Genomic DNA, 41,797 nt, shown 5'->3' with positions numbered 1-41,797 from the left:
TGCCCATTCTCTAAATAATGGGTCTGTCAGGCGTATTGCAGGCTCTCCAATCATGACCAAATTTAGCCGCTTGAATGTACTTTTCAGCGCCTGCACTGAGTCCTGATAGTACTTAGAATGTACCGTGATAGTACCTTCCAGCACGGGTATAGGGTCTTCGCCAGCAAGTCCTTCGGCGGACAAACCAGAATAGCTTCCATCTGAAAGCAACGCCAGCATGTCGAGTGCATCGGCGGTGTAATACTCTTCAGTAAAACCGACGGCGCGGATGTGCTTCAGGGCGTGACTGACACTCTGAGATTGTTGCGCCTCTATGATGTCGGAGAGCAGCTTCATGGGAGCCAGCAACGGGCAGTTTTCAACCCAAAAGTCTGTGACATTGGGCGCGCACTGGCCGATACGCAGGCCGTCAGTGGTAAGCAGAGGGAAGTTCTTGAAATTGATATACTTGTTGTTGGCCGGGTATTCGATCACTTCCAAGCTACCGCCTTCCGGCACTTTGATTTGGCTGAGGTTCGTGCCGTCAGCATATATCTCGCGGATATTTTGGCAGGCACTGAGGTCAAGCGCACCTTGCAAGGTCTTGATGTTAGATACAACTACCTTCTGCATGCTGCCACAGTCTGATAACGTGAGCCCAGTAATGGAGATAACAATGCTTTCGGTCTTGCTTCCAAGGATAAGATCGGTAAGGCGCTTGCCACGCACGATCATGGTGCCTGAAACATTCTTCTTGTGCCAATCACCGATGCTTTGCAACCAACTCGCTCCCTGGATGGCATTCTGCTGGTCGGCACTTCCTCCGAGGTCGATAGTTATCTTGCAGGCTTCACCGGCTTTGGTTCGCGCTCCTTGTACGATAGATGTACCGTTAGCGATGGCAGGGTACATGTCAAAAGCGGGAGTTATCTCGTAATCGATCAGATCACCGGCTGCACGAACGATGATAGTGTCGGTGCCGTCAGCGCTAAATAGCCCGTAGTTGTACTTCGACATGATGTACATGATACGCTTCTTCATCCACGCGGTTTCAGCGGAGCGGAAATCACCGTGGCTCTGCGTGATTGGGTCGGTATCATTCGTATACTGTCCCTTGTCATAGGCTATCTTGGCTATCTCGTACCGTTTCGCGTCGGCGTTTACAAGAGTGGCGGGGAAGTAGTCTTTTATTCCGAGATAATACTTCCTGTAAAAGCCGTACACCTTGTCATAAGGTGTTCCGGATGACTGCCCGCTAAGACTCTCCATTGCAGACAACATCTTCTTCATACCGGCAGCGATTTCCGCGGAATAAGCCAGTTCGAGCATATTCCAGAACACGGATGTCTCACCGTTCCAAACGGGCTGGCCGTTATCGTAAAAGTCGTGCATTTCGCAATAGTATGGTTTTCTGTCCTGACCTTGATTATCAATAGGCATAATTGTATCGAGGTCATCCTGACGCCACTTCCACTTGCTCCCGTCGTTCCCGAAGCAATAGGGGTAGGTATTCTTTGCCCGGTTGTCGGTACCGGCAATAAACTCTGTAAAGTTGTGGTGAAATACTGCATCCGGGATGTCGAAGTACTCCGGGACAGTAGCACGGAACAACTGCACACGTGCAACGCTGAAGAATCCGTTTATCTCATACGAACTGTAACCGGATAAATCAGAAGGAAGATAAGCCGCAAGCTGTGTGCGCAAATTGATAGCACCATCGCCCACATCAGATGAAATAAACTTTCCCTCTGCGGCCTCATAATAGTACAGGTTATACAGGTTTGCATCTCCTGCCTTCGCAATCCAGTACTCATAACCCGTACTACGATAGGCGGTGACCTGAGCATTCAGTTCATCCAACGTGCCGTTAAACGGCTGGATTCGGTTATTACACTGATAGACCGCATTGTAGGCGTCAACCCATTTTTGCGTAGATATAGGTTCTGTCTCGTCTGCATTCAATTCGCCCGCATCGAAGTCCCAACAATTGGTATTGTTGTACTGGAATGCCTCTTCATCAGCGTTGTATGCCCAATATGATTTACTGCGATTCCAAGGCACGCGGAACAAAGCCCCGAGCGGAGCATTATCCGAACCTTCCACAGATATCAGGTTCGGGAATTTATCGGTGTCATAACCAAAGCAAGCGGCATCCCCCTTATCCGGGCCGAAGGTAAATTCTCCCATACACGTATATACATCCTGACCCTCTTCATTAACAGACTTTGAAAAACCAATAAACGGCTCTTGATATACAGAGACACGTACATCATTATCCTCTTCCATTGCCTCATTTTTCAGACCAAGCGCTTTGAATAAATCGGTGTAGGCGGCCACGCTGCCGGCCTTATGGTCTTGCATGGAGCTTGCCCAGTTCTTCTTCGCAGTCAGTTTACTGGCCTTCGGCACACCCTCAAACATGCGTACCTTACCAAGTTCAGTTGTACCGTCAGCGTAGGTCACAAGGGATTTTATTTTATTCCCCAATGCATCTTTCATCGCATTCGCCTTGAGACGAACGTTCCACTCATAATATTTCTTTGATGATGTTCCTTGACCTTCAATCAGTAAATTCAACCAATGAAAATTATACATCGGCTTTTCTTTGAAGAAGACTTCAAGGTTTCCATAAACACCGGCAGGGTTATTCAGATTTGGGAATGGCTGGTCGATAACAAAAACATTTTTCCTTTTTTTTGTTGCTTCAAAATCAACATTAACGCCTTCCGCATCCTTCACATCATTGGCTTCTTTCTCAATCAACTTCTCATCCGTAGTTGTAAGCTGATTGATGAAATTCTTATGCACCGCTTCTTCTGTCAGTGCAGCGTCATAGACGCGTAAGCCGTACAGGTAAAGGTTCGCGTAATCATTTCCAAGCGTTATCTTACCGTTGTTGCGGAAGTAATCATTGCTCAGATATGCGTACTGTCTGTTCTTCCTCCCGTCGATGTAGATACATACGAGGTTAAAGCCTGCGTTACCGTAAGCATCAGGCATCACAGTTACCGTCAAACGTTGGCGTACATCGTTGTCGATAGGCACATCCTGCGTAGTGCTGTCATGTCTCGACTGGGAAAACATGGAGATATTTTCGCCTGATACCCGCAAACCTACATTGTTTTCCGCAATGGTGATAATGTCCTTGCTGGCATCTGCGGCGTTTTTCACCTTATAATCGATCTCGATAGTCTTACCGCGACGCGCGGCTTCCGTGGCGAAGGGCTGGTAGTCAATGATTGCTTTGCTTCGGGCGAATATTTTCAGAATCTTCACTCCGTCTTCGTCCGTTCCCCAGCCGTCGTTTCCCCAGTTAAGGTTTTGCCAAGTAACAGGGATGGTGGACTTATCCACCTCGTTGACGACGCTTTTATAGTTGGTCTGAGAATTGCTGCGAGTCTTTGGATTGATGTATAGTACTGCACCTGCTGTCGCGGAGTAGCCAAGTGAGTTGTTGACGGCTATTGTGATGGGAGATATCAAAGCCGTGTTCCCGCTCGTTGCTTTCACGATAACCTCGAAGTTCCTGTCATCGTCGGTCTCGACCTCCATCGGATAAACTAACGTATTCTTGGCATTCGTGACAATGGCGTTGTTCTCCGAATAAAAGACTTCCTGATCATCTTTGGTAACCGAAAACCGTGCATCTGTCAATGCCGATAACCCGTCGTAGATGGCATAGTTGAATAGAGTGTTATCCTGCCAGTTGGTAAGCAGCTCTGCCACATTGTTTACACACATCAACTTCACGGATTCGCCAGCCGTCTTGATACACATAATATTGACTGATACGGCTTTCGTCTGGATAGTATTGTCCGAATTGGAAAGATAGAAACTCACATTGTATACTCCCGTGGCTCCCGGATGCTCCAACGTATAAATGTACGGAGTATCAAGGTATACGGCAGTACCTATCACCTTATCGTAGCTCTTATTATATCCGGTACCGGTGACCGTCACGTGCAGCGTCTTGTTGATGTTGCCGTTGATGATCATCGGGATGGAGATACTACCGGCGAAGGCCGTCCACCATGCAAAGTTCGGTGCGCTAATGCCGAGTGATGTCAACTGTACGATGTACGTTACCGGTGCAGTAGTTTTATCAGTGTTTTCGCCTTTGATGGTGATCTTAATGTTGTTGCTACCGGATGATAGCCATTCCGAAACATCCTGCTTGATAGACACGCCGGAAGAAACCTCCATTTGCTTGACTACGGTGAAATCCGCATATTTGGCATTCTTGACCATGATAGTACACAAACCGAGTTCACCCGTGGCTTTATACGGCTCACTGATGTCATCCCGATATTGCGACACAAACGTAAAGTCAAGCACGCACTCTTCGCCGTATTGGCTGGCGAATCCCAATGATTCCATATTGTTTCGCACGTACACGCTATACATCGTCCCGGCACCACCACTCAGTTCCCGGACAAGTTGTTCAAGTGCTGCACCGGAACCGCCATCGTAGGCCGTGCCAGGAGTTGTGCCAATCACAAGCCCGCTGCCGCCTTCCTGCAACTCCGTGACAGCACGAATAAGTTTATTGAATTCATCTGCTGTCAGCTTCCCGTTCCGGTTAATCCCGCCGTTCTCTACCTTATTACCAAGTCCAGATATATCTTCCATATCCCTAATTATATCAGTTAAAAAGTCATCGGGAACGTATACGGGAATCCGTTCTGACGTTCCTCAACTAAATCTTTCGTTCCGGCAAGAGCATTCAGGATGATCGGCAGTTCATTACACTCCAATGGTGTCATGGTACTCTCAATCATCCGGATATCAGCGCGACGGGTTACCCCGTCCTCGTCTTTCTGCCCTCCGTGGATGCGGAACTTTATGTATTTGAGCATGACACCTCTGCCAAAGTTTTCTCAAAGTCATCAAACATTGCTGTGCGCTCTTCCGAGGTAGTCGCATCAAACAAGGAAAAGGCATATCGCTTTGTAGATGCTACATAAGAGATACTACCTATGTTTCGGGTCATTTCTTTAGACTCCTTCTTGATTTGTGCTTCAAGGTTAGTCACTTGATTTTCTCCATTGTATGAGATTGAGTAGTTCAGTCTGAAATCACCAATTGCAGACTGACCGGTCTTGATTACATCACCTGTAAATTCCATATTATGCCTCCTTTGGGTTTAATTGGTTAACGAGTTCCCGCTTGATACATGCAAGCAGGCCTGAATTACGTATTACGGCTTCAAGAGCCTTGCGATAACGTTCGGGAATTTCCACTTCACCTTTGGAAAAGAAAATTTCCTCTGCCAACTTTTCAAAGCCGATATCCAATAAGATGGTACCGTTGTACTTCATTAAATTACCAACATCTTCAGTTACGTCGAAAGACTTTTTATCACCGTTGAAGGAGGTTTCCGCCTCCAATTTCTTAAAATTGATTTTCATAATTCATATATTTAGTTTATTTCCTGCTATAAGTTTTGGTAAGATTGAAATTCTCATAGAATTTAATACCAATAAGCGGCGATATTTCTACAGAGTATATATTACCACCAGAAGTATGTTGTAAGTATAGAGAGTCGGATCTAATAATAATTTGCTCATTATCATCTCGAAGTACCATCCCCATTTTTCCACCAATATCAAGCCCTGTGATATATCCAAATGCTCCAACTTGATTACCTTGACCATCATATATTTTCAACCCATTATCTTCTGCTCCAGGAGTACTAGATAGCTTATCAACCCCTACAACAACATAGTTACCTCCAGAAGAAGATGATGATTTTATGGTTCCTACAAATTCAGCCAAACCTTTATCATCCCAAGTTATATTACCACTCGCCAAACTGCCGCTACCATCGTTTTCCAATAGTATTTTATTAGCGATAGAAACCCTTCCTTTAAATTCTCCGCTATTGACAATGAAATTATTAGCTGTGACATTGTTCATGGTGATATCGCCGGATGCATTCCAAGAAATATTTCTATTTACCAGATAGCCGGTATTATCATTCCCTAAGTACCAAGCACCGTTACTATTGTATATTGATCCGTCAGCTCCAAGTACTATATTATTTTTGTGAATGCTATCAGCATCAATTATCCAGCCGCCCATATTACCTGATATTGATGTAATTATGCCATTAAACGTACCACTTTCTACGACTACATTCTTCCCGTGGAAAATGCCTACAGAATCAATATAGAAGGGGTCTGCTGCCGTATTGATGTTCTTTACTGAGACATTCTGAAACGACCCGGAAGTAGCGTTTACTTTGCCGTTAAATGTTCCGTCTGTAGCGGTAATTGTACCCTTTACAGTAACAGCGCCAACAGCATCAATATAGAGGTTGTCAGACGGGGTGTTAATGCTCTTTTTCAGAGTTATGTTCTCAAATACTCCTTGCTGGAATGAACCGTACTTGAAGGTCGCATTTGTCGCGGTGATTTCGCCGGATATGGTTGCATTATCTACTCCCATGCTGCGGGCATTTAGATAGCCCCATTGGTCAATATGGAACGGATCACCCGGACTATTGATATTGCTTACAGTCACATTTTGGAATGATCCGGCAGTGGCGTAGACTGTACCGTTGAACTCTCCGTCAGTAGCATTCACTGTACCATTAAATACACCGTTGTTAGCCGTAAAGTCGGTCATCGTCACATGCCCGTTGGTGTCAACGACGAACTTTCCGTTAATCATGGTCTTGCCGATGAAGTCAATCTTATCGGCGCGGATTACGGCGTTTGAAGTGAACTTCCCGTTTGCATCGGAAATAAAGGTTGCAATCTCAGCTTTGCTGACAACACCGGCATCATCAGCATAGGAGGACATGAGGGCCGAGAAGTCCTTCGTGAGCACCAAACCGTTCTTGTTAATCGAAATGATGTTACCATCCTTATCAACACCGGTCACCTGCACAGCTGCTTCTATCTTATCCTCCATCTGTTTGATGTAGGAGGAGGTCACCTTGGTAGATGCACGCCAGTGAGCGATGCTGAATGCTTCTCCGGCTTTCTTTGCCTTGATACACACAAGCGAATCATTATCGTACAAAGTAGAATATGTAGCGTTGACCCACATGTCTCCAATATCATAGTCGGATGCAGTAGTAGGTTGAGTTAGGAATACACGCTTCTTGGACGCAGCAGCTTCCAGTGCGGCAATGGTGTCTTTGTCGGTGATTTCGTTCCAAGCATACACACCGGTACTGAGTACCTCCCAGCGATAACAGCGACCGCCACCGACAGCCGGGTTCTTGCTTGTATTGTAGAAAAGGTCACCCTCATGCAAGGATTTGGATTCTTCGTCTTTCCAGTCGCTTGCCGGGGCATTGGTCAAGGTAGGCAGATAGTCTCCCTCCCAAATGACCATGAGTTTATCCGACACGTTGCGCAAATCATCGATGTCAGCGCCAAGATTACCTACTTCCTTATTGAGATTGCTCAGACCTGTGTTAAGATTACCCAAATCTGTACTGAGATTTCCTAAACCAGCGTTAACATCGCCAAGGCCAGTGTTAATATTGCCGAGCTCTGTATCAAAATTCCCCAGTTCTGTTTCTACATCCTTTCCGCTGGCAGTGAGGATGCTCTTAGCTTTGATTACCAATCCATCTTTGGTATACTTTAAGTAAGAGCTTTCGTCACGAGCACCAATATACGCGTCACCATATACACGCATGTAGGCGCTACTGGTTGACTTATTAACGCCGAAGGAAATAATGTCCTTTTTCGTCAAGTTGAAGTCGTTGATGCCGGTGTATAACGTGATGGACGGGGATGTCTCATTGGTTGACGAAAGCACTATTGCACTCTGAAGGTCTACGTCTGTACGGTGTCCTAAACCGATAATATCGTCACCAGCGGCCGGCACGTCGCTTCCTTCGTCACAGATGCTCTTAGATACGTCGATATAGTCACGCCCTACAGCCATGACCTCACGCCAGTAGTAGCGGTTGGAAGCGTTAAGGGTTGTACCTTCGACAATGTTGCACTCCTTGGCTTGTGCCAGCGAGCCGACAGAAAACTCGTTTGCTATCGCTTCGCCATCTTGCTCGGCAAGGAAGTAGCACCTGTAGACACTGGCGAGTTCTTCCACGCGGACACACTTCATGCCGGCATGGGTGATAATCTGCTCACCGCCCACGTGGGTGGCTTTCTTTACCTGCAACTCGTCAAATACGGCTTTGATCTTCACGTACAGACGGTCAACAACGGCCTGGCTGGTGCCATCTTCCCGCAAGGTGATGCCGCTACCGTTCTTGCCAATCAGCAAGCCTTTGAGAAACGTGATAATCTCTTCCGCTTCATCCGGGGCATTCTTCCGGAGGAACATCCGAAGGGTGCGCAGTGCAGAAAACACATTGAAATTGCTCGCAGCCGTCGAATCGTTGGTCTTGATGACATAGATGTTACTGCCTCCCGAACTTGTGAAGGTTTGTCCCTTGAATGTCAATTCCTCAACCTTGCCCTCAATATCAGATATGCGCGAATAGGCAGCGCTTTCGCCGATAGTGTACTGCGGGGAGTCATAAGGAATATCCAGTTTGATTTCAAAACCTATAACGCGAGATTGACGCCCATTCTTGAAATAGGCGGGATTAATCAGGTTGATACGCTGACCGATATCGAAGCTATGGTTGATTTGGTCTTCATGTACCCAAATCGAGTTGAGCGTAGCTGTATAGGTGCCGTCGTCGATGCTGAGTTTGGCGAGGTACTTCTTCGCGGTGGCAAGCAATTCCTTCTCTGCGGAAGCGATTAGCCCCAACTCTTCAATCTTCTCAGCATTCCAACCACTAAGTACATAGGTATTCCCGTTTTCGGGAAGAAGCACCTCATCAGGCAATGGCCTGCCGTAGTCCTCATTCAATACGATTTCCCACAACTGGGCGTCTGGGTTCCAACTACCATCATCGTTCTTCTCGGTCAGTCCAAGCGGGTTGAACATAACCCCGAACTCCATGCCGTTCAATTTACCAGACTCAAACTTAATTTTGAGTTCGTTTCCCTCGAGTATGTAGTCCTTGGAGAAGTTAATACCGCTATCCTTGAATCGATAGAAGGTAGCTTTTGTCTTCGTGCCGTCCTCATTCTCTACCTCACTTTCGTAAGAAGTGACGTCGCTAATGGTTCCAACTCGGTGAGGATAGATATCATCAAAGACTACTACCGCTTCGATAGCTTCCAAGTCGGTTATCCCCTCATAAGCATCTATGTAGGGCGTGCCGGCCGGTAGCATCAAACGCTTCTGTACGATGCCACCAACCACCATACTGCTGTCTACCAGGCGATAGTTAGTAGGGATATTCCGCGTTGAGCCGAAAGGATAAATACGAGTAGCATAAGTACCCTTGCTGTTACTACGCGTCATGTCCTTTGCCTCCTTGCCAAGTTCGATCGTCACAGCGTCCGAAAACTCACAGCGTCCGAAATTAATTACGTGATCTGTCACCCAGCAGTCACAGCCCCATTTATCTGCCATGCTGAACACAGCATCCAACAAATTGGTATTGTCGTATGACATCAACTTAGCCGAGTTCTCGACAGTACTATCTATGGAAAACTCGAAATCCTTTCCCTCGTAAGTATAACCAAGAGCTTTAAGATTGCGAAGGAATACACCCATCTGGACATCCAGCGAAGCGGTGAGGTTCCAAGACGCTTCTTGGCCTCCGACTTCCGGGGTGTACTTGAAAATCTTTGTTTTCCATTTGATATAGTAAGCGTCGAGACGGAGTTCGTATTCATACCCGGCAGTAGACGTGTTATACTTCGGGTAGGACATGTCTACGATATCGTAGATTTTAGCCAATTTTCCGCCCATAGAAGCATCGAGCACACCGCGCAGGTCAACGTAATCACCGACCTGGAAGTCAATCGGAGAGTTGGAGTTAAAAGGCAATACAATATAGTCCTCTTTCTTCATAGAGAACTTCCCCTTCGCCCCGGGATTAAAGCCGATAGAGAAGCGGATATTGCCTTGTATGTCTTTGATATCTATCATAACGTCCTCAAAGGTCGGAGATAAAAAAAAGAAGCCCTAAAATTTAGAGCTTCCATATTTCACAATGACATAATAGTGAAGAATTAAGTCCTTAGACTTGGATTAGGTTCGCAAAATTTTGCTGAAATTTTACAAAATGTACGATCAAAACTCTGCGCAAAAGAGATACTTTTCCCAAGATAAATTAGATGGTAAATATCACTACCGTTTGCCGGGACTTGGATGTTAATTGCCCCCTTATACAATTCCTCATAGAAAGCCTTTTTCTTCGTTTGGAAATCAGCTTGTGAACTGCCTACTATGGTAAACACAAGAGTAAACTCCCGTTCATCAAGTTTTGGGTTGTCTGTAATAACTTGCTTACCATGCTCTAAACGTGATTTATTCTCTATGAATTCCTTCATAGGTACAGGTGCTCCCAACACATCAAGAAAATTGTCTCCCATCCTAACGCTCCACTCTTTAAAGGCGTCTTTGTTATTAATTATTAGCTCTGCCATAACTATATTGCATTTTTTATATCTCGTTTAATCTCATTCGTATTATCAAGCACTTTTGGGCTATTCTTGGCAAGGATAGCAGAGTTCTCCACTATGTCCTTACGATCCAAATTTCCCTCTACTTGAAACGTTCTCATTTCATCTACAATTCCTCTCAGATTAGATACTTCGGTAGTCAAAGCATCAATCTTGGCATCCGGAAATATAACCGTCATTTGCGGCTGATAGCTACTCGCAAGAACTTCCTTTGTCCGTTCTGCAATCCCCGGAGAGGCCGTAGCCGTCAAAAGGGGAAGGTTTTGACTTGTAAGATCAAGCAATGACATCTTGTCGTTTATTGACGATAACAAAACGGTCTGCTTAACTGCTTGATTTTTAATCTCCTCCCCTGCTGTTTGTAAAGCAGTAAATCGTCCATTAAGTTCCTCACCAGTATCTTGAGACATAGCTTCAAAGCCTTTAGAAGAAGCTTGCTGAGAATACATAGAATCGAACATCTGGTTAATGGCGTCTACCTCCTTCTTCATGTCATCAACCATCGTCTGCTTCATGGAATCAAGGAGTTGTTTTTCTTCGGAGGTAAGTTCACCGTCGCCCATAGCACGTTGCCACTCATCATACCATTTCTTCATCTGAGGTTTGAAGTTCTCAACATACATAGCTTTAATGAGAGCCTTACGCATGTATTCTCCCATGTTATCAGAAATATCCTCAGCCTTAGCTTCGACATCATACAATGAGTTCAGCATGTCATCAGAGAAGGACTCCCATTCCTGCTCAGCTTCGTTCCTTGCATTCTCCATTTCTTGAGCGGCTTCCTCTGCGCGCTTTATTGCACCGGTATCAAGCGAAGGGAATAGACTGTTGGCGGCATCGATAATCTCAACACCTGCCTTCTGAATCTCGGCTATCATTTCGTCCAGAGTCTTGCGTTCCTCAGAGTCGATGGCACCATCTTTCATGAATTCAGTGTACTTGTCGTACCATGCTTGAATCTGTGGTTGAAGTTGGGCTGCAAACATGGAATCAACGAGAGCGTTTCTCATGTACTGATAGATGTTATTGGCTACATCTTCTGCTGTGGCTTCCGCGTCATAAAGAACCGACTTTATGCTATTAGAGAACGAATCGAACGCCTTCTTGACCTCTTCACCTGAATCCGTCCAAGCATCACTGATTTCTTTAGCAGCATCGGCTACCTCTTTACCGATTTCGTCAATATCATTCTTGATATTGGCACGTTCTTCGTCAGTTACAAGACCGTCAGACGAGTATTCCTTCCATTTATCCCAAATGGCTCTAATACGTGGCTCGTACTGCTCGACGTACATAGCTTTAATAAGCTCCCTTCTCATGGAATCAGCGATATTCTTGGCGACCGCTTCGGATGTCACTTCTGCATCATACAGAGAATTCAAAATGCCATCTGAGAATGACTTGAATTCCTCTTCAAGCTCTTTTCTTAGATTATTGGAAGTAATACCAAGCGTATCAGATAAGATGTCTTTAGCGGCTACGATATCGTTGGCAAGTTTCTCCGCTTCGCTTCTCAGAGCATCCCGTTCACTATCGGTTATATCACCGTCAGACATGGCCGCTTGAACTTTCTGATAGAATGCCTCGATCTGCGACTGGAAAGTATCAGCAAACATCTTCTCAACCATTTGCTGACGGATGTACTCAAAGATATTGTCTGTCACATCCTCAGCTGTGGCCTCAATACTGGACATGGCAGACTTGACACTCTCAACGAATGATTGCATATCTTCAGCATCCTTTAATTTGTCGGCAAACAGGCTGTTTACGCTCTCAACCCCCTTCATCATCTGCTCAATGTACTGGTCTACTTGGGATCCAAGTTGTGCCATATCATTCTCTGATAATCCGTCTGCTGAAAGAGTTTCAAAGTTCTTATACAACTCTTCCATCTTGCTCTTGTATTCCTTATCATACAGAGCATTTATCATAGCTTGCCGGAAGTAATCGTAGATGTTGTCGGAGACATCCTTAGCAGTTGCATCCAAAGAAAGAAGAGAACTTTGCATTTGACTGACGAACGATTCAAATTCTTGAGAAGAAGAAGTATTATACCCAATGGCAGCAGCTATGGCGTCTCTTTCAGCAAGAGCAGCATTAGTTATTGCTTCATATTTGGCTTGTAGATTTGCCATTTCACTATCAGAAATTCCACCATCCTTATTCGCATCTGCAAACTGCTCATACCAGCCTTTAAGCTGTTCTTGGAACTTATCACCAATTGTATTAGATAAAACAGCTTTGAACATATATTCCCGGAAATCATCTGAAAAATCTTTGGCCGAAGCATCCATATTCATCAGAGTATCAAGAAAACTGCTATAGACATTGTCAAATGTAGTTGCCGTAAGCTGCTCTCTCACGGCTTCCTGAATATCTTCAACACGTTTTTCTCCTTCTATAATTTTGTTCAAGTAATCTTGTACATCATCATCCAGCTTCGCCCAAAATGTTGGTGCTTCAGACTTTAGTTTATCCAGTTGCTCCACCGACAAATTGAAGAGGCCAGTCATACGTCCATCTCCGATTTTATTTTCATCAAATGCATTGCCTAGTGCAGCCTTTGCTTCATTCCATCCTTCCGATGACATTCCTTTACGAATACGAACACCAATAGAGTGAGAGCCAGTACTTGCGCCAGAGTTCAATCTTTCCAATCCGAGAGTACGATATGACTCAATACTTTTACGTACGAGTTCCTCTGCCTCTTGTCCTACCTTATAAGCTTCTGCTCCATAGGACATTTCAATATACTCCTTCTTCTTGTCAATTAACTCATCCCATATCTCATTCAGATTGTTATACTCCTCGACCATATCGTCATAATCGGAATAGTCCGCTCCTTTGAAAAAGCTCATATCCAGGAGTCCGAATGAAGTTTTTTCTATATCCTTTATTGCTGCATCCCGAAGACTACTAAGCACATTACTTACAAGGTCGGTAACGAAGTCAGTAATACCTTTATCGCCTATCGTGTCAAGTATTGAAAGAATAGCAGCGATAATACCTCCAATTTTACTTTTTGATTCCCCAAGTACATCTACAAGACTCGACACAGCATTACCTATATTACTCAAACTTACATCTGTACCGCTGAGTTGTTGCATGGCACCAGCTACAGAATTCAAGTTACTAACGGTTTTATCTGCTGACGTTTGTACATTGGTTTGTGCATTTTGAAGCTTGATTTCTGCAGCATTTTTCTTCTTCGTAGCCGCCTCTTTCTGCTGGTCTGTACCATTCTTCATAGCCTCATTATACTCTTCTTGGGCTTTATTCAATTCCCTTTGAGCATCAGCAAGCTCCTGTAATTGATTGGGTAAATCACCAAGCAATCCCCCTTTATCAATGATAGCAGTTTGTATATTGTTTAATGATTCATCAATGATTTTCTTATCTTCAAGACTCATTGATTGGTATTCGTCAGAGTCCTTGAACTCTTTGAGTTGCTTTTTTACTTTATCAAGGCTCTTCTTTGATGCTTTGCTCAAATCACCGAATACCATTTCCCAGTTGATTTCCTGCTTCAACTTATTCATATCAAGAGAAGATAAGGCTTCTTCCATTTGCTTTTGATAAATCGCAGCATCACCAGCAGTAGAGGCCTCATTTATCTTCATCTGATACTCTTCAGTTATAGCTTGGCGTTTCTGTAAGAATGTACCATATTTAGATAGATACTCATTCCAAGCAGATTCTTGGTCGCGTATTTGATCATCAAGTTGACGATTTTGGGTATTTCCTATAATTGTATCAAAAGATGACGTATTGACAGATACAGAACTGGCATCAAAAGTTTTCTTCACATAACCTTTATTTTGCTTTGCCTTCAATTCCTCTTGAGCATTAAAAAGATCCTTCTGAGCTTGAACATAAGCACGGATATAGTCTTCTTTCTGACGTTTCAAAGCTTGGAGTTCCTTCTTGTTGTTAAGCTCCCGTTGTGCTTTTCCCTTTTCGTAACCATTAGACATCGCATTAATCTTCGACTGAGAAACTTGATTCTCTAAATCTTCTTGCTGGCGGCGGCGATCAAGCGCCTGTTTGGATTCCATCTGAAGAATCTTTTCATTTTGGGTACGAATCTGCGCTGCCTGTTTCTCTTGCTTGGAAGTATTAGTAATGCCACCTAAATCTTTGTAGGCTTTTTCGGCCGTTTCCTTACGTTTTTTTGCATCATCATACTGTTTAGACGTAAATTTATCTTTGTCCTTTTCAATCTCTGACAAGGCTTTCTTAGCATCTTCCCAATCTTTCTTTGCTTTATCATAGTCTTGCTTATAGGTGGATTTCTTTTCTGCCAATGCGCCATTTATTGAGGAAATAAGACTTTCCAAATTTCCACCTTTAACCATCATTCCACCAACATTAAAACCATTACGCTTTGATGCAGAAGATTGGGCCATTTTTAATTCAGCCTCTAATTTTTCTTTAGAATAGTTTTTAAGATTGGCCTTATATGCAGCAATGTTATCATCGAGGACATCTTTTTGATACTTCTTTAAAAGCTCAGAGTTTTTTTTAAGTTCTTCTTTTATACGATAATACGACTTGTCCCCTCCATTGATTCTTAATAATTCTTTGTCTTCCTCCGACATATTTCTTTGCAAGGTCGGATTTTTAATCAAGCTCAAATATCTTTGTTGCTTCGCTATCTCTGCTTTCAAAGTGTCATAACTATCCTTTCTCCCCTGCACTGAACGCTTTGAGTCTTCTTCATTGATTTGCTGCTTCAACTTTAGGATATCTTCCAACTTTAACTTCTCAATATCATATTGTCCAAAAATTTTCGGATATTCTTTGCGAAGTTCTTCTAACGATTTTTGTCGAGTGAGAGTAGCCAGACTTTCATCTCGTGCAGCCGTAAGAAGTTTCTCTATTTTCTGCTTATGCTCTTGCTCTTTTTTTGATGCAGCGTCTTTAATGTCATTGTATTCTTTTTGGGCACGTGCGGCAGCAGTTGTACTATCAGACATTGCCCACATTGCAGCACCTAATCCAACTACAGCAGTAGCCAACAGTACATAAGGATTGGTAAGCATGGAAGCATTCAATGCCAGTTGCGCCTTCCTCGCCAAGACACGGACATTCGTTAAAGCAATCTCTGCCAATGTATGTTCGTTCGTCGCAATAGTAGAAAGCATCACGGCCGTACGATACGTACCATAAGTTATGACCAATCCTGCCAATACTTTGCCTACTATTTCATAGTTTTCAATTAGGGAGGTAGTCATCTGGATGCCAGACATGATAGCACCCTCTCCTTTCGTCCCAAGTTCATTAAAGACATTATCCAAAGCATCTTGCATCATGGAAATCTGACCGTTGATAGTCTTTGACGCGTTTTCGGACATATTATAGAACTTCCCACCAGCAGCAGTAGCATCAAGAAATGCCTGTTGTACCATTTCTGCGGAGATCGCACCTTTTGACATCTCATCTTTCAGCGTAGCAATGGATTTACCTGTCTTTTCAGAAATGGTTTGCAACGGATTAAATCCGGCATTAATCATTTGATTGAAATCTTGCCCCATAAGTTTACCAGCAGCCGACATTTGACTGAAAGCCAAAGTGAGCGAATTGAACTTTCCAGATTCTCCCATTGAAATATCAGACAAAGCTTTCAGATACTTTATAGTGTCCTCTGCCTGTATGTTGAATCCAAGCATCATCTTTTCGGCACCAACCATATCCGTCATAGTCAATGGAGATATTTTAGCCAGTTCTTTAACTTGCGCCATGAGCAGCCCAGCTATATCCTTGCCTACCATCGTTTCCATAGCGGTCTGCATGGATTGAAACTCACCACGCACGCGAATAAGTTCAGATCCTAATGCTTTCAAAACACTCACCCCGCCAATGACAGCCAATGCCTTTTTCCACGAAATAGCAATGCCGTTATTCGTCTCAACCACCTGTTTGCCTTCATTCTTATAGAGGGAATACTCATCGCGGAGTTTCTTAACAGAAAGCCGTGCTTCAGCTTGCTGTTGGGTAAGTTTAAAAAGCGCATCCCGCTCTTTTCCAAGAGCTTTTTCCTGCTCTCTGATATGATTTAGTAATTCTTTATCTTCACCGCCTCTTGACACTATCGTTTTATACAACTCCTTATTTTTACGAATTGTTGTTTGCAGAGTTCCGATAGCATTTTTTTGAGCGATAATCTTCTCTGTAAACCCATTTACAGACTGTGAAGCATCAAAAATTTTCCTCTTGAATCCGTTCTCCATCTCCGCACCAGCTTTAGCGGCACCGGCTACTAACTCATCCATTCGTTGAGTGGATGCGGCAAGGTGAGTATTGAGTGTTTTGAAAGCAGCAGGTGATTGCGTACTATCCATACCTTTCAATTCCTGCTTTAACTTGGCTATCTCATTTCTTAATTTTACGACTTCCTCCCAATCGGAAGCCACGCGGAATACGAGCTTTGGCATATATTATTATTTTAATGGATTTCTACCCTTTGTTTTAAAAAACTCTTCTTCTGAGACTTCCTCCATAACATCTCCGTAGACTGTATGGAGCCTGTCTTTCTGCATGATAACCATGTTCCGATATGGTATCTTGTACACGACTTCATCATAAGACAGATGCAGATTTTCCATGAACGATGCGATCTGTCCAAGCAAGCAATTGTTTCCTATCGCTTCTGCTTTGCTGTCAGATTTGCTACGTTCTTGGCTAAAACTGACAGCTTGTAAAAATTTTCAGCAGAAATTGTTGAAAAACCTATTTCCAATGCTTCTATCACTTCATCAAATCCTCCATGAGATAGCTCTTCGTAAAGACTATCATCACCTTGTATAATCCATGAAAGTGCATGGGAGGCTACGCTAATATCTTTTAAAGAATGAAGCACATCCACAACTGTGGCCGACTCTTTCAAATCAGAAAGATAATATCCTGCGCCTGCTATCTTGTGAATTGTCAGTGGATGGATCACATAGGCTTCCCCATTCACAAATACCGTCTCAAAGTCTTTCCCTAAAACGGCTGCACTTACTATTTTTGATGCGTTATTTTCCATATCTAAACTAAAAAGGCGGTGAGCAATCACCCACCGCCATCCTTAAACGTTACTTTTACCTTAATTATGCCGTAGGAGCATCTACTTTTTCACCATCAAACCAGTATTCTCCGGCTACACCTTCGGCGGAGTTCTCCATTGCGACAGCAGAAACACCCAAACCGATATTCTTCTCAACGAAGTTACCCTTACCGATTACTGCGGCATTGGTAAATACGATATAGTTACCAGTCTTAGTCATTCCGACAACTGCCTTATTGATGATTTCCGCAACCTCCGGTTCCTGCCAACCTACGACAGTATTACTTTCTTTTACAAGCTCACCGCCTTGCAGTTCCTTCTTGTCTTCAAAGGCATACTCACCCATAGTGAACGCCATAGTTTTTGCACCTTTGGCAGTCACATCCTTGTAGTACACCTTTCCAGTCAACTCATTGATGTAATCAGTCGTGGTCGGGTCATCTTCTGTGTAACCCCAAGTGTCCTGATGGGAGTTTTTCACTTCTGTAGCGGTTCCTAACCACGTTTTCAGAGTTGTAGGAGTAACGGCAGCAGTAATAACCGCACCGTACCAAATCTTTTTAATTCCAATAAAAGGTTTCATATACTTCTATTTTACATTTAATACTTGAAATAAAATTCTCACATTCACATAATGACACTTCAAAGCAGTGTCCGCTTCTCTTGACATCCAGTTATCACCACCATTCTCATAAGAACAAGTAGAGCCATTATATTTAACTACGTCTCCATATTTGAAAACTGGTTTAACTATCTGTTCTATTTCATTAAGTCTAACGGTGTTTGCGCTTCCATCGACATTCAAAGGAGTACAGAAATTGATATTGATGAATGATTTCTCCCATATCTTCCCATTACTCTGCGAACCTGTCCGTATCACAATACGTTCGGATTTGATTTTTCCCTTCGGCTCATCTAACCCGTCATATATTTCTGCAATACCAAATTGCTCACAAATCTTACGAAGAATACAATAAACATCACCAGTCGTTATCATTTTCAAATTCTTCTTTTAGTCGTTTCTCCGCAAATAAAGCGGCACCACTTAAAACATCAAACCCTTTAGATTCCACGAATGAGGCGTATTCTGCTTCATTTTTCAGAGTTAACCCGTCTTTATCAACATCGTAGTCATTGGATGTTCTCAAAGTGAGTGTATGGTCTTGATAATCGCCATGTTCTTCCGCGTATTTAACAGCTTCATCGCCCACATCAATCATTTTCTTCTCGACTTCCCATTCTCCATCTTGAAAGAACTTGTCAACATCCGAAAAATCTGCATCTACATCCATATATCACACCTCCCTTTTAGGTCCTCGATATAACACTCTGCATTTTTCTTAACCTCGCCTTCTCCAACTGTTTTACCGGTAATCTTGTCCAAGCAACGGACTTTCGTACCTAATGCTATCTTCTCCCCTTCATATACTACATGATAAGAATACACCCAAAGAACACCATTGATAGAAACCTCCTTTGTTTGGGAATTATCATGGCAGAAACATTCAGTTAATTCATCCCACGATTCGCCACCAGTGCCGGGTATTGGTCTGCCAAACTCATCTTTTTCAAGCGGAGTAACCGTCCTAATGACTAATATATGTGGAGCATCTTCTAACATTATAGAAAAGTCAATTTAGGTTTGTTGATATTAAGTTCATCCTTGACACCAAGTTGTTTACACATGGCTCCATAGAAATTCAAGAATCCTTCTTTATTAAACGCTACAGATTTCGAGTGACCGTTTTCAGACACAGAATAAGATTGAGGACTTGCTACAAGAAATGGGGCAAACTTCAAAATACCAAATATGATTTTATTGAATTGCTCATCACTGTATTCCTCGTCTCCTGAGATTCCCGAATAATGGGCAATCGTTAAGAGTGCCGCATTATTCAGGTTTATCTTTATTCCTGCAAACAAATCCTTTATGTAGTCGTTTACCGTCGTCATACCTCAATACCTAAAGCCTTTTTCAAAGCCAAAGTCTTTTCTTCGTCCAAAGCGTCCACATTCACAAGAAGAGTTTCCTCTTTCATGTTCATAGTACCTTTTTCACCGATAGACTTCAACGCTTCAACCAACTCTTTCTTCTCAAACTCCTTTTCAAAGAGGGAGATTTTAACCTCCTTCTTTTCTTCGGGAACTACAACACGTTCAGCCAACTTGCGACTTTCCAAGTCTGCAACGCGGGCTTCATCCTCAATTTCGAGAACTTGCCCCGGTTCGTAATACGTACCAGTGAACTTGTCACGAAAGACTTCTGTAACTTTTACTTTCATAGTCACCTCCTTATGCTGATTGGATTGATGCAATATCGCTCAAGTCGATATTGGTAATCAAGTCCGGGTTACTGATTTGCGGAATCCACTCTGCCGTATATTCCATGTAACGACCGTTCTTGTCACGGTAGTTGGAAACAAGCATCTGACCGTCTGCCGGAGTATAAGTACGTCCTTGTACCGGGTCTGTAGCTTCATACGGGGTGTGGTGGCGCATATAACCGATTTGGTCAGAAGGTAACAGAGAAATACGGTTGTCCGCATAAATCTGTACGTTCTTACCTGTCTGGTCTTTCACGTAATCTTCCTTGATTTCAATACGAGGCAAACCGATGCCGGTGAACACTTCGGAAGCCAAAGCAGAAGAAACCAAACCGGTACTCAACTTCATCTCGTTAGTGCCGAGAATCATCTTGTACTGTTCGCCAAATTCAGAAGAACCAATCACGTGCTTGTTGAATGTCGCACGTGTCATAATCATCTTGGCGTAAACCCCATAATCAGGAGCCAAAGAATGCAGTTTCTCTCTCAAATAAGAGATAAACATATTCTTGCTGTCAACAACAACATCAGCTTTGGCAGGTTTGATGAAGTTGAACGGAAGAGCAATCTCCAACAACTTGTTGTTGGTCTGGCCGGAAGTGATTGCAGCGTCCTTATTATAAACAGTGGCTTCACCAAGCATCAACAGAGCACCGACAATGATATCCATGCGCTTGTGAGCAGCAAGGGTAATCTGACGATAATCATCTGCCAAGAAGCTAACAATCTCCTCCATAGCCGCCATTTGGTCGGCAGGTTTGGCAACATTGAACTTGTCAATCAAATCCTGCAACTCGGAAAGACGGTCAATAGACATCTGGTAAGCATCACCCAAGTAGGCGATTTCACCATATCCGGAACCGATGTTCCTGCGTTCGCGGATTGGTTTCTCTCCAAAACGGGAATTGATAGAACCGGCCATCACGCCAGTTACAGAACCGATATAATCCTTGAATACACGGGTGGTCACTCTACGGAAAGTAAGATACTGTTGCCAGTAGATCGTGTCCTTACGCGTTTGGTTTACACGTCTGATGATCGCGGAAACAATGTTTGCATCATCGAATAATGTTTGAATCGTTAAAAACATATCTTACCTCCTTACTCGTTAAATTCAAACCATCCCTTCAAATTAGCCTTGTCATTCTCGGAGAACGGCATAACCAACTTTGAAGGCTCAATCTCTGCGGCTGTACGAAGCAATGACACCAGTACGATACCATCTTCCACTTTGGTACGGTTGTACAAAGCGGAGTTTGAAACATACTTCTGTTTCGTGCCATCTACTGCGGTAGCCTCGAAAAGAACTGCATCCTTAGCGATGTTTTCACCGAAAGCTGCTTTAATAGTCAAGACATCATAGTCTTTGTTTGACTTGTCGATAGAGTCTACTTCGGCGCCATTCTTGCCGTTCCCGACAAACATTCCCTTATAAGCCAAAGAGTTCTTGGCAATCTTGATAGACAAAGCCGTATCACCGGTGGTATAGGCTTCGATAACTTGCACATTGATTACCGCGTATGAAAACTTGTTTTTCAAGTCTGCATAAATCGGGGTAAATACTGGCAGGAAACTTCCCACCACTAAGTTCGTTGTGTCGAGCTTGTACGGACCGCGTCTACGGATGCCTGTTTGGACATCGTAACGTTCCTCTTGCTCAACAGGCGGAACTAAATCATACTTAAATCCTGCTGACATAATTAATTCTTGTTTTGTTCAACAATAGTTTTTGTTCCCTCGTCAATCATCTTGGCAATAGATTCAGACTCTTTCTCAATCTTTTGCTCTGCTGATTCGGGAGGGGTTACGCCTTTGAAACCGTCATTTGCAAAGTCCTGCTTCAAATCCTTGAAATAAGCATCCAAGTCTTCATCGTCTTTGATGGCACATCTCTTAGCGTAATTTTCGGGAATTCCGTACTCCTTTGCCTTTGCCAAAATCTGCTCTTGACGGGTAGCCTGTGACTTCTCAGCCTTGAACTGGGTAAACTCATCGGAAAGAGGCTTGACAGCAGCACTCACCGCGTTTGCAATGATGGTTGTAATGTCGGGCTGTTCTTCCGGTTTCGGATTTGGGTTAGGATTTGGGTTAGGGTTCTCGATTGGCTTACCGTCTTTAAGGTTATGCTTCTTCTCGTAGTTCAGAACTGAAGTACGGGTAGCATCCCCGGCCCGGAAATCGCCATAGGAATTTAACACGTCCGGAAAGCCTACTCCATCCACGATTGTCTGTACTTGGCTTTCGTCCGTTACACCCTCTGCCTTTTTAGTGGCGATCCGGGTGAGAATAGCAGCATCCACCCCAGTAAACTTGGTTTGAAGTCCTGCTAAAATAAGTTCTTGAATATTCATACTGTATGAATTAAATTGTTATTTGAAATTCGTGGTATAAAAGTAGGAAGTAAGTAGGTGGAAGGGAAATAATTGGATAGTGTAGAATTCACTAAGAAGGGATTGTGAAGAAATAGCATAAAAAAAGCGTGAAACCGGGTAGGAATCACGCCTAAATAAGTTTGGAAAGAGAAGTTTTATACTCCCAGCACTATATTAGCATCAATATTCAATTTCCGGCTCATCTCACGAGCAACCTTCAAGGTCGGCTCACACTTCCCAGAGAGATACTCACTTACACGTGACGGACTAACATTCAACAGTTCCGACAGCTTCGTTTGAGTAAGCCCAAGTTCATACATACGAAGTTTAATAACATCAACTAAGGAAGGTGCTTCTATTGGATAATGTTCTTCTTCATAATCAGCAACTAAATCAGATATTAAGTCCAATTCAAGATAATTTTTATCATCAATTGGAGTATCATTGCCAACAACCTTTAGCAGTTCTTCGACTCTTGCGCAAGCCGCCTTGTACTGTTTTTCTGTTTTTATCTTTGCCATATTCTAATATTTTAAGCGTTAGAACAATCTTTATTATCATATTCTTTATGAGTACCAATCCAGCGGATAAATACCTTTTTAGCGGCAAACAATACCAGTGCAACCAATCTGTAATCGTTACCTTTGATATTAAAAACAAACCTGTCATTGCCTACATAATCCACACTGTTGAATGTTTTTTTAATGTCAGCCAAACATGACCAATCTGCTTTTTCAGTCTTTTTATACCAGTCACGTAGAGGCACGTCAGAATCAGCGTGCTTTATAACATAGTTTCTTATAGCTGCAAATGATATTATTCTCATAACATATTTATTTGAAGCAAAGGTAATATTCATTTTCTGAAAATCAAAACATTTTTCTAATATTTAGAATATTAAGCAAAAAAAAATAGCGGCAACCCTGTCGAATCACCGCTATCCCAAAGGAAGCCTAACAGCCTTTACCTTTTTTCTTTGAACCTTTCTTCTTTCCCATAATGTTCTATTTTTCTTATACTAAAATTATTAACCCCGCAATTTTTCTGACTACGAAGCTATTTTCTGTTCTTTATTTCTGGTTTGAGTATTCTTTGCAGCTTGCTCTTCCTTGATTTCAGCAAGTTCTTCTTCTACCCTATCAGCATTCCCCGCGAACATGATACCTTCACGTGTTGACCAAATGCCACCACCCACTGCGGAGACAGCCGTAGAAACCTTATCATCCAAATCATCAATCATATATGGAACAAGATCGGTTTCTATATCAATCGTCTGTGAAACTTTGTTGAACTCAGAAGGATTGATTGAGCCTAAAGCGGAAACAATGAAATTAACCCTACGTTGCAAGAACTCTCCGATAACCTCACCGTGGTTTTCGACAGCCATGTGGGCACCCATGAACATAAAACGAAAAGCTGTACCGGACGCTTTTCCCACACCTTTCAATGTCTCAAAGGAGATGCGCGGAGTATTTGACATATCATAAGCCATGTTGGTAAGCGTTTCAGCTTCAAATTTGATTGTATCCGGCACTTGGTTCCAAGTTAGATATGAAGCACCTGCTCCCTGCCCTGTAAGTTTAACCATCCTATCTTTAACCTTTCCCATAAAGCCTTCCACATCACCAATAAGTTGGAGTATCGGGAAGAAATGATAGTCGATACAATCGGCATAGTTTGAAAGAAGTTTCTCCAACCGCACGCGGAAGGTCTTAATCTTCTTACAGAATGTTTCGCGACGGTAAGCATAGATAACCGGCAGTTTAGGGAATCCATGAGCGAATGAAGATCTTTCCTCATACCCCTTAGACAAATCCCATTGGTAGACCATCTTATCGGTAATAGTCATAAAGCAGGTAATTTCCGAATCATCCATGAGCTTCTTCTTATACTCGCGGGAGAAAGCAATCATATCACCTTCATCATTGAAGAACGGGTAGAGTGTATCGCCTCTGAATGGAGACCATAACACGCTTTTCAACTTCTTGGCAGGTTTTACCTTGCCTCCGAAGGTAGTCTTTACTTTCTTCCAAAACTTATTCCAGAACGAATCATCATCGGCAACATACCAATATTCGGCAACCTCTTGCTCGGAGAGCCAGGAACGGACTATCTTCTTGTTTTGGTACTTGATTTTGTTAGACTTGAATACGGCTTTAACGGCATCCAGAAGTTTCTTTTCATCATCATCCGTTGGAGTGCAGTCTATTGAAGGCTCAGTGCCTACTGTGAAAGCTGTTTGAATGTTAACAATATCCTGTTCCAATGGAATGGAGATACGGTTTACCGGCTCAGTTTTGTACTGTGCTTCAACCTCGCAAGTCTTACCAGTCTTCTCATCGAAAACTTTTTCCGCATCCTTTTCAAGCACCTTTCTGTCCGGGTACTTCTCTTTGTCTACCATGATTTCATGGCGTTCAGGATTCCAATCGTCCCAAAGTTTGCAACGGTCAGGAAGTTCGGTCTTTCTTCCTTTCTTTAGGTAGCTTATCTTCTGCCCGATGTCGGGTAATGCTAATATTTCTTCTAAACTTTTGACTCTGCTATATTTTTAATGTGTGAATATTCCAGTTAAATCTTTCGGCTTCAAAATACGTCCGAGAATATGTCCCAAAATATAGTACCTAATGGGATCGATACAATGATTCCAAGCGTCTACCGGTTCATTGATGTAATGCCCGTCTTTGTCTTTATCCCAAACATATTTCCGAAGTTCCTCTATAATATGGTACGAACGTTCTGTAACATACAACTCCATTTCATGGATTTTATCTATACCTGCTTTAATCGATCCGGGGAACTTATCTACCGGGTAGATGTTCACACCTCGATTCTTAATTTCTTGTATCAAACGGGGATCGGCACTATCTCCATATACTTTTAGTCCCCACGGCTTTAGTTTCTCGGCAATGGCATTGGTTAGCATTCCAGTTTCATAGAATAGCTCATCTACATACAACCGATTATCTACAATACCGCAACGAATACCGGTTGATGGGTCATTAGTATAACCCCAGTCAGATGCAAGAGCCACTTTCTTTGCATAAGAAGGAAACTCTTTCACGATACCCCACTTCTTGAACACCGCACCTTCCGCAACATCAGCCCAACGCCCGATAACCACATGGGCGTACTTTTCGGGGCTATTCAACTTCATATCCTCTACCTCTTTCAGGAACTCAGGAGAAAGGTTCTCCAAGTTGTCGAAATAGGTAGTATGAATGTGGAGCACGTTCGGATGAGTGGAAATCTGTACCTGTACTCCGTCAATCTCTACAAGCTTATGAGTATTCTCGATGTATTTCTTGTAAATGAAGTGATTGGAGTCGCAAGGGTTCATTATGATGATAATCCGGTTCTGAATCCCTTTCTTACGGATAGAGAGCATTATCTTGTCGAACTCTTCTTCATTCGTCCACTCTTCCGCTTCATCGCAGACGAAAGTAGTAATACCCTGAATTGATTTCAGCTTTGCCGTCTGATTACCTGATGAAGTTTTGATACCCCGGAACATGATACGGCTTTTCGTCATTTTATTGACTATATCCGTCTTGGTGGTTCGGAAATACTTCTCTGTTCCGTCCAGTTCTATCTTTTCCATCATTTCCGGAATGATAGACATACCTGCGGAAACCATCGTATAACGGGTATAGAGAATCTGGTGGACTATCTTCTCGGCTTCCGTCATTTCAAAGGTAAGACGTTCGATGAAGGTGGAAGCATTGAAACTTTTTCCGCTACCTCTTCCTCCGGTGACAAGGATAATAAATTTCTCCTTATCTTCGTATAATGGATGGTAAATTTCTTGGGGTACTATCATTTCAGCTTATCTTTAATCCATGAATCAATACTGATACCGTGGTTTATGTCTGTGGGAATGTCGGCATCTTCATCCTGCTTACGCTCTATCTTCCTCCATTCTTCATCGTAATGGTAAAGCCAAACAGACTGTGCTTGCAAGCTGGGAGCCAGTTCACCTTCTACGGTTTGAACTTCTTCCTCACCCGTTAGGTTTCCTTCCTTATCCTTGATTTTCCGGATAGTGGTGCTTTTTGTCTTGACACCACCCAAAGCCATAGCAAGGAACTTGGCACGCACCAGTGAGTTAATTGCACAACGCGCGCGTGATAGTACTTCGCTAAATTCGGGGTATTCGTTCTTCTTCTCACAGAATGTTTGAGGACACAGTCCAATAGCATGAGCAATTTCCTTGTCCGTGAATCCCTTTTTGGCATACGACTCTACGAGAGAAAGAAAGTCCTCGCTTGTGTAATCAAACTTAGGCTTTCTTCCTCCTTTACCTTTTGTATTTTGAGATTCACTATTACTCATATCATTTATTCATCCCACGGATTTTCGCCTTCTTCCTCAACGTATATCCGCTTTAATTTTTCAGAAACCTCTTTTAATTCACGTTTCATTTGGCTTACATGAAACTCGGCTGGCATAGGAATTTCCAATGCACCTAATAAGTTATCTATCGTGTCGATAGTTTCTCCAAATTCTTCTGATGCTTTCATTTTAATCAATCCTTTCTACTTGTTCATCGAAAACTTCTCCTTTTATAAACTTCATATCTGCGTCATACCCGAACCTTTCACAGAAAGCAGCTTTCGCCTCGTAGGTATCAAAGGACAACATCACATAGGCATCCATATCCTCAGCTGTCTTCTGTGCGTTCTCTTTTACTTGTTGCTTGACTTCCTTCATGTGGGCTACCTTTTCGGCACGCTCTAATTGCTTGGCGGCTTTATCTGCTTCTTTCTGTTCGGTGACCGGAGCCATCATATTAGACAGAGCATCTGCAATAGAACTTTCCTCTTCGGTCTGCAACAGATAGTCAACGCCAATCATATTCAGGTCAGCATCGGTCAAACCTGCGTCTTTCCAATCAATATCGGGAACAATCTGGGCAAGTGCATCGAAATCCCATGTACCTTGCGCATTTGGATTATTCATAAGAATGTTCAACTCCTTTTCCTGCTGTTCGTCCACGTCAATTACATCAACACGGATGCGATAGTCATTATCGGGAAATTTCTGCAATTCATCCATGACGGATAAACGCTGGTGTCCACTGACTACGGTCAATCCAGTACGCTTGTTCACGACAATTCCACCGACTAACCCGAACTTCTTGATGCCACGCTTTAAAGTTTTACGTGATTCATCAGAAAGTTTTCTTGGATTATAATCGGCAAAGTGAATGGCAGAACGGTTAAGTTCTACCGATTCACTCTTTATGTATTTACTTAGTTCCATTGTCATACTCAAATAAAATTCTTTCACTCATGGGAAATACCTTATAAATCTTCTGTAAGTCCTGTGGATAGTTGGCACGAATCCATAGCATACAATCGAGATTGAAGCCAACACCTGAACTGGCTTTCAATGAATATCGTACCGGTTCGGGCAGCCGGTGCATTTTCATGTAGGCAAGAATATCCTTTTGCGTCCAATCGGCCAAAGGATAACACAGACCTTTATTTTCGTATCCGTTTACCTCATAACCTTTCAGCATCAACCTACGGTTCATACCGTCCGCTTTCTTCATACCGAGAAAGGTGTAATAGATACCATACTTCAGTTGCATGGATTTCACCACATCGGCAAGCTTCAATAGTTTTACTTTCGGATTAGGCACGCAATACATACCAGATCGAAGAATGTATGTCAAGTTCCAGTGAGGCACTTGTACAAATTCAATCTTTGGATATTTTGCCTTTACCCAACCTATCCATCTTTCGATGTGATCTAAGCCTTCAACGAAGCACATGAACACACAAACAATCCGGTCAAACTTCGGATAGATTAAATCAAGCAGAACCAGTGAATCTTTACCGAGACTACAAAACAAGATAGCCTCACTCGATTTTACTCGAATGAGGTCTATATTACTGTATGTCTTCTCAAGTAAGGTCATCCCCCACTCATGCCTAATCCTCTGCGGATATTACCATACTGCTGTCTACGGGTGATAAATCGACCACCGTTTGACGTTCTACCTGTACCGGGCACCGTTAGCCCTCTACGACCACCTCTGTAGTTAGAGGTTGCAAAACCTGTTCTTTGTCTGACTCAGCTTTTTTAATTAATAGTTAAACATTCTTCTCTATTATTTCACCAAGGTCATAAACGACCTGTGCAGCTAAATAACTTTCACCTTTATCTTTATATTCAATGAGATTACCATCTTCGTCCTCAAAGAGTTCAATCTTCGCACCTTCAACCTTAACCAAAGCCGAAGCACGGTCTTTGTTATAACCAACAAAGAAACGAATTGCATCATACTTGCGAGGCTGCAATACACCGTCAACTTCTTTGCAAAATCCTTCATTATCCAGTTCGCAATATTTTGCTTGACTATTCGGACGTATCTCTCTGAACTCTTGTTTTTTCGTGCCTTTGATAATCTCATCAAAGAATTTTTGCTTAATGATAAGCGTCAAAATTTCCATAATCGTGTGTATTTTAAAAGTTAATAATCATTGTTGCGGGTAACGGATTCGAACCGCTGACCTTCACCAAGTCAAAGTGACGAGCTGACCACTGCTCTAACCCGCGATAGTACCCCAAAGGTACTACCGCAACCAAAGATAACGAAATATCTTCAATCTTCATTCTTCACAATGGTGTTATTGTGAAAGACTTTTCAGCCAAGCGTCTCTTTTCTCTCTGCACGCCTCTAAAGTAGGCGCACAGCAAGCGAACAGATCACCACTTTCAATACGATAGTCGTACTGGTACATTCTCACTCTCTTACCTCTTAACTTGGTAGTGTAGGTACAATAGTTCTCTTTACCGGGTTGGCATACGCTGCAACCGTTTACGTTTATTGAGTCCATAAGCCTTGTTCTTTTAATTGTTTTTCAATATGTTTTATTGTAGATAATAATTGCTTTGCTTCTTTTGATTTGGGTACATACCAATAATTAGGTGGATATTCACCGGGATTCGTAATACCCCAAGTAGCTTTTTGATAATATTGTTTTACCAATGCAGGCAAAATGAATTGAGCATCAAAAGCCGTCATTTCAAGAATAATTTTTGTGTTATTGGGTACTTTCATAATCACTACTATTTAGGTTCTACAATAGGCATATAATGAGTAACACAAATTACATTACCGCAATCATCACGCCATTCGCCACTATTTTTGTCGTATAGCCCACGCTGAATATATTTGAAATACTCAGAGCACCAGCATCCGGTTATCATGAGATCATCGGATTCTGGCAAGCTGTCCTTTACGCTTATCCACGGATTCTTAGGATGAGCGTCTGCCCATTCAGCACCGGCGAAAAAACCAAGTCTTTTGCCATATTCTATATAACTACTATAGCTATATGGGTTCGCTGCATATATTTCTTCTTTTCTATCCATAATCATTTATTTACAGTTTATAATTTCATTTATCTGCTGAATCTTGGACTCGCAAATAGATATTTTTCTATTATAGAATACTATTGACTGTTCTTCTGCAAATATCAATTCTTCTAAATCTTTCTTGTAATAGTCCAAAACGAAGGTTCTACCATTATCATTAAGGATGTCCCATATACCAAATAGGTTAACAAAATTATTATAAGGATTTTGAAGATTCTTGCCATATTTTATACAATCAAGCCACTCTACTTCTTTATACCACCCACCTTGCATAATTAGCGATCCCGTGTCGTTTTTACGGTATGACCACCCCATGTCGCTACCAAGACCATCTGTTTTATTTAACTTCACGGTAATAAAAGATAGAAATTGATCCATCCGAATCACGCCACCTGTTTTATTTATGCCATAATTATCAGGTAGTTTTTTAATTATATCACTATTTAGTAGTTGAGTTGAAATTGCTTTCATAATCGTGTATATTGTGGTAGCCCGAAGGCTACCGGATTAAAATTCAACCAATATCATTCTTTCAGAATAGCCGTGTTCTTTCACCCACATACAATTCATCTCGAATCCATAATCAAAATAAAGCCTTAAATAGGGGACTCTTACGCACAAACAATTCATGTTCACTTTCAACTCATCTTCATAAGAAGAAGATGTTATCTCATTGATAATTTGAACAAATACAAACATGCTCATTTCTTCGCAATTCATTAACGGATTTTCTACTATCGCTTTCATGATTCAAAGGGGTTATGGTAGTCTTTTGGCTACCGGATTAAAAGTAGATTTTTACTTTGCAATACAAATTAGTGATTGACTGCTTTGCATATACCTCACCATTGGCAAATTCTATTCTATTGCCATTATCGTTGATAATAGGATTCTCAACTGTCGCCAATTTATAAACTTCTTCTTTTGTCATAATCTTCTATATCATGCAGGGCTTTCGCCCTGCCGGTTAAACTTCTTTTTACAAGTAAATTATCATTTAGCTCTCAATACAAACCTCACCTTCTTCACAGGGATAGTACCCAGGCAATAAGTATCACCGAATAAAGATCGTCCCATAAATCGATCTATACTTATATTGTTACGACATACAGTCTTCAACAACCCATCAGCATCCAAAATGGTATCACCTACTTGTATTGTGCTTATATGCACGTTTTCAACTTCGTATTGATATTGCCCGTTTCGCTCTTTCATAATCGTATATCTTTTAATTGTTATTACTTCGTTTCTGATGATGCAAAGATAAAGAGAACTTTATTAAAAGCAGCATTTTTGATATAGTTTTCTTTATCAGTTAAGAATATTTAATAAATAAAACTTTATCAATATTAGGTTATATGATAAAGTTCACATTACTTTGCGGAGTAATCAAAATAAAGTATAGTTTATGGACTTACGAATAAAAGAATTTATGAGTGAACGCAATGTTACTTCTGCGTGGCTCGCTGAACAAGTTGGTATCTCAAAGGTGGCTGTCAGCAACATTGTAACCGGAAAGTCTTCACCTTCTTTGGATAATCTTCTAAAGATTGCCAGCGTTCTCAATGTGCCTATCACTGAATTGATAGGAGAAGAAAAAGAGGAGCATACTATCACTTGCCCTCACTGTGGAAAGAAGATCAAAATAGAGAAAGGAGAATAAATATATGGCACAACATTTTATTCCAATAATAGGAGAAACCTATTACTATCTGACTCTTACAGAGAAAAATGCGATAATTAGTATTCATCCAATGCCAATTGTATATGATGGGAACGAAAACACGCTTTCCGATTATAATCTTTTTCGAAATATAGATAATGCTTTAAAAGCAGCTAGCGAAATAAAATCAGTATTAATAAATAAGCCGGAGCGCTAAACTCCGGCTTTCACTTGATTAGCCCTTTGATTTTTAACCGATTAATAATTTCGGTGTAAAGATAGTCTATATCCTGCCTATGGGATTTATACTGCTGATAGAAAAACGTCACATCTTCGCAATTGTGAGAAATTAAAGAACCGGTACATCCGGTAACTTCCGCTATCTTATCCCTCAACCCTACTTTCATCTTACCGCCTGCCAGCGTACTGGGAGAATACAGGAAAAGGATTATGAAGATGAACTTCTTTCTCTGTGTTGGACTATCCACACATGGAGGCAACAATAACCCGGAGAGCATTTCTTTGAACCAAGAGTATATCTCCTCAATAAGCGAATAGTCATGTAATAGAGGCTCTGATAGTTCTTGTTCTCTCTCTGAAAGTCTCGACTTCTGTTCTCTGATAGATTTAAGCTCTACAACTGCTGAAAATTCTTTTTGCATAGCACGATTATTTTAAAAGTAAATAGTATATTTGCATCATAATCGTGTGAGGAGAAGAGATTCTCCATCATATGAAGGGGAATTGGGTGGTCGTGCGCTTGGTTCCCTTTCTTTATTCCCCTGGAACATCAGTAGCCTTGCTCTTTTCATCAATCCCCCTACCCCACATCATAGCAGCATAGAGAGCACCAACATATAAAAAGAGTTCCTCACTATTTGCAAGGAACTCCACTTTCAAAGCCATTCTCATTGCGTCATAATGTACGTTGTTATCAATTATCTTTTCCATTCTTCTTTTTATTAATTCCATATTTCTGCAAGTGATACGCAATAGTTCTGCTACATACTCCTATAGCATCAGCAGTTTCTTGGAGTGTCTTTCCTTGAGTGATATAGAGGTTATACAGGTTATTCTTAGATAATCCCTTCATCGGCCTTTTTAGGCAAGATTCATCCTGAATACTCATCCGTTTCTTATATTGCTCCACATATTCAGAAGTGAGTTTGTCTTTCGTCACATAGATAGTAGTCCGGTGGTCTATACGCAACGGGAATAACTTCTTCTCAGTCTTTCTGTGCTCCTCCACAAGACGTTCAGCGTCTCCATTGACAGAAGTATCGACTTTCTTACGATCATCAGGAAGGGCTTGTTTATTACGCTTTAGTTTCTTATCTACTGCTCTCATTCTCTAACATTTATTTGTTTCAGATCCTTTGCTTTCGCTTCCCAAACATCCCCCTCATTGCCTTCAAAGTCGAGATAGATGTCTCCGTCTTTGAATATGGCTACGACATCCATTGGGATCGTTTCTCTTATTCCCTGTGGGGAAGGCAGCAATTCTACTACCTTCATTCCTATATGCAAATCTTCTACTTTCATGACTTAGTATTTCTTTCCATGTAACTTAGGGCGTAATTCATTGTACGCCATCTTTTTCTCGATATGCCAAAGCAAGTCTATTCCAAGTATATCTGCAAAGGAGAACACTTGTGTAATCGCATAATTAACCTGCTCTTCCAATGAGTATTTATAGTTCATTATGTCTTTTACAATAGCATAGATGTTTTCCGTAAAGGTCTTTTTCTTTGAAACCACATTAACAAAGGCAAACCTGTTAAGATTGAGATTTCTCAGACCGGCCAAATCAAATAGGCGTATACAAGTATCAGCAAGCTCATCCTCTACTGTATCTTTAATGAAATTGCAGAATACGTAATCAAATTCTTTTCCTAAGGAAAGTAGCCTCTTGCACTTATCTGTTTCACAATAATGATTCTTTCTATCTGCTTCCACGGATTCTGATAGTTCAGTAATCACTAACATGATACAGTGTTCGTTACTTAATTCTTCATCATGGAATCCATGATCGCAAGCGCACTTATAAGCGCAGTCGCGTAAGTGGTTCAAATTCATAGTTCGCCTCCTTTCAACAATTCAATATTATCGTGTATGTTTCCAATAACAAGGCAATCATAATTGCTAAATGCTTCTCCAAAGAAATGGAGATATGCCCAACCTTTTTTATCAAGTGCAAATCCGGCATAATGTGCGCTATATACGACCTTACAAATATCTCCGTTGCATTCGATAATATCACCTTCATAGATTTCCTTACCAGCCTTATCAAGTAGTCCGGTAAATTGTTCCACTGTTGTAGGAGCAACTTCAGAGAAATCAACTGTACCATAACTTATATAGGCATTTTCTCCTTCTAATGCGAGAGAGCCATCTATCCAACTGTTATTTATAAGGCTCTTTCCTCTAAATTTTATTATTCTCATTGTTTTTAAATTATTGATTATTTCCTCCAAAAACTATCACCAGATATGGCACGTGCCGTATCTTCCGATGTCAAACGTATGTAGCGGAAGAAATTCTGTTCGGACCGGTGCCCGGTGAGTTTCATAATCTCAAAGGTCTTCATGCGACCGGTCAGATACATATTGGTTGCAGCGCTTCTTCTCGCTGTATGACTACTAATTAATTCCCACTTCTCACGAGTGACAGTGATTAGCTTCCCACCCTGGGTATATGAATAGGTGATCTTATCCGTCAGACCGATTTCGCGCATTATTACCTTCAGGTACTTGTTGAAGTACTGAATGCACAAGCCACTTGGAATCAGTCCATGATATTTCTCGAATATCTCCAATACGTAGTCATGGGCCGGCACCTTGACATCAACGTTAGTCTTCTTTGTCCGCTTCACAATATAGCCTTGCTGTAAGTTATCTGCTGTAAGGGTAGAATAATCAGAATAGCGTAAGGCGGTAAGGCAACCGATAACAAATAAGTCCCGGATGCGTTCCTTAGCTTTCCGCTTATCCTGCTTCAAAAACTTGTAATAGTAGATACGCGTAATCTCATTCATCGAAAGAAACACCGCATTTGTCGGCTCCTCCCGTAAATCAATCTCATCGTAGGTCGTATCTACTGCATAGTTATACTGGCTGGCCCGTCGAACAAGTGATTGAATCTTTTGGATATACCCAACAATTGTGTTATGCCTTAGTCCCTGGTCTTCCAGGTAGATGATGAAATCATCCAAGAACTCCGCAGTAATAGAGTTCGTGAATATGTCGCAATCAAACTCTTCAGAGAAGTTATCAATATGCTTGATAATAGCATCGTAGACGGCAGCATAGTCCTTTGACTTGCGTCGAGATCGTTTTTCCAAAACTTCCCGAATGAAGCCAGTGAAGTATATACCTTCTAAAGGCTTCTCCTGGCGGAAGTGGTTAATGTAGTCCTTCCTCGCCTGGCGGGGCTGGACCGGGGTAGATACTTGGAATGTTTTGGTATTTCATTTTAAAGGGTTAATTACTTTTCAATTTTTCAAGAAATGCATTATCACCAGTATAATCAACATCAATAGCTTTCTTGCTTTCAATAATTTGCTCTACAAGAGATATCGCATCATCTTTCAGCTCCTTCATCCGGTCATATCCACAAGCGTTATCAATTGCTGCTTCTATTGGCGATTGGGGATAAGATAGCTTTTTATTTAGTTCTTCAAGCCTCCAATAACAGAAATCAATGATGGAAATATGCTCTAATTTTTTCATTTATCTACTTGTTAAGAGCCTCATGATGGGTGAACATCTATTTAATTGCCGGATTCCTACCGGTCCATCCGTTATTGGCTCGTTTCTATATCGTTTTACGCTAATTCATTAATAAAATCTTTCAACTCGTCACAGTCACACTTACCAGCATCTTTTTTAATCTGGCAACAGCCGGACGAACCAAAGCGACAAGCGTTTTTATACGCTTCAATAGCTTTTTGCTTCATGAAGTCCATTCCCTGTTGATATTTCATGTGCCCATTGAATACTGACTGTTCAATCAGATTGTTGGCGCCTTCTTCACGTGCCATATCTACGGCTTTAAGAGCATTTTCTTTTGAGATAACTGGATAATCAGGATTGACTACCACAAAGCTCTCATTCTCGATATATTCTTCTGATTTATTCATCTTTATTCAATTATGAATTAAGTTTTTCAATAAATCCTTTAACATAAGGGCAATCCCTACCCATACATACATCCGGTTCAGAAAGGATTGCTCCACGAGCTTCCGCACAACCGCAACACCAATCTGATTTGTACTCGCAATTTTCGATATAAGATTCAATAGCTTTTTCCTTCATCGCCAACCGTGCCATTGCAATAGCAATTCTTGCATGGCTTGGGGCTATTAAATCTTCCTGAACAGCTTCAAACCACTCTGTTCGCTCTTCCAAATATTCTTCTGCTGTTGTATTCATCTTTTTTCTGAATTACTTTTTATCAGTACACTCATTCCATCTCCGAGCTATCTCTTCGCCGAGCTTCTGTGCATCCTCGAAATTATTGGATGAACAAAAATCGAGTGACGCAATACATACGTTCATTGATTTTTCGTCCTTATCGGTCAAGCATAAATCTACTTGGTGATAATGTGGCTTTGATGGAATAGATATCATCTTGATATCCTTGGTGTCAAAGTCCATTTTGATGTATTTACTTTTTAATTTTATTCTCATGGCTCATTTTTGTTTCAGTTTAATCAATTCGTAATCATCTGGGTGAAAATCGAAACAAACTCCTAATTCTACTTGAATACCTACACGATATTCCCCCTTATGTACATCTTTCCGTTCTTGAAAGATAAGAGTACCGCCATCATGGTATTGCTGATGACATTGTACATTATCTTTGATTCTAACCTTGGTACCCTTGGGATACTTATAGATCTCACCTTGCTTCAATATCTTACTCATAATTCTTGTTTTTATAAATAAGTTCTTAAACAATAGTCCGCTATCCAATAACAGATAAAATAAAAAGCAACGTATGCTGCCAATACGGACAGGATAGTCGCAACAAGTTTGAGGTCTTTCATCTTCTACTCTTTCCTTCCATTTTGATTACGTTGAACATTTCTTTTACTCGATCAGTGACGTAAGACTCGTAATATGAAGAAAACTCAGTATTAGGATCTAGATTTGTAGTAATATGAGTATAAAAATCATACCTCTGTTCATATCTGAGTTGAAGAACAGTTTGTATAACATTGATGCCGGTGCCAAAATATTTAGATTCCATAGGCTCCCGTCCTACCTCATCAATAGCAAGATGATGCATACACCCTCTATCCGTATATCTATTCAAACAGGTTATGCCCTTTTCTGCAAATTGTAAGGCAATCTCGGCAGCACTTATAAATTGAAAAGTATCACAGGTATTCTTATCACAGATACAATATCTGGCGACCTTTGCAGCATAATGTTGCATACCTTTCAACAATGTGGATTTTCCGACTCCAATAGGGCCATGAAGCAATATCCCTTTGGTTACGTCAAGAGTACCAGTCATTTTCCACATCCAGCGATAAATAGCATTGAGTAATAATCGGTTGCTATCGTCTACTGTAAAACTTGGTGAGACAGACTTTATGGATGCAACAAACTCACGTTTCCAATAAGCATTTATTTTCTCATTACTCCATTGTTGCTGTATAGATTTACCCGCCAAAGGTAATTGACTTGATACCAGCGGATTCTTCTTCTGATTTGCTAACAAGTTTCCTATTGTTTCCATGTTTTCGATTTAGCCATTCTTTATATTTTTGTTCAGTGCCAGGAAATACCACCCCAGTCCAATCTGATTCAATAGCACGATCCATTAGTTCAATGGCAAACTCCTCTTCAAACTTTCCGAGTTTGTTTAGTGACATCTGGAGGGCCAAGTTCATTTTCTTCTTCCACTTCGGTGTATTACGAAGAGCCTCCCAAGTGGACATGAAACGCAGTGAGGTGAAAGGGAATACCAGAGGCTTCTCATCACCCTCTTTTTTGCGAGAAGACTTAGCCTTCTTGGGTGGGGGACTCTCGTGCGTATGCGCGAGACTCTCTCCTTTGTTTATAGTTTTAATATCTATAATAGGTGGAATTTCCGTTTCATACTCAAAATTTGCGGATGATATTGAGGATGTATCTTTTTTATCATCCGCAATTTTTGCGGGTGATTCTGCGGATGATATTGAGGATGATCCCGGAATATCATTGATAAATCGGCCTTCACGGTTATCTATATCTTCATCCTTAATATGATCCGCAATATCATCCGCAGTTTTTAAGGATGATATTGCGGATGATTCTGCGGATGATACAATGTCGTTACTCAATTTCTTAACGAATGAGTAATAACATCCTATACGCTTGTCTTTACTTGTTTCATAATAAATAAGACCAGAAGCAGCTAAACTACTTCTGGATTTACGCAAAGTATTATCAGACATATCTAAATTACCGCAGAGAACATTACTACGGACAAAAAACACATCCTTCCACTTCATTTCATTACATATCGCAACAAGCTCATGGTACAAGGCTTGCGAGGCGGTAGTAAGGTAAGTGTCATCCCGAACTTTTCGAAGTTTGGATATTAGTTGATAGCTATTCATAAGTGAAAATATCTATTTGCCGCACATTCATCAAAAGACTTCACACGCTCAATCAGCCGCTTTTGCTTTTGTCTAAAAGACAAATTATTGTCGTACTTGTTATGACATTCACGGCACAATCCGACGATATTGAGAGGATTGGTGTAATGTTCTGGATATTCCGATTTCGGAACCAAATGGGCAGCATCGGACATTGGTTTACCACAAATAGTACAATAAGGAGACAATGCTTTCTTTATTTTCGCTACCTCACTATTTCGCTGGGCTTGTTTTTTACTTATCTGTCTCATATATCAACATTTTAAATAATTGTCAAATAAAAGCCCCGAAGCGGATTCTTCGGGGCTAAACAACAACTCTTCCGCTACTTCATAGAAACACTCATATAGTTCTTCGGCGTCTTTCCGTCGTGTATAGCCGTATATTTTGGCAGCCCGTAAACTATATAAGCCTGTTTGTTTCTACTTCTGCTTCGTCCATTCAAAGGCTTGTGGAAACGGGTGGATTCGAACCACCGACCTCCGCTTGTGGTGCTCTCCCGTTAAGCTAAGAATCTACTTGAGAGACTCGAACTCCCAACCTTCCACCACACACGGCGCTCTATCCACTGAGCTACGCTCCCATGTTTGCCCGCTATATCTTCACAGACCGAGCAGGCAGGTTAACAAAGCTATTTTTTACCATGAACTTTTGCATGGCAATCCTCACAAAGCGTCATCAAACAATGCAAGCATTCAAGTTCATGCCCTACAATGGAAACGCCTCCAATCTTGTAGACTTTGTGATGAACTTCCAAATTATAAGTCTTGCCGCACATTTGACAGCGATGCCCGTCACGAATGCGAACTTTACGCTTTACTTCTTCCCAATAGGGATTATTCTTCAGACTCGTCCGATACTTCGACGGCCTCCCCTTCTTGTGTTTCAGTCTCGCCATTGTCATCCTCCTTTCTCCACGGGCTTTCTTCAATCGCTACCCTATGCCATTCATGGCGCTGGATAGGAACCACTTCACCATTATCTTCGTCAAGGAAATCTTCAATCCAATGTTCTAACCAAACGTCTTGACCGTCTTCTTCCCAAACCTCTACTATATCTTCACCTTTCCCAAACTTGCGAAGATTCTTACGGGTGTCTTTAACTTCAATATCCGGCAACTCATACCCAAGAGCAACAAATGCTTCCTGATTCATCTCTCCTGAATTAAACAGGTCGTTATATTCATGCTTTGGAATCTCTTGCACCAAAGCCAAGCGAAATGCCTCATTCACCCATGAGTAATACAAGTAATATCCCATCACAGGAATACGGAAAGTATCAATCATCTTTAAAGGATAATCCTTAATACCTTTCTTCGCCAAATTAACGAGGTCTTTGAATTGAGTATTTAAAGCAGAAATCTTTGCCTCAAAGTCTTTTTTCTCCGCATTGAACTTTGCTTTCAAGCTTTCGAACTGGCTTTCCAGTTCCGGCATCTGTTCTTCTGCTATCTCACCATAATTTGCACGAATGGTAGATATTTCATACTCATCCATTACCCGGTTAGCAACTACATCTTTTTCCTGAACAGTGACAAAATTCTCTGAGAGTTTTTTCTTCACATCATCCATGCAGACACAATCTGCGAAAATCACTTCTGGAAATTTCACTGTAACCGGCAGCTTAAATTTAATTTCTTCCGGTGTATAATCTTTTAAGTCAATCATCTATCTTTCAGTTTTAAAATTAGTTCATCTTTCTGTCTTATGATACGGGCAAAGCCTCTCATTCTCGACAAGGATGCGAAATACATCTGCTTATAATAGCTTGCTTCAGAGCACGCCTTTTCAAATTTAGCTTGTTCTTCTGATGCAAACCGCCCATGACGATCTCGTCGATAAATCTTCTGACTGTAATTTGCATCCTCATCGAATAATGTTTTCATAAGTTTCTATTCAAAGTCTTCAATAGCTACCGGATGAAGAAGTTTTTTACTCCAATCAGGAAGCTGCATATCAATAACACCACGAGCGCCTTCTTCCGCTTTGGCATCGTAGCCAGGAAACCACTTCTTATCAAAGCAATCCTTTACGATTGAAAGAGCATAGTGATATTTATACTTACCATTTGCCAAATCATCGGGAGACCAGAAAAGAACAGCAATATCATAAGGCTCAACCGTCTGCAACATAATCATTATCGTTACATTGAAGTTTCGCCCTGTAACACTGCTCATCACTTCCTGATACATACCTTCTGACAACTCATATTTGAGCTTGGCACAATCATAGTAGAACTTGCCGAGATCATCGGCTCGTGTGGTCTTGAAAGAGATAACAGCATTGACACCAATATTCTCTTCAACATTGAAATAATCCGGCCTTACCCTAACGCTCAACCCTGTTTCCTCATCTGTCCCATAAAAAGAGACTTCCGAAAGTGCACCTTTCAAAAGCTGCTGAATAATGCCACTGCCATACCAATAATAATTTCTCTCCAGCGCTTTGATTATCATGTCAGTTTCTTCGCTTATGAAAGAATATCCCAAATCAAGGCACTTCTGCTTCCTGCTGTCTCGATAGTATTTCAGATCGTTGAAATTCCACCTTTCAGAAGGATGTTCTTCTTCAACATCAGGAATGTAGTCCTTATCTTTTGACAAAAGTTCATCATAGAACTTAATCATCCCAATCACACCTTCTTTGGAAGACTGGCTATACTTTGGTTCCACCCTCACGAGATCAAACAGACGAGGTTCAAGAAATGCCATGTGCGCGAATGTGCCTAATTGGAAACAAGGTTTTTCCTTCTCTTCAAAAACTCTCTCATAGTCATAATAAAAAGAGCGTGGAGTTTTAAGGGCATTTTTAAGATTCGAAGAGGAAATATATTTGCTTTGGAGATATAATTCCATCGGATCGCGCTTTACTGTACCATTTCTACTCAATGATTTCAAATCAATATTGACTGGCTTTTTATTACAGTTTAGCGCAATGAAATCTAAAATAGTTTCTTTTGTTGGGTAATCATCCGGATTATAAGCAGAAGGGTTAAGTTCTTCCCCTTCTGCGAATCCATCTAAGTCAAATGCCTCCATTACCGAACAACTGGCAGGTTAATACGAAGCGGTTTTACAGACCAGTTGTCAGACTGAAAATTATTGGTCTTATTCTTTCTTTTTCCCATGTAGGTAATTTTTAATGGAGTCCCTGTTTTAAGAGAACCATTTTCAATATACTGCTCAAGAATACCAACCAGTCTGCGAGAACCATTTGTCACCGTCTGCACGGTTCCATCCTCTGTTTTTTCCAAGAATGTCGCACAATCCAAATCTATCAATTCATCCGGATTGGTTGCACTCAGCACTCTTTGCGGCTTGATTTCAACAAAAAACATTTTCCTAAATTCACCGGCATGTTCCGGCGTCCAATAGTTACCACACAAATCAATCGGTAATTCTTGTGCATCCTCCAAAGACGGAAGGTCACTTGTACTCAAATCTGCCGCTTGAATTTCAAACGAAGATTCCTGCTCTTTTAGAGCTAATTCTTTTTCATTACTCATAATCGTAAAAATTAAAGGGTTAATTATTTTCTTTCTGTAGAATAGCATCTACATCGCTTTTCTTGTACAATCTCTTACCACCAATTTCCAGTCTACACAAATACCCGATTCTATGCCATCTCCATAAAGTTGACTTATCAGTATGCAGAATTTGGCTCGCTTCTTTAATAGTAAGATAATCTTCCTCCGACTTGATGAAAGAATCCTTGATACTTCTCACAGTCTTCTTCACAAGGTGCTCCGCAAATTCTTTCAAATCAGTGGATTTTATAGTCAAAGTAACATTGGCACCACTATTTAAGATATCTTCAATATTCATTCTATCCTCCTCACTCTCTCTATTCGTTCAACTCTCGTC

At 41.5% G+C, this 41,797-nt stretch carries 53 protein-coding genes, 1 tRNA gene and 1 pseudogene (1 of these 55 running past the window's edge); 2 read left to right on the top strand and 53 right to left on the bottom strand.

The genetic code is table 11. The features are described 5' to 3' along the window. The 33 genes and pseudogenes from AAE250_RS20870 to AAE250_RS20710 form a co-directional block, all read right to left on the bottom strand. On the bottom strand, positions 1-4,608 hold a 4,608-nt coding region (locus AAE250_RS20870; protein ID WP_342289423.1), incomplete at its 3' end, for a leucine-rich repeat domain-containing protein. A 17-nt stretch (positions 4,609-4,625) separates the two neighbouring features. Further along, complete coding sequence (locus tag AAE250_RS20865) at positions 4,626-4,835, bottom strand: hypothetical protein (protein ID WP_294599896.1); 210 nt, start codon at positions 4,833-4,835, stop codon at positions 4,626-4,628. Next, a complete protein-coding gene (locus tag AAE250_RS20860; RefSeq protein WP_294599899.1) occupies positions 4,820-5,104 on the bottom strand; it encodes a hypothetical protein in 285 nt (94 codons plus the stop codon). Before AAE250_RS20860 ends, AAE250_RS20865 begins: the two co-directional genes overlap by 16 nt. A gap of 1 nt (position 5,105) precedes the next feature. Further along, positions 5,106-5,387, bottom strand: coding sequence for a hypothetical protein (locus AAE250_RS20855; protein WP_294599902.1), 282 nt, complete (start codon positions 5,385-5,387; stop codon positions 5,106-5,108). A 16-nt stretch (positions 5,388-5,403) separates the two neighbouring features. Then, positions 5,404-9,957, bottom strand: coding sequence for a hypothetical protein (locus tag AAE250_RS20850; protein ID WP_294599904.1), 4,554 nt, complete (start codon positions 9,955-9,957; stop codon positions 5,404-5,406). 83 nt (positions 9,958-10,040) lie between these two features. After that, positions 10,041-10,457, bottom strand: coding sequence for a hypothetical protein (locus AAE250_RS20845; protein ID WP_294599907.1), 417 nt, complete (start codon positions 10,455-10,457; stop codon positions 10,041-10,043). A gap of 4,145 nt (positions 10,458-14,602) precedes the next feature. After that, positions 14,603-16,927, bottom strand: a pseudogene (locus tag AAE250_RS23665) (tape measure protein); the annotation flags it as partial. A gap of 206 nt (positions 16,928-17,133) precedes the next feature. Further along, entirely contained in the window at positions 17,134-17,520 is a 387-nt protein-coding gene (locus AAE250_RS20835) for a hypothetical protein (protein ID WP_294599913.1), read from the bottom strand. A 64-nt stretch (positions 17,521-17,584) separates the two neighbouring features. Then, on the bottom strand, positions 17,585-18,124 hold the full coding sequence (locus AAE250_RS20830) for a hypothetical protein (RefSeq protein WP_294599914.1): 540 nt from the start codon (positions 18,122-18,124) through the stop codon (positions 17,585-17,587). A gap of 6 nt (positions 18,125-18,130) precedes the next feature. After that, on the bottom strand, positions 18,131-18,538 hold the full coding sequence (locus AAE250_RS20825) for a hypothetical protein (protein ID WP_294599917.1): 408 nt from the start codon (positions 18,536-18,538) through the stop codon (positions 18,131-18,133). Next, entirely contained in the window at positions 18,522-18,833 is a 312-nt protein-coding gene (locus AAE250_RS20820) for a hypothetical protein (protein ID WP_294599919.1), read from the bottom strand. The genes AAE250_RS20825 and AAE250_RS20820 overlap by 17 nt, the downstream gene beginning before the upstream one ends. Next, positions 18,824-19,162, bottom strand: a complete 339-nt coding sequence (locus AAE250_RS20815; RefSeq protein ID WP_294599922.1) for a hypothetical protein — start codon at positions 19,160-19,162, stop codon at positions 18,824-18,826. Before AAE250_RS20815 ends, AAE250_RS20820 begins: the two co-directional genes overlap by 10 nt. Further along, positions 19,162-19,494, bottom strand: a complete 333-nt coding sequence (locus tag AAE250_RS20810; protein WP_294599925.1) for a DUF6706 family protein — start codon at positions 19,492-19,494, stop codon at positions 19,162-19,164. The genes AAE250_RS20815 and AAE250_RS20810 overlap by 1 nt, the downstream gene beginning before the upstream one ends. After that, positions 19,491-19,823 (bottom strand): hypothetical protein, encoded by a 333-nt coding sequence (locus AAE250_RS20805; protein ID WP_294599927.1) that lies wholly within the window; start codon positions 19,821-19,823, stop codon positions 19,491-19,493. The genes AAE250_RS20810 and AAE250_RS20805 overlap by 4 nt, the downstream gene beginning before the upstream one ends. Positions 19,824-19,833: 10 nt before the next feature. Next, on the bottom strand, positions 19,834-20,955 hold the full coding sequence (locus AAE250_RS20800) for a hypothetical protein (protein WP_294599930.1): 1,122 nt from the start codon (positions 20,953-20,955) through the stop codon (positions 19,834-19,836). A gap of 11 nt (positions 20,956-20,966) precedes the next feature. Continuing rightward, the gene (locus AAE250_RS20795) at positions 20,967-21,563 is read right to left on the bottom strand and encodes a head fiber protein (protein ID WP_294599931.1); all 597 of its coding nucleotides are present in this window, start codon (positions 21,561-21,563) and stop codon (positions 20,967-20,969) included. Between the two features lie 2 nt (positions 21,564-21,565). After that, on the bottom strand, positions 21,566-22,216 hold the full coding sequence (locus AAE250_RS20790; protein ID WP_294599933.1) for a hypothetical protein: 651 nt from the start codon (positions 22,214-22,216) through the stop codon (positions 21,566-21,568). Between the two features lie 176 nt (positions 22,217-22,392). After that, a complete protein-coding gene (locus AAE250_RS20785) occupies positions 22,393-22,758 on the bottom strand; it encodes a helix-turn-helix domain-containing protein (protein WP_294599936.1) in 366 nt (121 codons plus the stop codon). Between the two features lie 11 nt (positions 22,759-22,769). Next, positions 22,770-23,063 (bottom strand): type II toxin-antitoxin system HigB family toxin, encoded by a 294-nt coding sequence (locus tag AAE250_RS20780; protein WP_294599937.1) that lies wholly within the window; start codon positions 23,061-23,063, stop codon positions 22,770-22,772. 222 nt (positions 23,064-23,285) lie between these two features. Beyond that, on the bottom strand, positions 23,286-24,758 hold the full coding sequence (locus AAE250_RS20775) for a phage portal protein (RefSeq protein ID WP_294600201.1): 1,473 nt from the start codon (positions 24,756-24,758) through the stop codon (positions 23,286-23,288). A 30-nt stretch (positions 24,759-24,788) separates the two neighbouring features. Then, positions 24,789-26,057 (bottom strand): PBSX family phage terminase large subunit, encoded by a 1,269-nt coding sequence (locus tag AAE250_RS20770; RefSeq protein WP_294599939.1) that lies wholly within the window; start codon positions 26,055-26,057, stop codon positions 24,789-24,791. Next, positions 26,054-26,569: a hypothetical protein gene (locus AAE250_RS20765; protein WP_294599941.1), complete on the bottom strand. Its 516-nt coding sequence runs from the start codon at positions 26,567-26,569 to the stop codon at positions 26,054-26,056. Before AAE250_RS20765 ends, AAE250_RS20770 begins: the two co-directional genes overlap by 4 nt. 5 nt (positions 26,570-26,574) lie before the next feature. After that, positions 26,575-26,757 (bottom strand): hypothetical protein, encoded by a 183-nt coding sequence (locus AAE250_RS20760; protein ID WP_294599944.1) that lies wholly within the window; start codon positions 26,755-26,757, stop codon positions 26,575-26,577. A gap of 1 nt (position 26,758) precedes the next feature. Further along, positions 26,759-27,499, bottom strand: coding sequence for a ParB/RepB/Spo0J family partition protein (locus AAE250_RS20755; protein ID WP_294599945.1), 741 nt, complete (start codon positions 27,497-27,499; stop codon positions 26,759-26,761). Continuing rightward, positions 27,486-28,160, bottom strand: coding sequence for a phosphoadenosine phosphosulfate reductase domain-containing protein (locus AAE250_RS20750; RefSeq protein WP_294599948.1), 675 nt, complete (start codon positions 28,158-28,160; stop codon positions 27,486-27,488). Before AAE250_RS20750 ends, AAE250_RS20755 begins: the two co-directional genes overlap by 14 nt. 175 nt (positions 28,161-28,335) lie before the next feature. Then, entirely contained in the window at positions 28,336-28,695 is a 360-nt protein-coding gene (locus AAE250_RS20745) for an ASCH domain-containing protein (RefSeq protein ID WP_294599950.1), read from the bottom strand. A gap of 33 nt (positions 28,696-28,728) precedes the next feature. After that, positions 28,729-28,801, bottom strand: a tRNA-Val gene (locus tag AAE250_RS20740). 71 nt (positions 28,802-28,872) lie between these two features. Further along, complete coding sequence (locus AAE250_RS20735) at positions 28,873-29,082, bottom strand: DUF3873 family protein (protein ID WP_294599953.1); 210 nt, start codon at positions 29,080-29,082, stop codon at positions 28,873-28,875. Beyond that, positions 29,070-29,306 (bottom strand): hypothetical protein, encoded by a 237-nt coding sequence (locus AAE250_RS20730; protein WP_294599956.1) that lies wholly within the window; start codon positions 29,304-29,306, stop codon positions 29,070-29,072. Before AAE250_RS20730 ends, AAE250_RS20735 begins: the two co-directional genes overlap by 13 nt. An 8-nt stretch (positions 29,307-29,314) precedes the next feature. Beyond that, on the bottom strand, positions 29,315-29,620 hold the full coding sequence (locus AAE250_RS20725; RefSeq protein WP_294599959.1) for a hypothetical protein: 306 nt from the start codon (positions 29,618-29,620) through the stop codon (positions 29,315-29,317). Between the two features lie 6 nt (positions 29,621-29,626). Further along, positions 29,627-30,094, bottom strand: a complete 468-nt coding sequence (locus AAE250_RS20720) for a hypothetical protein (RefSeq protein ID WP_294599962.1) — start codon at positions 30,092-30,094, stop codon at positions 29,627-29,629. Positions 30,095-30,130: 36 nt separating this feature from the next. Then, on the bottom strand, positions 30,131-30,370 hold the full coding sequence (locus tag AAE250_RS20715; RefSeq protein ID WP_294599964.1) for a hypothetical protein: 240 nt from the start codon (positions 30,368-30,370) through the stop codon (positions 30,131-30,133). Between the two features lie 37 nt (positions 30,371-30,407). Continuing rightward, positions 30,408-30,554, bottom strand: coding sequence for a hypothetical protein (locus tag AAE250_RS20710; RefSeq protein ID WP_294599967.1), 147 nt, complete (start codon positions 30,552-30,554; stop codon positions 30,408-30,410). Positions 30,555-31,031: 477 nt separating this feature from the next. On the opposite strand from AAE250_RS20710, the gene AAE250_RS20705 reads away from it, so the two are divergent. Both AAE250_RS20705 and AAE250_RS20700 read left to right on the top strand, forming a co-directional pair. After that, on the top strand, positions 31,032-31,286 hold the full coding sequence (locus AAE250_RS20705; protein ID WP_122125484.1) for a helix-turn-helix domain-containing protein: 255 nt from the start codon (positions 31,032-31,034) through the stop codon (positions 31,284-31,286). 4 nt (positions 31,287-31,290) lie between these two features. Further along, entirely contained in the window at positions 31,291-31,503 is a 213-nt protein-coding gene (locus AAE250_RS20700; RefSeq protein WP_294599974.1) for a hypothetical protein, read from the top strand. Between the two features lie 10 nt (positions 31,504-31,513). Here the strand turns inward: AAE250_RS20700 and AAE250_RS20695 are convergent, their stop codons facing one another. From AAE250_RS20695 to AAE250_RS20600, 20 genes are all read right to left on the bottom strand, one after another. Next, complete coding sequence (locus AAE250_RS20695; RefSeq protein ID WP_294599977.1) at positions 31,514-31,948, bottom strand: hypothetical protein; 435 nt, start codon at positions 31,946-31,948, stop codon at positions 31,514-31,516. Positions 31,949-32,060: 112 nt separating this feature from the next. Further along, positions 32,061-32,237 carry a hypothetical protein gene (locus AAE250_RS20690; protein ID WP_294599980.1) on the bottom strand — a complete coding sequence of 59 codons (177 nt, stop codon included), beginning with the start codon at positions 32,235-32,237 and terminating at the stop codon, positions 32,061-32,063. Beyond that, positions 32,221-32,634 (bottom strand): hypothetical protein, encoded by a 414-nt coding sequence (locus tag AAE250_RS20685; RefSeq protein WP_294599982.1) that lies wholly within the window; start codon positions 32,632-32,634, stop codon positions 32,221-32,223. Before AAE250_RS20685 ends, AAE250_RS20690 begins: the two co-directional genes overlap by 17 nt. Next, a complete protein-coding gene (locus AAE250_RS20680) occupies positions 32,631-32,828 on the bottom strand; it encodes a hypothetical protein (protein WP_294599984.1) in 198 nt (65 codons plus the stop codon). The genes AAE250_RS20685 and AAE250_RS20680 overlap by 4 nt, the downstream gene beginning before the upstream one ends. Before the next feature lie 3 nt (positions 32,829-32,831). Next, the gene (locus AAE250_RS20675) at positions 32,832-33,362 is read right to left on the bottom strand and encodes a hypothetical protein (RefSeq protein ID WP_294599987.1); all 531 of its coding nucleotides are present in this window, start codon (positions 33,360-33,362) and stop codon (positions 32,832-32,834) included. Further along, a complete protein-coding gene (locus tag AAE250_RS20670) occupies positions 33,359-33,730 on the bottom strand; it encodes a YopX family protein (protein ID WP_294599990.1) in 372 nt (123 codons plus the stop codon). The genes AAE250_RS20675 and AAE250_RS20670 overlap by 4 nt, the downstream gene beginning before the upstream one ends. Positions 33,731-33,747: 17 nt before the next feature. Beyond that, positions 33,748-34,692, bottom strand: coding sequence for a phage integrase SAM-like domain-containing protein (locus AAE250_RS20665; RefSeq protein WP_294600203.1), 945 nt, complete (start codon positions 34,690-34,692; stop codon positions 33,748-33,750). A 73-nt stretch (positions 34,693-34,765) separates the two neighbouring features. Then, positions 34,766-35,014 carry a hypothetical protein gene (locus AAE250_RS20660; RefSeq protein WP_294599994.1) on the bottom strand — a complete coding sequence of 83 codons (249 nt, stop codon included), beginning with the start codon at positions 35,012-35,014 and terminating at the stop codon, positions 34,766-34,768. A gap of 95 nt (positions 35,015-35,109) precedes the next feature. Then, positions 35,110-35,424, bottom strand: coding sequence for a hypothetical protein (locus AAE250_RS20655; RefSeq protein WP_294599997.1), 315 nt, complete (start codon positions 35,422-35,424; stop codon positions 35,110-35,112). A 10-nt stretch (positions 35,425-35,434) separates the two neighbouring features. Beyond that, positions 35,435-35,716, bottom strand: coding sequence for a hypothetical protein (locus AAE250_RS20650; protein WP_294600000.1), 282 nt, complete (start codon positions 35,714-35,716; stop codon positions 35,435-35,437). A gap of 261 nt (positions 35,717-35,977) precedes the next feature. Further along, positions 35,978-36,211 carry a hypothetical protein gene (locus tag AAE250_RS20645; protein WP_294600003.1) on the bottom strand — a complete coding sequence of 78 codons (234 nt, stop codon included), beginning with the start codon at positions 36,209-36,211 and terminating at the stop codon, positions 35,978-35,980. Between the two features lie 118 nt (positions 36,212-36,329). Continuing rightward, complete coding sequence (locus AAE250_RS20640; protein ID WP_294600006.1) at positions 36,330-37,031, bottom strand: hypothetical protein; 702 nt, start codon at positions 37,029-37,031, stop codon at positions 36,330-36,332. Next, positions 36,955-37,896: a hypothetical protein gene (locus AAE250_RS20635; RefSeq protein WP_294600008.1), complete on the bottom strand. Its 942-nt coding sequence runs from the start codon at positions 37,894-37,896 to the stop codon at positions 36,955-36,957. Before AAE250_RS20635 ends, AAE250_RS20640 begins: the two co-directional genes overlap by 77 nt. Beyond that, a complete protein-coding gene (locus AAE250_RS20630; RefSeq protein WP_294600009.1) occupies positions 37,893-38,186 on the bottom strand; it encodes an HNH endonuclease in 294 nt (97 codons plus the stop codon). The genes AAE250_RS20635 and AAE250_RS20630 overlap by 4 nt, the downstream gene beginning before the upstream one ends. 585 nt (positions 38,187-38,771) lie before the next feature. Next, complete coding sequence (locus tag AAE250_RS20625; protein ID WP_294600012.1) at positions 38,772-39,602, bottom strand: hypothetical protein; 831 nt, start codon at positions 39,600-39,602, stop codon at positions 38,772-38,774. Beyond that, the gene (locus tag AAE250_RS20620; RefSeq protein ID WP_294600014.1) at positions 39,599-39,820 is read right to left on the bottom strand and encodes a hypothetical protein; all 222 of its coding nucleotides are present in this window, start codon (positions 39,818-39,820) and stop codon (positions 39,599-39,601) included. The genes AAE250_RS20625 and AAE250_RS20620 overlap by 4 nt, the downstream gene beginning before the upstream one ends. 6 nt (positions 39,821-39,826) lie before the next feature. After that, positions 39,827-40,972 carry a PD-(D/E)XK nuclease-like domain-containing protein gene (locus AAE250_RS20615; protein WP_294600016.1) on the bottom strand — a complete coding sequence of 382 codons (1,146 nt, stop codon included), beginning with the start codon at positions 40,970-40,972 and terminating at the stop codon, positions 39,827-39,829. Then, positions 40,972-41,439 (bottom strand): hypothetical protein, encoded by a 468-nt coding sequence (locus AAE250_RS20610; protein WP_294600018.1) that lies wholly within the window; start codon positions 41,437-41,439, stop codon positions 40,972-40,974. Before AAE250_RS20610 ends, AAE250_RS20615 begins: the two co-directional genes overlap by 1 nt. A 19-nt stretch (positions 41,440-41,458) precedes the next feature. After that, complete coding sequence (locus tag AAE250_RS20605; protein ID WP_294600019.1) at positions 41,459-41,758, bottom strand: helix-turn-helix domain-containing protein; 300 nt, start codon at positions 41,756-41,758, stop codon at positions 41,459-41,461. Continuing rightward, a protein-coding gene (locus AAE250_RS20600; RefSeq protein ID WP_294600021.1) for a DNA-binding response regulator crosses the window boundary here: on the bottom strand, positions 41,755-41,797 show its final stretch. 320 nt of this gene lie beyond the right edge of the window; only the last 43 of its 363 coding nucleotides appear in the window; its start codon lies beyond the right edge, outside the window — the gene reads right to left on this strand; the stop codon is at positions 41,755-41,757. The genes AAE250_RS20605 and AAE250_RS20600 overlap by 4 nt, the downstream gene beginning before the upstream one ends.

Origin of the sequence: Bacteroides sp. GD17 (assembly GCF_038448625.1) — a bacterium.
In the GTDB taxonomy this organism is placed as follows: domain Bacteria; phylum Bacteroidota; class Bacteroidia; order Bacteroidales; family Bacteroidaceae; genus Bacteroides.
The sequence above is the reverse complement of the archived record's forward strand: the minus strand, read 5'-3'. Positions and strand labels throughout refer to the sequence as shown.

What these genes read in the sequence shown, in the direction of transcription:
- AAE250_RS20690 (WP_294599980.1), bottom strand. Translation starts at nt 32,237, where the DNA reads ATGGAAAAGATAATTGATAACAACGTACATTATGACGCAATGAGAATG.
- AAE250_RS20850 (WP_294599904.1), bottom strand. Translation starts at nt 9,957, where the DNA reads ATGATAGATATCAAAGACATACAAGGCAATATCCGCTTCTCTATCGGC.
- AAE250_RS20810 (WP_294599925.1), bottom strand. Translation starts at nt 19,494, where the DNA reads ATGACGACGGTAAACGACTACATAAAGGATTTGTTTGCAGGAATAAAG.
- AAE250_RS20660 (WP_294599994.1), bottom strand. Translation starts at nt 35,014, where the DNA reads ATGAAAAAATTAGAGCATATTTCCATCATTGATTTCTGTTATTGGAGG.
- AAE250_RS20755 (WP_294599945.1), bottom strand. Translation starts at nt 27,499, where the DNA reads ATGGAACTAAGTAAATACATAAAGAGTGAATCGGTAGAACTTAACCGT.
- AAE250_RS20745 (WP_294599950.1), bottom strand. Translation starts at nt 28,695, where the DNA reads ATGGAAATTTTGACGCTTATCATTAAGCAAAAATTCTTTGATGAGATT.
- AAE250_RS20865 (WP_294599896.1), bottom strand. Translation starts at nt 4,835, where the DNA reads ATGCTCAAATACATAAAGTTCCGCATCCACGGAGGGCAGAAAGACGAG.
- AAE250_RS20815 (WP_294599922.1), bottom strand. Translation starts at nt 19,162, where the DNA reads ATGTTAGAAGATGCTCCACATATATTAGTCATTAGGACGGTTACTCCG.
- AAE250_RS20770 (WP_294599939.1), bottom strand. Translation starts at nt 26,057, where the DNA reads ATGATAGTACCCCAAGAAATTTACCATCCATTATACGAAGATAAGGAG.
- AAE250_RS20605 (WP_294600019.1), bottom strand. Translation starts at nt 41,758, where the DNA reads ATGAATATTGAAGATATCTTAAATAGTGGTGCCAATGTTACTTTGACT.
- AAE250_RS20650 (WP_294600000.1), bottom strand. Translation starts at nt 35,716, where the DNA reads ATGAATACAACAGCAGAAGAATATTTGGAAGAGCGAACAGAGTGGTTT.
- AAE250_RS20685 (WP_294599982.1), bottom strand. Translation starts at nt 32,634, where the DNA reads ATGAGAGCAGTAGATAAGAAACTAAAGCGTAATAAACAAGCCCTTCCT.
- AAE250_RS20805 (WP_294599927.1), bottom strand. Translation starts at nt 19,823, where the DNA reads ATGAAAGTAAAAGTTACAGAAGTCTTTCGTGACAAGTTCACTGGTACG.
- AAE250_RS20610 (WP_294600018.1), bottom strand. Translation starts at nt 41,439, where the DNA reads ATGAGTAATGAAAAAGAATTAGCTCTAAAAGAGCAGGAATCTTCGTTT.
- AAE250_RS20835 (WP_294599913.1), bottom strand. Translation starts at nt 17,520, where the DNA reads ATGGAAAATAACGCATCAAAAATAGTAAGTGCAGCCGTTTTAGGGAAA.
- AAE250_RS20635 (WP_294600008.1), bottom strand. Translation starts at nt 37,896, where the DNA reads ATGAATAGCTATCAACTAATATCCAAACTTCGAAAAGTTCGGGATGAC.
- AAE250_RS20695 (WP_294599977.1), bottom strand. Translation starts at nt 31,948, where the DNA reads ATGCAAAAAGAATTTTCAGCAGTTGTAGAGCTTAAATCTATCAGAGAA.
- AAE250_RS20615 (WP_294600016.1), bottom strand. Translation starts at nt 40,972, where the DNA reads ATGGAGGCATTTGACTTAGATGGATTCGCAGAAGGGGAAGAACTTAAC.
- AAE250_RS20750 (WP_294599948.1), bottom strand. Translation starts at nt 28,160, where the DNA reads ATGACCTTACTTGAGAAGACATACAGTAATATAGACCTCATTCGAGTA.
- AAE250_RS20855 (WP_294599902.1), bottom strand. Translation starts at nt 5,387, where the DNA reads ATGAAAATCAATTTTAAGAAATTGGAGGCGGAAACCTCCTTCAACGGT.
- AAE250_RS20785 (WP_294599936.1), bottom strand. Translation starts at nt 22,758, where the DNA reads ATGGCAAAGATAAAAACAGAAAAACAGTACAAGGCGGCTTGCGCAAGA.
- AAE250_RS20860 (WP_294599899.1), bottom strand. Translation starts at nt 5,104, where the DNA reads ATGGAATTTACAGGTGATGTAATCAAGACCGGTCAGTCTGCAATTGGT.
- AAE250_RS20655 (WP_294599997.1), bottom strand. Translation starts at nt 35,424, where the DNA reads ATGAATAAATCAGAAGAATATATCGAGAATGAGAGCTTTGTGGTAGTC.
- AAE250_RS20625 (WP_294600012.1), bottom strand. Translation starts at nt 39,602, where the DNA reads ATGATTGACTTAAAAGATTATACACCGGAAGAAATTAAATTTAAGCTG.
- AAE250_RS20680 (WP_294599984.1), bottom strand. Translation starts at nt 32,828, where the DNA reads ATGAAAGTAGAAGATTTGCATATAGGAATGAAGGTAGTAGAATTGCTG.
- AAE250_RS20765 (WP_294599941.1), bottom strand. Translation starts at nt 26,569, where the DNA reads ATGAGTAATAGTGAATCTCAAAATACAAAAGGTAAAGGAGGAAGAAAG.
- AAE250_RS20645 (WP_294600003.1), bottom strand. Translation starts at nt 36,211, where the DNA reads ATGAGTAAGATATTGAAGCAAGGTGAGATCTATAAGTATCCCAAGGGT.
- AAE250_RS20780 (WP_294599937.1), bottom strand. Translation starts at nt 23,063, where the DNA reads ATGAGAATAATATCATTTGCAGCTATAAGAAACTATGTTATAAAGCAC.
- AAE250_RS20735 (WP_294599953.1), bottom strand. Translation starts at nt 29,082, where the DNA reads ATGGACTCAATAAACGTAAACGGTTGCAGCGTATGCCAACCCGGTAAA.
- AAE250_RS20800 (WP_294599930.1), bottom strand. Translation starts at nt 20,955, where the DNA reads ATGTTTTTAACGATTCAAACATTATTCGATGATGCAAACATTGTTTCC.
- AAE250_RS20845 (WP_294599907.1), bottom strand. Translation starts at nt 10,457, where the DNA reads ATGGCAGAGCTAATAATTAATAACAAAGACGCCTTTAAAGAGTGGAGC.
- AAE250_RS20670 (WP_294599990.1), bottom strand. Translation starts at nt 33,730, where the DNA reads ATGAGAATAATAAAATTTAGAGGAAAGAGCCTTATAAATAACAGTTGG.
- AAE250_RS20830 (WP_294599914.1), bottom strand. Translation starts at nt 18,124, where the DNA reads ATGAAACCTTTTATTGGAATTAAAAAGATTTGGTACGGTGCGGTTATT.
- AAE250_RS20705 (WP_122125484.1), top strand. Translation starts at nt 31,032, where the DNA reads ATGGACTTACGAATAAAAGAATTTATGAGTGAACGCAATGTTACTTCT.
- AAE250_RS20675 (WP_294599987.1), bottom strand. Translation starts at nt 33,362, where the DNA reads ATGAATTTGAACCACTTACGCGACTGCGCTTATAAGTGCGCTTGCGAT.
- AAE250_RS20825 (WP_294599917.1), bottom strand. Translation starts at nt 18,538, where the DNA reads ATGATAACGACTGGTGATGTTTATTGTATTCTTCGTAAGATTTGTGAG.
- AAE250_RS20820 (WP_294599919.1), bottom strand. Translation starts at nt 18,833, where the DNA reads ATGGATGTAGATGCAGATTTTTCGGATGTTGACAAGTTCTTTCAAGAT.
- AAE250_RS20710 (WP_294599967.1), bottom strand. Translation starts at nt 30,554, where the DNA reads ATGACAAAAGAAGAAGTTTATAAATTGGCGACAGTTGAGAATCCTATT.
- AAE250_RS20790 (WP_294599933.1), bottom strand. Translation starts at nt 22,216, where the DNA reads ATGAATATTCAAGAACTTATTTTAGCAGGACTTCAAACCAAGTTTACT.
- AAE250_RS20700 (WP_294599974.1), top strand. Translation starts at nt 31,291, where the DNA reads ATGGCACAACATTTTATTCCAATAATAGGAGAAACCTATTACTATCTG.
- AAE250_RS20760 (WP_294599944.1), bottom strand. Translation starts at nt 26,757, where the DNA reads ATGAAAGCATCAGAAGAATTTGGAGAAACTATCGACACGATAGATAAC.
- AAE250_RS20725 (WP_294599959.1), bottom strand. Translation starts at nt 29,620, where the DNA reads ATGGATAGAAAAGAAGAAATATATGCAGCGAACCCATATAGCTATAGT.
- AAE250_RS20720 (WP_294599962.1), bottom strand. Translation starts at nt 30,094, where the DNA reads ATGAAAGCAATTTCAACTCAACTACTAAATAGTGATATAATTAAAAAA.
- AAE250_RS20795 (WP_294599931.1), bottom strand. Translation starts at nt 21,563, where the DNA reads ATGTCAGCAGGATTTAAGTATGATTTAGTTCCGCCTGTTGAGCAAGAG.
- AAE250_RS20715 (WP_294599964.1), bottom strand. Translation starts at nt 30,370, where the DNA reads ATGAAAGCGATAGTAGAAAATCCGTTAATGAATTGCGAAGAAATGAGC.
- AAE250_RS20640 (WP_294600006.1), bottom strand. Translation starts at nt 37,031, where the DNA reads ATGGAAACAATAGGAAACTTGTTAGCAAATCAGAAGAAGAATCCGCTG.
- AAE250_RS20730 (WP_294599956.1), bottom strand. Translation starts at nt 29,306, where the DNA reads ATGAAAGTACCCAATAACACAAAAATTATTCTTGAAATGACGGCTTTT.
- AAE250_RS20620 (WP_294600014.1), bottom strand. Translation starts at nt 39,820, where the DNA reads ATGAAAACATTATTCGATGAGGATGCAAATTACAGTCAGAAGATTTAT.
- AAE250_RS20630 (WP_294600009.1), bottom strand. Translation starts at nt 38,186, where the DNA reads ATGAGACAGATAAGTAAAAAACAAGCCCAGCGAAATAGTGAGGTAGCG.